General features: G+C 68.8%; 50 protein-coding genes and 1 tRNA gene (2 of these 51 cut by a window edge). 35 read left to right on the top strand and 16 right to left on the bottom strand.

Features of this window, described 5'->3' with window-relative positions; genetic code table 11:
- On the top strand, positions 1–2240 hold the 3' end of the coding sequence (locus ACLF6J_RS12405; protein ID WP_421076900.1) for an invasin domain 3-containing protein. It extends 5659 nt beyond the left edge of the window; the window shows 2240 of its 7899 coding nt (coding positions 5660–7899); its start codon lies beyond the left edge, outside the window; its stop codon occupies positions 2238–2240.
- Between the two features lie 186 nt (positions 2241–2426).
- Positions 2427–3395 carry a hypothetical protein gene (locus ACLF6J_RS12400; protein ID WP_134351826.1) on the top strand — a complete coding sequence of 323 codons (969 nt, stop codon included), beginning with the start codon at positions 2427–2429 and terminating at the stop codon, positions 3393–3395.
- 27 nt (positions 3396–3422) lie between these two features.
- Here ACLF6J_RS12400 and hrpA read toward each other — a convergent pair whose 3' ends face one another.
- Entirely contained in the window at positions 3423–7340 is a 3918-nt protein-coding gene (gene hrpA, locus ACLF6J_RS12395; protein WP_134351824.1) for an ATP-dependent RNA helicase HrpA, read from the bottom strand.
- 43 nt (positions 7341–7383) lie between these two features.
- Between hrpA and ACLF6J_RS12390 the strand changes: the two genes are divergently transcribed.
- From ACLF6J_RS12390 to ACLF6J_RS12375, 4 genes are all read left to right on the top strand, one after another.
- Positions 7384–8574, top strand: coding sequence for a heparan-alpha-glucosaminide N-acetyltransferase domain-containing protein (locus tag ACLF6J_RS12390; RefSeq protein WP_244093480.1), 1191 nt, complete (start codon positions 7384–7386; stop codon positions 8572–8574).
- Positions 8575–8583: 9 nt separating this feature from the next.
- Entirely contained in the window at positions 8584–9420 is an 837-nt protein-coding gene (locus ACLF6J_RS12385) for an aldo/keto reductase (protein WP_134351820.1), read from the top strand.
- 86 nt (positions 9421–9506) lie between these two features.
- Positions 9507–10076 (top strand): FMN reductase, encoded by a 570-nt coding sequence (msuE, locus tag ACLF6J_RS12380; protein WP_131491558.1) that lies wholly within the window; start codon positions 9507–9509, stop codon positions 10074–10076.
- Between the two features lie 33 nt (positions 10077–10109).
- Positions 10110–11912, top strand: a complete 1803-nt coding sequence (locus ACLF6J_RS12375) for a thioredoxin domain-containing protein (RefSeq protein WP_134351818.1) — start codon at positions 10110–10112, stop codon at positions 11910–11912.
- A 3-nt stretch (positions 11913–11915) separates the two neighbouring features.
- Here ACLF6J_RS12375 and ACLF6J_RS12370 read toward each other — a convergent pair whose 3' ends face one another.
- Together ACLF6J_RS12370 and ACLF6J_RS12365 are read right to left on the bottom strand one after the other, a co-directional pair.
- Positions 11916–12134 carry a hypothetical protein gene (locus ACLF6J_RS12370; RefSeq protein WP_134351816.1) on the bottom strand — a complete coding sequence of 73 codons (219 nt, stop codon included), beginning with the start codon at positions 12132–12134 and terminating at the stop codon, positions 11916–11918.
- Positions 12135–12181: 47 nt separating this feature from the next.
- Positions 12182–13735, bottom strand: coding sequence for a dolichyl-phosphate-mannose--protein mannosyltransferase (locus ACLF6J_RS12365; RefSeq protein WP_134351814.1), 1554 nt, complete (start codon positions 13733–13735; stop codon positions 12182–12184).
- A 62-nt stretch (positions 13736–13797) separates the two neighbouring features.
- Here ACLF6J_RS12365 and rsmI point away from each other — a divergent pair, with 62 nt between their 5' ends.
- From rsmI to ACLF6J_RS12345, 4 genes are all read left to right on the top strand, one after another.
- Positions 13798–14628: a 16S rRNA (cytidine(1402)-2'-O)-methyltransferase gene (rsmI, locus tag ACLF6J_RS12360; RefSeq protein WP_134351812.1), complete on the top strand. Its 831-nt coding sequence runs from the start codon at positions 13798–13800 to the stop codon at positions 14626–14628.
- A 69-nt stretch (positions 14629–14697) separates the two neighbouring features.
- Entirely contained in the window at positions 14698–16239 is a 1542-nt protein-coding gene (locus tag ACLF6J_RS12355) for a molybdopterin-dependent oxidoreductase (protein ID WP_134351810.1), read from the top strand.
- 64 nt (positions 16240–16303) lie between these two features.
- Positions 16304–17881 (top strand): methionine--tRNA ligase, encoded by a 1578-nt coding sequence (gene metG, locus ACLF6J_RS12350; RefSeq protein ID WP_134351808.1) that lies wholly within the window; start codon positions 16304–16306, stop codon positions 17879–17881.
- 14 nt (positions 17882–17895) lie between these two features.
- On the top strand, positions 17896–18771 hold the full coding sequence (locus ACLF6J_RS12345; RefSeq protein ID WP_134351806.1) for a TatD family hydrolase: 876 nt from the start codon (positions 17896–17898) through the stop codon (positions 18769–18771).
- A 136-nt stretch (positions 18772–18907) separates the two neighbouring features.
- Here ACLF6J_RS12345 and ACLF6J_RS12340 read toward each other — a convergent pair whose 3' ends face one another.
- Positions 18908–20167 carry an MFS transporter gene (locus ACLF6J_RS12340; RefSeq protein ID WP_244093479.1) on the bottom strand — a complete coding sequence of 420 codons (1260 nt, stop codon included), beginning with the start codon at positions 20165–20167 and terminating at the stop codon, positions 18908–18910.
- A gap of 54 nt (positions 20168–20221) precedes the next feature.
- Between ACLF6J_RS12340 and rsmA the strand changes: the two genes are divergently transcribed.
- The 7 genes from rsmA to ACLF6J_RS12305 all read left to right on the top strand — a co-directional run bounded on the left by rsmA (position 20222) and on the right by ACLF6J_RS12305 (position 28578).
- Positions 20222–21115, top strand: a complete 894-nt coding sequence (gene rsmA, locus ACLF6J_RS12335) for a 16S rRNA (adenine(1518)-N(6)/adenine(1519)-N(6))-dimethyltransferase RsmA (protein WP_134351804.1) — start codon at positions 20222–20224, stop codon at positions 21113–21115.
- Positions 21112–22179 carry an L-glyceraldehyde 3-phosphate reductase gene (mgrA, locus tag ACLF6J_RS12330; RefSeq protein ID WP_047519163.1) on the top strand — a complete coding sequence of 356 codons (1068 nt, stop codon included), beginning with the start codon at positions 21112–21114 and terminating at the stop codon, positions 22177–22179. The genes rsmA and mgrA overlap by 4 nt, the downstream gene beginning before the upstream one ends.
- 7 nt (positions 22180–22186) lie before the next feature.
- Entirely contained in the window at positions 22187–23119 is a 933-nt protein-coding gene (locus tag ACLF6J_RS12325; protein ID WP_131491566.1) for a 4-(cytidine 5'-diphospho)-2-C-methyl-D-erythritol kinase, read from the top strand.
- Between the two features lie 118 nt (positions 23120–23237).
- Positions 23238–24251 (top strand): LacI family DNA-binding transcriptional regulator, encoded by a 1014-nt coding sequence (locus ACLF6J_RS12320; RefSeq protein WP_047519167.1) that lies wholly within the window; start codon positions 23238–23240, stop codon positions 24249–24251.
- Positions 24252–24408: 157 nt separating this feature from the next.
- Entirely contained in the window at positions 24409–26034 is a 1626-nt protein-coding gene (mmsA, locus tag ACLF6J_RS12315; protein ID WP_421076899.1) for a multiple monosaccharide ABC transporter ATP-binding protein, read from the top strand.
- Positions 26031–27401 (top strand): multiple monosaccharide ABC transporter permease, encoded by a 1371-nt coding sequence (mmsB, locus tag ACLF6J_RS12310; protein ID WP_047519171.1) that lies wholly within the window; start codon positions 26031–26033, stop codon positions 27399–27401. The genes mmsA and mmsB overlap by 4 nt, the downstream gene beginning before the upstream one ends.
- A 61-nt stretch (positions 27402–27462) precedes the next feature.
- The gene (locus ACLF6J_RS12305) at positions 27463–28578 is read left to right on the top strand and encodes a sugar-binding protein (RefSeq protein ID WP_047519173.1); all 1116 of its coding nucleotides are present in this window, start codon (positions 27463–27465) and stop codon (positions 28576–28578) included.
- Positions 28579–28673: 95 nt separating this feature from the next.
- Here ACLF6J_RS12305 and ACLF6J_RS12300 read toward each other — a convergent pair whose 3' ends face one another.
- A complete protein-coding gene (locus ACLF6J_RS12300; RefSeq protein ID WP_166804650.1) occupies positions 28674–29864 on the bottom strand; it encodes an HNH endonuclease signature motif containing protein in 1191 nt (396 codons plus the stop codon).
- A gap of 224 nt (positions 29865–30088) precedes the next feature.
- Entirely contained in the window at positions 30089–30937 is an 849-nt protein-coding gene (locus ACLF6J_RS12295) for a spermidine synthase (protein WP_134351800.1), read from the bottom strand.
- A gap of 70 nt (positions 30938–31007) precedes the next feature.
- On the opposite strand from ACLF6J_RS12295, the gene ACLF6J_RS12290 reads away from it, so the two are divergent.
- From ACLF6J_RS12290 to ACLF6J_RS12270, 5 genes are all read left to right on the top strand, one after another.
- Positions 31008–32831: an ABC-F family ATP-binding cassette domain-containing protein gene (locus tag ACLF6J_RS12290; protein WP_134351798.1), complete on the top strand. Its 1824-nt coding sequence runs from the start codon at positions 31008–31010 to the stop codon at positions 32829–32831.
- A gap of 40 nt (positions 32832–32871) precedes the next feature.
- The gene (locus ACLF6J_RS12285; RefSeq protein WP_134351796.1) at positions 32872–34623 is read left to right on the top strand and encodes a Na+/H+ antiporter; all 1752 of its coding nucleotides are present in this window, start codon (positions 32872–32874) and stop codon (positions 34621–34623) included.
- Positions 34624–34727: 104 nt separating this feature from the next.
- Positions 34728–35639 (top strand): MetQ/NlpA family ABC transporter substrate-binding protein, encoded by a 912-nt coding sequence (locus ACLF6J_RS12280; protein ID WP_047519190.1) that lies wholly within the window; start codon positions 34728–34730, stop codon positions 35637–35639.
- 20 nt (positions 35640–35659) lie between these two features.
- Positions 35660–36703 carry a methionine ABC transporter ATP-binding protein gene (locus ACLF6J_RS12275; protein ID WP_134351794.1) on the top strand — a complete coding sequence of 348 codons (1044 nt, stop codon included), beginning with the start codon at positions 35660–35662 and terminating at the stop codon, positions 36701–36703.
- Positions 36703–37362, top strand: a complete 660-nt coding sequence (locus ACLF6J_RS12270) for a methionine ABC transporter permease (protein WP_134351792.1) — start codon at positions 36703–36705, stop codon at positions 37360–37362. Before ACLF6J_RS12275 ends, ACLF6J_RS12270 begins: the two co-directional genes overlap by 1 nt.
- On the opposite strand, the gene ACLF6J_RS12265 is transcribed toward ACLF6J_RS12270, so the two are convergent.
- From ACLF6J_RS12265 to ACLF6J_RS12255, 3 genes are read right to left on the bottom strand one after another with little or no spacing between them, the layout of a single operon-like run.
- Positions 37349–38287, bottom strand: a complete 939-nt coding sequence (locus ACLF6J_RS12265; protein ID WP_208526471.1) for a pseudouridine synthase — start codon at positions 38285–38287, stop codon at positions 37349–37351. The two genes, ACLF6J_RS12270 and ACLF6J_RS12265, sit on opposite strands and share 14 nt — an antisense overlap.
- Positions 38288–38306: 19 nt before the next feature.
- Entirely contained in the window at positions 38307–38801 is a 495-nt protein-coding gene (locus ACLF6J_RS12260; protein WP_047519203.1) for a MarR family winged helix-turn-helix transcriptional regulator, read from the bottom strand.
- A gap of 7 nt (positions 38802–38808) precedes the next feature.
- Entirely contained in the window at positions 38809–39306 is a 498-nt protein-coding gene (locus tag ACLF6J_RS12255; RefSeq protein WP_134351788.1) for a GNAT family N-acetyltransferase, read from the bottom strand.
- Positions 39307–39415: 109 nt separating this feature from the next.
- Here ACLF6J_RS12255 and ACLF6J_RS12250 point away from each other — a divergent pair.
- The 7 genes from ACLF6J_RS12250 (at position 39416) to ACLF6J_RS12220 (ending at position 46081) form a co-directional block, all read left to right on the top strand.
- Positions 39416–39487: transfer RNA gene (locus tag ACLF6J_RS12250), tRNA-Gln, on the top strand.
- 1 nt (position 39488) lies between these two features.
- The gene (gene glmU / locus ACLF6J_RS12245) at positions 39489–40919 is read left to right on the top strand and encodes a bifunctional UDP-N-acetylglucosamine diphosphorylase/glucosamine-1-phosphate N-acetyltransferase GlmU (protein WP_134351786.1); all 1431 of its coding nucleotides are present in this window, start codon (positions 39489–39491) and stop codon (positions 40917–40919) included.
- A 6-nt stretch (positions 40920–40925) separates the two neighbouring features.
- Entirely contained in the window at positions 40926–41960 is a 1035-nt protein-coding gene (locus ACLF6J_RS12240; RefSeq protein ID WP_047519209.1) for a ribose-phosphate diphosphokinase, read from the top strand.
- 96 nt (positions 41961–42056) lie between these two features.
- A complete protein-coding gene (locus ACLF6J_RS12235; protein ID WP_134351784.1) occupies positions 42057–42527 on the top strand; it encodes an FMN-binding protein in 471 nt (156 codons plus the stop codon).
- Between the two features lie 13 nt (positions 42528–42540).
- Positions 42541–43422 carry an FAD:protein FMN transferase gene (locus tag ACLF6J_RS12230; protein ID WP_134351782.1) on the top strand — a complete coding sequence of 294 codons (882 nt, stop codon included), beginning with the start codon at positions 42541–42543 and terminating at the stop codon, positions 43420–43422.
- 15 nt (positions 43423–43437) lie between these two features.
- On the top strand, positions 43438–45012 hold the full coding sequence (locus ACLF6J_RS12225; protein WP_134351780.1) for a flavodoxin reductase: 1575 nt from the start codon (positions 43438–43440) through the stop codon (positions 45010–45012).
- Positions 45013–45247: 235 nt separating this feature from the next.
- Positions 45248–46081, top strand: coding sequence for a DUF559 domain-containing protein (locus ACLF6J_RS12220; protein WP_134351778.1), 834 nt, complete (start codon positions 45248–45250; stop codon positions 46079–46081).
- A 148-nt stretch (positions 46082–46229) separates the two neighbouring features.
- Here the strand turns inward: ACLF6J_RS12220 and ACLF6J_RS12215 are convergent, their stop codons facing one another.
- Together ACLF6J_RS12215 and ACLF6J_RS12210 are read right to left on the bottom strand one after the other, a co-directional pair.
- Complete coding sequence (locus ACLF6J_RS12215; RefSeq protein ID WP_134351776.1) at positions 46230–47720, bottom strand: sensor histidine kinase; 1491 nt, start codon at positions 47718–47720, stop codon at positions 46230–46232.
- 26 nt (positions 47721–47746) lie between these two features.
- Entirely contained in the window at positions 47747–48475 is a 729-nt protein-coding gene (locus tag ACLF6J_RS12210) for a response regulator transcription factor (RefSeq protein ID WP_047523621.1), read from the bottom strand.
- 102 nt (positions 48476–48577) lie between these two features.
- Here ACLF6J_RS12210 and ACLF6J_RS12205 point away from each other — a divergent pair, with 102 nt between their 5' ends.
- Positions 48578–49828, top strand: coding sequence for an FAD-binding oxidoreductase (locus tag ACLF6J_RS12205; protein ID WP_134351774.1), 1251 nt, complete (start codon positions 48578–48580; stop codon positions 49826–49828).
- Positions 49829–49878: 50 nt separating this feature from the next.
- Here ACLF6J_RS12205 and gndA read toward each other — a convergent pair whose 3' ends face one another.
- Positions 49879–51333 carry an NADP-dependent phosphogluconate dehydrogenase gene (gene gndA, locus ACLF6J_RS12200; protein WP_134351772.1) on the bottom strand — a complete coding sequence of 485 codons (1455 nt, stop codon included), beginning with the start codon at positions 51331–51333 and terminating at the stop codon, positions 49879–49881.
- Between the two features lie 166 nt (positions 51334–51499).
- Here gndA and ACLF6J_RS12195 point away from each other — a divergent pair, with 166 nt between their 5' ends.
- Both ACLF6J_RS12195 and ACLF6J_RS12190 read left to right on the top strand, forming a co-directional pair.
- Positions 51500–52558, top strand: coding sequence for a D-2-hydroxyacid dehydrogenase (locus ACLF6J_RS12195; protein ID WP_134351770.1), 1059 nt, complete (start codon positions 51500–51502; stop codon positions 52556–52558).
- Complete coding sequence (locus tag ACLF6J_RS12190) at positions 52555–53085, top strand: gluconokinase (RefSeq protein WP_134351768.1); 531 nt, start codon at positions 52555–52557, stop codon at positions 53083–53085. The genes ACLF6J_RS12195 and ACLF6J_RS12190 overlap by 4 nt, the downstream gene beginning before the upstream one ends.
- Here ACLF6J_RS12190 and ACLF6J_RS12185 read toward each other — a convergent pair.
- A complete protein-coding gene (locus ACLF6J_RS12185) occupies positions 53070–53195 on the bottom strand; it encodes a hypothetical protein (protein ID WP_269406029.1) in 126 nt (41 codons plus the stop codon). The genes ACLF6J_RS12190 and ACLF6J_RS12185 overlap by 16 nt on opposite strands.
- Positions 53196–53416: 221 nt before the next feature.
- Here ACLF6J_RS12185 and ACLF6J_RS12180 point away from each other — a divergent pair, with 221 nt between their 5' ends.
- Both ACLF6J_RS12180 and pth read left to right on the top strand, forming a co-directional pair.
- Positions 53417–54025 carry a 50S ribosomal protein L25/general stress protein Ctc gene (locus tag ACLF6J_RS12180; protein WP_131492701.1) on the top strand — a complete coding sequence of 203 codons (609 nt, stop codon included), beginning with the start codon at positions 53417–53419 and terminating at the stop codon, positions 54023–54025.
- A 99-nt stretch (positions 54026–54124) separates the two neighbouring features.
- Positions 54125–54706, top strand: coding sequence for an aminoacyl-tRNA hydrolase (pth, locus tag ACLF6J_RS12175; RefSeq protein ID WP_131492699.1), 582 nt, complete (start codon positions 54125–54127; stop codon positions 54704–54706).
- Between the two features lie 27 nt (positions 54707–54733).
- Here the strand turns inward: pth and ACLF6J_RS12170 are convergent, their stop codons facing one another.
- Both ACLF6J_RS12170 and trpS read right to left on the bottom strand, forming a co-directional pair.
- Positions 54734–55318, bottom strand: a complete 585-nt coding sequence (locus ACLF6J_RS12170; RefSeq protein WP_166804649.1) for a hypothetical protein — start codon at positions 55316–55318, stop codon at positions 54734–54736.
- Positions 55319–55338: 20 nt separating this feature from the next.
- Positions 55339–56343 (bottom strand): tryptophan--tRNA ligase, encoded by a 1005-nt coding sequence (gene trpS, locus ACLF6J_RS12165; protein ID WP_081997047.1) that lies wholly within the window; start codon positions 56341–56343, stop codon positions 55339–55341.
- A gap of 90 nt (positions 56344–56433) precedes the next feature.
- Between trpS and ACLF6J_RS12160 the strand changes: the two genes are divergently transcribed.
- Positions 56434–57090 carry a DUF4166 domain-containing protein gene (locus ACLF6J_RS12160; RefSeq protein WP_421076898.1) on the top strand — a complete coding sequence of 219 codons (657 nt, stop codon included), beginning with the start codon at positions 56434–56436 and terminating at the stop codon, positions 57088–57090.
- On the opposite strand, the gene ACLF6J_RS12155 is transcribed toward ACLF6J_RS12160, so the two are convergent.
- Positions 57084–57671 carry the 3' portion of an exodeoxyribonuclease III gene (locus tag ACLF6J_RS12155; RefSeq protein WP_134351764.1) on the bottom strand. 252 nt of this gene lie beyond the right edge of the window, so 588 of the gene's 840 nt are visible here — the last part of the coding sequence; its start codon lies beyond the right edge, outside the window; its stop codon occupies positions 57084–57086. The genes ACLF6J_RS12160 and ACLF6J_RS12155 overlap by 7 nt on opposite strands.

Below are 57671 nucleotides of genomic sequence, written 5' to 3'. Positions count from 1 at the left end.
ACGGGACCTATGACGCCGTGCTGACCTCGGACACGATGACCGGCACGGCCATCCTGACCTTCACCCTCGAAGGAGTCGCCGGGACGCAGACGGCGTCGGTGGAGTTCGTGGCGGGTGCTCCTGATCCCGGCACGTCCACGATCGAGGCCGACCCCGGATTCCTCGAAGCCGACGGCGTCAGCACGTCGACAATCACCGTGCGTCTGCTCGATGCTTCGGGCAACCCCGTCGGGGGAGGCGGGTACGACGTGGAGATGGCGACGACCGCGGGCAGCATCACGACCGCGGTGGACAACGGCGACGGTACCTACACCTCGATCCTCACCGCGCCCACGAGTACGGAGCCCCCGTCGGCGTCGGTGACCTTCATCGTGGATGGAGCGCCCGCGACGCGCTCGGTGGTCGTGGCGTTCGTGGCGGGGGTGCAGGATGCGGGATCGTCGACGATTTCCGTGTCCGAGGACTCGATCGTCGCTGATGGGGTCTCGACGTCGACGGTGACCGTGGTGGTGCGGGATGCATTCGGCAACCCCGTTCCGGGACTCGGGGATGTCGTGGGGATCAGCTCCTCGGCGGGGACTGTCGGGTCGGTGACGGATGAGGGCGATGGGACGTATCGTGCGGTGTTGACGTCGTCGACCACGGCGGGCACCGCGACCGTGTCGTTCACCGTCGAGGATGTGCCGGGTACGGACACCGCCACAGTGGCGTTCGTGGCAGGTTCACCGGATGCGAACTCCTCGACGATTTCCGTGTCCGAGGACTCGATCGTCGCGGATGGGGTGTCGACGTCGACGGTGACCGTGGTGGTGCGGGATGCATTCGGCAACCCCGTTCCAGGGCTCGGGGAAGTCGTGGGTATCAGCTCGTCCGCGGGGACGATCGGGTCGGTGTCGGATGAGGGCGATGGCACGTATCGTGCGGTGTTGACGTCGTCGACCACGGCGGGCACTGCGACGGTGTCGTTCACCGTCGACGGTGTGGCCGGTACGGACACGGCGACCGTGGCATTCGTGGCGGGTCCGCCGGATGCGGGGTCATCGACGATCTCCGCATCGCCTCCGCAGTTCGAAGCGGGAGCAGGCAGCTCGACGATCACCGTTCACCTCGCGGATCGCTACGGCAATCCCACGGTTGAGTCTGTCGGAGTGTCGATGATGACGACTCTCGGAAGCCTCTCCACGCCCGTCGACAACGGCGACGGTACCCACACAGCCACTCTCACGTCGGATGAGCCGGGAACGGCGATCGTCTCCTTTGCGATCAGCGGCGTGGCCGGGGCCGAGGGCGCGGAGGTGGAAGTGCTCGACACCACGCCTCCCGATCCGGTGGTCATCGACACCCCCGTCGACGGTTCGACGGTGGGATCGCGTCCGTCGATAGGGGGTGACGGAGAGCCGGGTGCGACCGTGACGGTGGCTGCCAACGGTACCGACACCTGCACGACCGTCGTCGGTACGGACGGACGGTGGCAGTGCTTCCCCGCGACGCCATTCGAGTCCGGCTCCGTGACACTGGTCGCCGTGCAGACGGACGCGGGAGGGAACACCTCTCCGGACTCCGACTCCGTCACCGTGACGGTCGTGGCTTCGCCGCCGCCCGCGCCGGTGCTCGACCCCACGAACGGAAGCCGTGTTTCCGGCACTTCTCTCCCCGGTCTCACAGTGACGGTGCGGGACAGTGGCGGGACCGTGATCTGTGTCAGCACCGTGGGCGCGGACTCCCGATTCGAGTGCGTACCGGACGAACCGCTCGCGCTGGGCGCGCTCGTGTCGGCGACCGCCGCCGATGAGTTCGGGAATGTCTCCGACGCGACGCTCGTTCGCGTGGGCGGCGCTCGGGTCTCTCTCGCCTTCGGCTCGCGCATCGCCGGCGAAACACAAGGAGTCGTGGGGCTCGGATTCCTCCCCGGGGAGAGCATCGTCGCGACACTGGAATCGACACCGATAGACCTCGGTCGTTTCACCGCTTCGGTCGGAGGGGACATCGCGTTCGAGTTCACGGTGCCGCTGGGAATCGAACCGGGCACTCACAGCGTCATCCTCGTGGGCGAGGACAGCGGTGCCGTGCGTGCGACGTTCGAGGTACGGCCACCGGCGGCGGGTGGTGGCGGCGCACTTCCCACGACGGGCGGCACCGCGGTCCAGCCGTTGCTTCCGCTGGGAGTCGTCCTGTTGCTCGTCGGCCTGCTGCTGGTGGCGGGAAGAGGACCTACAGGCTCGCGTCAGATCTTCGGGTGAACGCGCCTCCTGCGCCACTGACCGCGTGGTCGGACGAAGAGCGATACCGAGCGCATCCTGATCCGCTACTGGATTCGCGCAGTGCCGTACAGATCTGACGTCGTGGAGCACCGACCGGCCGCCACGGCGTCGGTATCTTGCCTGGGCGTGCCGATTCGGCGCGCTCCCTTCGATCAGGACGAACCAATGACCTCCAAGAAAACCGTTGCTGCCCCGCGTGTCGTGGCCACGATCATCGCGAGCATGCTGCTCATCTTCGGCATCGGCGCGCCCGCGATGGCCGACGCCATCGATGACGTGTCGGCTGTCGATCAGCAGTTCCAAGCGGACGCTATGGCCTTCACTGTCGTCTACTCCGATCAGTCCGCGTCAGCGGAGGACGCGGCCACCGCTGCCAGCGATTTCCAGCAGGCGGCGGCATCGGCACAGCACGGCTTCGAGCAGGTCGCCGGTGGCACGGACGAGGAGGAGATCGTCGCCTATGCGGAAGAGTTCGCTCGTGACGCGGGCGACATGTCCGATGCCTCGGGTGAAATCGCCGATGCGTTCGCGGCGCAGGATGCGGAGGCACTGGCGGGGGCGGAAGAGAGTCTGTGGGCGGCGATGGATGCCTACAACGCGACGGTGGACGACTACAACGAGTACCTGACCGCGCTGCCGGTATCGGCACTGGACGATCCGGCGTTCACCGCCTGGCTGAACGTGCTGATCATCGCTGTCGCGTTCTTCCTCCTGTCGCTGGTGTTCGCGATCGTCACTCGGAAGCAGACGGGATTCCTGCCGCCCAAGACCGATAAGCGCGGCAAAGTGCAGCAGGTCTCCTTGCGCACGCTCCGTCTCATGGTCGTGGGGTCGGCGGCTCTGTTCGTCGTCGGTGCAGCGATTCCGTTCTTCCAGATCATCTTCGCGCAGCCGAACGCCAACGGCGAGTACACCTATCGCATCTTCTGGTACCCCTTGGCAGTCGGTGCTGTTCTCACCGTCGTCGGAGTCGTCCGATACTTCCTCGTCGCGGCGAAGGTGCGCCGCGAGGGATCTGCGCCTCAGCACGATCCGTCGGGAGCCCAGGCCATGCCGGTCGTCGCCACAACGTCGACCTCTCCGGCGTCTCCTCCGCCTGCATCCCAAGGAGCTCCGCCGGCGTCGTCGGTGTAACTCTCGGGTCGCTGATCCGTCGGCGGGTCAGCGGCCCGAGAGCGCCTTCATGATGCGCTGCGGCGACACCGGCTGGGCGGTACCCAGGCGCTGCGCGAACACACTCACGCGGTACTCCTCCAGCAGCCAGCGCACCTCGACGAGCGAAGGCGTCGCGTCGCGGCGGAGGGGGATCGTGCCCCCGGCGTCCTCGAACGCGTTCGCCATGCGCTCGTACTCGGTCATGCGGGCGCGGTCCTTGCCCGGCTCGCTGGCGAGGGTCTTCAGGCGGTCGAACATCCCCTCCAGGTAGCGGGGGAACTGTGCGAGACGGTCGACACCGGCGGCGGAGACGAAACCGGCATGCAGAAGGCCGCTCAGCTGGGTGCGGATGTCGTTGAGCGGTCCGAGCAGCGCGAGCGAATTCTGGGACTTGATGCCGCGTTCGACGTCGCGGGACCGGGTGAGGATGCGTGCGACCAGCGAGACGCACGTGAAGAGATCATCGACGAGCGTGGCCGAGACCGCGTCGCGCACCGTCGCGAAGTCCGCCTCGTTGCGCACGATCCCGTCCGGCACGACACGCTCGATGGCCTTGCGGGCGACGGCCGCCCGGCAGTCCTCGATGAGAGCGGCGGCGGACGGGTACGGCGAGGCGGCGAGTGCCAGCTTCTCCTGACTCGTGAGGTGCTCCTGCACATACGAGGAGGGTGAGGGCACACCGAGCAGTACCAGGCGCAGCACGCCGTCGCGGGTGGAGGCGGCAGCGGCCTCCGGGGTCGACTCGACCCGCACCGACACGCTCTTGCCCTGGTCCACGATGGCGGGATAGCCGCGCACGACACCGCCGGCGACCCGGGTGTCGAGCACCTCGGGCAGGTCTCCGAAGGTCCACCCCGTGAGGCCGGTCTGCTCGACCGGAGCCGCGGCGACGCGTTCGGGCCCGCGACCTCCACCGGAGCTCCCGGATCGGGGAGGGGCGGCGATCGAGCGGGCGACGCTGCTGCGCGCACGGTCGGAGAGTCGCGTCTGCAGCGCCCGCAGATCGCGGCCGGAGCCGACGATCCGACCGCGCTCGTCCACGGCGCGGAAGTTCATGCGCAGGTGCGGAGGGACCCGCTCGTCGTCGAAGTCGGTCGCGGACACGAGCTGGTTCGCGAGCGGCTGGATCCGTCGGGCGAGCGCTTCCTTGAGCGTGCGCGGAGGGAGTCCGCCGTGCGACTCCGGGCCTTCCTCGATGAGCTCGGCGCCGAACTTCTCGGCCCAGTCGGCGGCGGGGACGACATGGCGCCGGATCGCCTTGGGGAGCGCGCGCAGCAGCCCCGTCACGAGTTCGGCGCGCAGCCCCGGAACCTGCCAGTCGAAACCGCGGTCCTCGATCTGCGCGAGCAGCGGCAGCGGCACGACCACGCTGACGCCGTCGTCGTCGGCGCCCGGCTCGAACCGGTACGCGAGACCGAGCACCTGGTCGCCCTGCGTCCACCGCGTCGGGAACTCGCGCTGATCCGCGCGTTCCTCGTCGTCGATCAGGTCGCTCTCGCGCATCACGAGCAGCTTCGGCGTGGTGGCCATGGCTTCGCGCCACCAGCTCTCGAAGGAGCGCACATCGAACACCTCGGCGGGGATGCGTTCGTCGTAGAACCGGAACACGGCCTCGTCGCCGGCGAGGATGTCGCGACGGCGCTCACGCTCCTCGAGCTTCTCGAGGCGTTTGCGCAGTTCGGCGTTGCTGCGCCAGAACGCACTCACCCGCTTGTCGATGCGCGTCGGATCCCACTCGCCCTCGACGAGCGCATGCCGTACGAAGAGTTCGCGCGACGCCGCCCGGTCGATGCGGGCGAACTGCACGCGCCGTCGCGGGATGATCTCGAGCCCGAACAGCGTCACCTTCTCGAAGGCGACCGCGGCGCCGGCATCCTTCGACCAGTGGGGCTCGGTGACCTGCCGCTTGGCGAGGTCGCCCGCCAGGGGTTCGGCCCAGGCCGGGTCGATCGCGGCGACCGTGCGGGCGAACGTGCGCGAGGTCTCGACGATCTCGGCGGCGATCACCGCGCGAGGACTCTTCTTGCGCAACCCTGACCCGGGGAAGATCGAGAAGCGGATGCCGCGGGCGCCCCGATACTCCGCGATGCGGCGGCCTTTCGGCTCCTTCGCGGGGGAGTGCGACTTGCCGGCGGGTGCCGTGCGTTCGTCCAGGATGCCGATCTGCGAGAGCAGGCCGGACAGCAGGGCGCGATGGATGGCGTCGGGGTCGCTCGTCCCGGTCTCGTCGCGCGGGCGGTCGGGGGTCTTCACGAGGGTGCGGAGTTGACGGTGCACGTCGAACCACTCCCGCACCCGCACGTAGTTGAGGTGCTCGGAGCGGCAGAGTCGGCGGAACGCACTCGAGCCGAGCTCGCGCTGCTGCTCGCGCAGGTGATTCCACAGATTCAGCAAGGTCAGGAAGTCGCTCGTCGGGTCGACGAAGCGTGCGTGCTGCTGGTCGGCCTCCTCGCGGCGCTCCTCCGGCCGCTCGCGCACGTCCTGGATCGTCATTCCCGAGACGATCGCGAGCACGTCGCGAGTGACCGAGCCGCCCGATCCCCTGCGTCCCGCCTCGATGAGCATCCGTGCGAACCGCGGGTCGATCGGCATGCGCGAGATCTCACGCCCCGTGCGCGTGAGGTGCGGGGAGCCGTCACGGCGGGAGGGCTCGACCGCGCCGAGCTCGGTGAGCAGGTCGAACGCCGCCTTCACACCGCGGGAGTCGGGCGGGGTCAGGAACGGGAAGGCGCTGATGTCGCCGAAGCCGAGCGAGAGCATCTGCAGGATGACCGATGCGAGTGACGTCCGCAGGATCTCGGGCTCGGTGAATTCCGGCCTCCGGTCGAAGTCCTCCTCCGAGTAGAGGCGGATCGCGATGCCGTCGCTGGTGCGGCCCGCGCGGCCCGAGCGCTGGTTCGCCGAGGCCTGCGAGATCGCCTCGATCGGCAGGCGCTGCACCTTGGATCGGTTGCTGTAGCGCGAGATCCGGGCGGTACCGGTGTCGATCACGTACTTGATGCCGGGAACGGTGAGACTCGTCTCGGCGACGTTGGTCGCGAGGATCACCCGGCGGCGCACGCCAGGCACCCGACTGCGCTCGAACACCCGGTGCTGATCTGCAGCGGAGAGGCGTCCGAACAGCGGAAGCACCTCCGTGGGGGCACGGTCGTTCGCGTAGGCGCCCCGCACAGCGTCGGCCGCGTCGCGGATCTCGGCTTCGCCGGGCAGGAACACCAGCACATCGCCCGGCGCCTCCCGGTCGAGCTCGCGCAGCGCGGAGACGATCGCCGAGACCTCGTCCTCCGGGTCGCCGGCCTGATCGTCCTCGTCGGGGTCCTCCGACGGTCCGCGGTAGCGGATCTCCACGGGATAGGTGCGCCCGGACACCTCGATGATCGGAGCCGGGGTGCCGTCGGCCGCCGCGAAGTGCTTCGCGAAGCTCTCCGGATCGATCGTCGCCGAGGTGATGACGACCTTGAGGTCGGGGCGCTCGGGCAGGATGCGTGAGAGGTAGCCGAGGAGGAAATCGACGTTGAGGGAGCGCTCGTGCGCCTCGTCGATGATGATCGTGTCGTAGCGCGTGAGCAGTCGGTCGCGGTGGATCTCGTTGAGGAGGATGCCGTCGGTCATCAGCGCGATGCGGGTGGCATCGGAGACCTTGTCGGTGAAACGCACCTTGTAGCCGACCAGGGTGCCGAGCTCGACCTGGAGCTCTTCGGCGACACGCTCTGCGATGGTGCGGGCCGCGAGGCGGCGTGGCTGCGTGTGGGCGATGCGCTCCCGCCCGAGTTCGAGGGCGATCTTCGGCAGCTGTGTCGTCTTGCCGGATCCGGTGGCCCCCGCGACGATCACGACCTGGTGGTCGCGGATGGCGTCGGCGATCTCGGCCCTGGCTGCGCTGACGGGCAGCTCCGGCGGATAGGAGATCACAGGGGAGGACATAGCCCTCCATCGTATGACGGGTTCGGCCCCCTACGATCAACGGGTGATCAACGCACTGCCTCCCGTCCGGTGGTTCCGCGAATTCGGGCGACCTCCGCGCATCCTCGGCCTCGATGTCGCCCGGGCCCTGGCCATCCTCGGCATGGTCGGAGCGCACATCGGCGAGACCGAGTCTTTCGACTGGTTCGAACCGTCGACGTGGACCTCTCTGGTGAACGGGCGTTCGTCGATCCTGTTCGCGGTGCTCGCCGGAGTCTCGATCGCGCTGATGACCGGGCGCAGCACGCTGCCTGAGCGCGAGCGCATCCCCGGCATCCGTCTGAATCTCATCGGCCGGGGTGCGGTGATCTTCGTGATCGGCCTGGCGTTGGAGATGCTGAACACCCCGATCGCGATCATCCTCACCCTTTACGGGCTCCTGTACGTCGCGGTGATCCCGTTCCTGCGCTGGCGGCCCTGGCAGTTGCTGACCGGAGCGGCCGTGCTCGCGCTCCTCGGGCCGGCGCTGCTCGCGTTCCTGAACGCGGTGATGCTGCACCCCTTCGGGTCGGGCATCGGCTTCGTCCTGTACGGCACCTATCCGATCACGGTCTGGCTGGCGCTCGTCCTCGGCGGTATGGCCCTGGGGCGGATGCACGTGGAGCAGGTGCGCACCGCCGTGGTCGCGCTGATCGTCGGTTTCGTATTGGCGGTCGCCGGGTACGGCCTCGGTGCCCTCGGACAGGCCGCGGGGATCACCGGCGCCGTCAGCGGGAGCTCGTCGTTCAGCGGGAGCTCGTCGTTCGAGGGGAGCTCGTCGTTCGAGGGGAGCTCGTCCGGGTGGGCGGAGTACCCGCAGGCGCTCGCCGAAGCGGATCCCGGGGGAGCGGTGCTCCTGGCCGTCTTCTCGGTCGATCCGCACAGCGGGGGAACGGCCGAGGTCCTCGGCTCCGGGGGCTTCGCACTCGTCGTGATCGCGCTGTGTCTGCTGGCGAGTCGACCCTTGCGGGGGGTGCTGCTGCCGTTGGGAGCACTCGGATCCATGCCGTTGACGGCATACAGCGTGCATGTGCTCTCGATCGTCCTGGTGAGCGGACCCGGTGGGTTCTTCTCGAGCAACGATTTCTGGGCGGCGACCACGCTGGGGCTGCTGGTGCTCACGACGCTCTGGTCGATGTTCTTCGGGCGCGGTCCGCTGGAACGCCTGGTCGGGCGCGGCGCCGCGGCGATGGCGGCTGTCCCACACCGGTCCTAGGCTGGGGCGATGAGCATTCCTGCACTCGAACTGAACGACGGCAACTCCATCCCGCAACTCGGCTACGGCGTCTTCAAGGTGCCGCCGGCAGACACCGAGCGTGCGGTGAGCGAGGCGCTCGAAATCGGCTACCGCCACATCGACACCGCGGCGATCTACGGCAATGAAGAGGGCGTGGGCGCCGCCATCGCTTCCTCGGGCATCGCACGCGACGACCTGTTCATCACGACCAAGCTCTGGAACGACCGCCACCACGACGAGGAGCCGCGCGCGGCCATCGCCGAGAGTCTCGAGAAGCTCGGTCTGGAGAAGGTCGATCTGTACCTCGTGCACTGGCCCACACCGGCCAAGGACGACTACGTGCACGCGTTCGCGAAGCTGGTCGAGCTGCGCGACGCAGGCCTCACCCGCAGCATCGGCGTCTCGAACTTCCTCGTGCCCCACCTGGAGCGCACGCTGAAGGAGACGGGCGTGGTCCCCGCGGTGAACCAGATCGAGCTGCACCCGGCCTACCAGCAGCGCGACGTGGTCGCCTGGGCCGACGCCAACGGCGTGCGCATCGAGGCATGGGGTCCGCTCGGGCAGGGCAAGTACGACCTGTTCGGGACGCCCGCGGTCGCGGATGCCGCGACGGCGCACGGTGTCACCCCGGCACAGGCCGTGCTGCGCTGGCACCTGCAGAAGGGCATCATCGTGTTCCCGAAGTCGGTGCGCGCCGAACGTCTGCGCGAGAACCTCGACGTGTTCGGCTTCGAACTGACCGACGCCGAGGTCGCGGCGATCGACGCCCTCGACCCTCTCGACGGCTCGGGCCGCGTGGGGTCGCACCCGGACGAGGTCAACTGACCCCGTGATACCGGGGCTCTCGGGCCCAGATGACGCCCCGTGTCGCCGTGCGCGACAGGGGGCGTCGTCGTGAGTACCGTCGAGGCATGACAGCTCCGTTCCGCGTCGTCGCCGTGTCGGGATCCCTGCACGAGCCCAGCAAGACCACCGCCCTGGTCCGCGCGATCACGGCCGCCGTCGCCGAGCGCGCCGACGTCGAGGCGCAGCTCATCGAGCTGACGCAGATCGGCCCCGGGCTGGCGGGTGCGCTGCACCGTGACCAGCTGGCGCCGGAGGTCGAAGCGCAGTTGCAGGCGATCGAATCCGCCGACCTGCTCATCGTGGGCAGCCCCGTCTACCGAGCCTCGTTCACCGGGCTCTTCAAGCACCTGTTCGACTTCGTCGGCCAATACGACCTCGTGGGAAAGCCCGTGCTGCTCGCGGCGACCGGCGGCGGAGAGAAGCACGCCCTGATCATCGAGCACCAGCTGCGGCCGTTGTTCGCGTTCTTCCAGGCGCTCACCCTTCCACTCGGGGTGTACGCGAGCAACACGGACTTCGACGGCTACGAGATCGCTTCCGACGTGCTGCGCGCCCGCATCGCACTGGCCGCGGATCGTGCCCTGCCTCTGGTCGGCTACGCGGCCTCCCGTCCGGTGGAGCTGCTGGTCGGCTGACCGCGTCACCGTCGCGCGGCGTAGCGTGAAGGCATGACCAACCGGCTCGCCGACACCCTCAGTCCGTACCTCCGTGCGCATGCCGACAACCCCGTCGACTGGTATCCGTGGGGCGAGGAAGCGTTCGCGGAGGCGAGGCGACGCGATGTGCCGCTGTTGATCTCGATCGGCTACTCGACCTGTCACTGGTGTCACGTGATGGCACGCGAATCGTTCGCCGACCCGGAGACCGCCGCGCGGATCAACGAGGGCTTCGTCGCGGTCAAGGTCGATCGCGAGGAGCATCCGCAGGTCGACGGTGCCTACATGGCGGCGGCTTCGGCGTTCACCCAGAACCTCGGTTGGCCGCTCACGGTCTTCGCCACCCCGCGCGGGCGCGCCTTCTTCGCCGGCACCTACTGGCCGCCGGAGGCTCGGCCGCCGATGCCGGCGTTCCGTGACGTCCTCGCCGCGGTCGGGGAGGCGTGGACACTGCGGCGGGTGCAGGCAGAGGAGTCGGCGGATGCCGTGACCGATGCGCTCACCCGTGCGGCGGAGGCCACGCCCTCCGAACTCCCGGACGTGGTCGCGATCGCGACGGCTGCGGAGTCGATCGCCCAGCGGGAGGATCAGCAGTTCGGCGGCTTCGGCGGCGCCCCGAAGTTCCCCGTCGCTACCACGTTGCGATTCCTGCAGCATCCGCTCGTGCGGGAGGGTGCTCCGGAGGCGGGGGCGTCAGCAGGACGCGCGCTCGCCGCGATGAGCCGATCGGACCTGCACGATGCCGACGGCGGGTTCTTCCGCTACGCCACCCAGCGCGACTGGACGGTGCCGCACTACGAGCGGATGCTGACCGACAACGCGCAGCTGCTCGACCTCGCACGCGACGCGGGGGAGGAGGGCGTCGTCCGCGGGATCGTGTCATTCCTGACCGGGACCCTGCAGCGTGACGGCGGCGGGTTCGGTGCCGCCCAGGATTCGGAGTCGTGGCTCGAGGGCGTTCGCAGCGAGGGCGGGTACTACCGGCGTGCGCTGTCCGAACGTGCGGGCCTTGCGCCGCCGGCTGTCGACGGCAAGGTGATCACCGGGTGGAACGGCCTCGCGATCGGCGCGCTCGCCCGGGCCGGGGCGACCTTCGGGGAGCGGAGCTGGATCGATGCCGCCGCGTCCGCCGCGGACGAGGTGCTGCGGGTCAACCGCGATGCCGACGGCGCTCTCGTGCGCGCGTCCTTCGAGGGGCGGGCCTCTGCCGCGGTCGCGACCGCGGCAGATCGTGGCCTTCTCGCCGACGGTCTGTTCGCTCTGGCCCTGGCCACCGGCGAGGCGACCTGGGCGGTGGCGGCCCGCGGGATCCTCGACGACGCACTGGAGGGCACAGCGGGTGAGGATCCGTTGCTGTCGGCCCAAGGGATCGCGACCTCGCCCGACCAGACCGACGGCGACCTGCCCTCGGATGCCGCGGCCGTGGCCGGCGCCGCACTGACCGCCTGGTGGCTGGGAGCGGGGGACCGGTATCGCGCCGCTGCCGTGTCGACGGTGAGCATGCTGGCCGCGCGGGCGCTGGAGCAGCCCTTCGCCCACGGCACCCTGCTGCGGGTGGCTGCGGGCCTCGCGATCCCGCCGCGCCAACTCGTCGTGGTCACCGGAGCGCGCGACAGTGCGCTCGGCCTCGCGGGCAGGGGTGCGGATGCCGAAGTCGTCGCCGTGGTCACGCCCGATCAGGCGCGGGCGTTCACGGATGCCGGATTCACCCTGTTCGAGGGCAAGGACGCGGTGGCGGAACGCGCCTATGACTGCCGCGCGTTCGTGTGCCGGTTGCCCGTGAGTGACCCGGCCGAGGTGTCGATCGGGCGGTGACGGTCAGTTCTGGTTGCGCGGATGCCGGCGGGCGGTGCGCTCGTTGCCGTGGCGGTAGTTCCCGGTCACGCGCGCCATCAGCAGCTGCGCGTCGCCGCTCGCGGCCTGCGCGAGGAACTCCTGGGCCCGTGCGCCGCGCAGCACGGTCGCGGTGACGCCGCGATGGCGGATGACGACGTCGTCACCGCGCACCGCGAACTCGAATCCGGAGGGGCTGCCCATGCGGCGAGCCTAGCGCCCGGTGATTCGGTGGCTCGACGGCGCGGTGCTCACACCCAGCCGGGCAGCCAGTTGTGCAGCAGCCAGAACTGGTACGGCACGCTCATCCCGGTCCACAGCGGCAGGAAGAACACCGACACGAGAACGACGAACGCGAGGAAGATCAGCACCGTGCGCTCGCCGGACTGCCGACGGTACAAGGGGTCTTCGCGTCGTCCGGCGATGATCCGCAGCGTCATGGTGAGCGCGAGCACGAGGAACGGCATCATCACCACCGTGTAGAACTGGAAGATCGTGCGCTCGGGGAACATCAGCCACGGGAGGTAGGTGACCGCCAGGCCGACCAGGGGGACGGTCAGTGCGGGCGCGATCGGCTGCCGGGCGATCCAGCTCCGCACCAGCCGGTAGAGCAGGTACACCGCTGCCGCCACCCCGCCGTACCAGATGAGCGGATTCGGCACGGCGGAGATCACGCCGATGCAGTGGTCCGTGCCGCAGCCGGTGGGATCGGAATCCACCCAGACCGCCGTCGGGCGCAGCAGGAACGGCCACTCCCAGGCGGGACTCGCGTAGGGGTGTCCGCGGCTCAGGCCGACGTGGAAGCCGAGCATCGACTCGTGGTACTTCCACAGCGCGAGCAGCGGGTTCGGGTCGCTCTGCCGGTCGTAGCCCCCCGAGGTCAGGAGCCACCCCGTCCAGCTGACCAGGTACACGGCCAGCGCGGGGAAGACGAACAGGACGAACGAGACCGGCCCCTGCCGGAACGCGGCGGCGGTCGGCCACAGCACCACGCCGGCCCGACGCCTCGCCAACGCGTCGGTCACCACGACGTAGAGGCCGAAACCGGCGAGGACGTACAAGCCCGACCACTTCACGGCAGAAGCCGCACCCAGGGCGGCACCGGCGGCGATCAGCCACGGCCGGCGCCACAGCACCGGCCCCCAGAACGGGTCGGGCGCCTCGGGATCGCGTCGCTCGAGCTGCGGGATCGTGCGCTGCCGATCGATGAGGACGAACAGCACGCCGAGCAGGACGAAGAACGTCAGGATGCCGTCGAGCAGCGCGATCCGGCTCATCACGATGCTCAGGCCGTCGATCGCCAGCAGCGTTCCGGCGACGGATGCCACGACCACCGAGCCGCTCAGACGCCGGGCGATCAGATACACCAGGAGGACCGAGCCCGCTCCGAGGATCGCGGTGGCCAGACGCCATCCGCCGCTGTTCTCGGGCCCGCCGATCGCCATGCCCAGCGCGATGAGCCACTTGCCGAGCGGGGGATGCACGATGAACGAGCCCGCATCCGAGAGCGGGAGGCTCTGCCCGGTCGCGAACGCCTCGTTCGCCTCGCCACCCCAGGTGCCCTCGTAGCCGAGCGTCCACAGGGACCAGGCGTCCTTGACGTAGTAGGTCTCATCGAAGGCGAGCTCATGCGGGTGGGACACGCCGACCAGGCGCAGCACCGCGGCCACTGCGGTGATCACCAGCGGCGCGAGCCACCGGATCGCGCGGCCCCAGTCCGGGTCCTGCAGCAGCCGGTCCCGCAACCGTCCGTAGTGCGTCAGCCGCGCCTCGGGGGCGGGCAGGAGCGGGTCGGGCGCGGTCACCGCTCCAGCCTAGACAACGCCCCTTCCGGGGGAGCTGCATCCGGCGCGCCTAAGCTGGGCGGGTGATCATCCTCGCCGCCACCCCGATCGGAAACCTGGGCGACGCGTCGCGACGCCTCGTGGAGGTGCTGGAGAACACGGAGGTCGTCGTCGCGGAAGACACCCGCACCACGCAGCGTCTGCTCAAGGCACTGCAGATCGACAACCGTCCTCGTCTGATCGCACTGCACGACCACAACGAGAAGCAGAAGGCCGCCGAACTGGCTGCGCTCGCGGCGGAGACCGACATCGTGGTGATGAGCGACGCAGGAATGCCGACCGTCAGCGACCCCGGCTACGGGCTGGTGGCCGAGGCCGTGGCGCAGGGGGTCACCGTCACCGCGATCCCCGGTCCGAGCGCCGTGCTGATGGCGCTCGCGATCTCGGGACTTCCGACCGACCGCTTCACGTTCGAGGGGTTCCTCCCGCGCAAGCCGGGGGAGCGGCGATCGAGCCTCCGCGCCCTGGCCGCCGAGCCGCGCACCATGGTCTTCTTCGAGTCTCCGGCCCGGCTCGCGAGCGCTCTCGCCGACATGGGCGCTGCGTTCGGCGACGAGCGGCGGATCGCGGTGTGCCGTGAGCTCACGAAGCTGTACGAGGAGGTCCGCCGTGGCACCGCGGCCGAGCTCCAGGAGTGGGCCGAGAACGGCGTGAAGGGCGAGATCGTCGTCGTCGTCGAAGGAGCCGCGCGCCGGGATGCCTCCCCGGAAGATGCTCTGGCGCAGGTGCAGAGGCTGGTCGCGGAAGGCGTCCGCTTGAAGGACGCGTCCTCCGAGGTCGCCGCGCTGACCGGTCTCTCCTCCCGCGACCTCTACCAGGCCGCCCTCGCCGCCCGCTCCGGGGCCGGTGCCTGAGATCGCCACGACTGCGGTTCGTAAGAATTGCGGGGAATCCGGGAACGTCCGCCGCGTTACCCTCAGGTCATGACGAACCCGACACGTGCGACGAGGGAGGACACGTTCCGCGCCGCCGCAGCGGGGTTGAGCGCATCGTTCCTCGCCGTCGGCCTGGCGGAACTCGTCGCCGCGGTGGTGGAGCCGAGCGCGAGCCCGTTCGCCGTGATCGGCAGCGGGCTCATCGACCTCGCTCCGAGCTGGGCGAAGGACACCGCCATCGCGCTGTTCGGCACCGGTGACAAGGCGGCCCTGATCGTGGGCATCGCCGTGGTGCTCGTGGTCGTCGCCGCTGTCGCGGGAATCCTGGAGCGACGACGGTCCGGTGTCGGTGCCGTGATCCTGGGGGCGCTCGGTGCTCTCGCCGTCGTCGCGGCGATGGTTCGCCCCGGCGCGGGGCCGTTCGCCTGGCTGCCCGGGCTGGTCGCCGGTCTCGTCGCCGTGGTCGTCCTGCGCCTCCTGATCGCCCGACTGCGTCCGGTCGCAGGGCTCGGACCCGACGACGAGGACCGGAGGCGATTCCTGCTGTGGACCGCGGGTGTCGCCGCAGCGGGTGCCGTCGCGCTCATCGTCGGCAACGTCGCGCGCGGCGCGAGCCGATCGATCGAAGCGGTCCGCGACGCGCTGCGGCTGCCCTCGGCGGCACGCGCAGCAGCGGCGGTTCCCGCCGGTGCCGAGCTGGGGATACCCGGCCTCGCCCCTGTCGTCACTCCGAATGCGGACTTCTACCGCATCGACACCGCGCTCATCGTGCCGCGGGTGGACCCGGCCGACTGGTCGTTGCGCATCCACGGGATGGTCGAGCGCGAGATGGAGATCACCTGGGACGAGTTGCTCGCGATGCCGATGCAGGAGTCCGACGTCACGCTCGCGTGCGTGTCGAACGAGGTCGGCGGATCCCTGATCGGCAACGCGCGCTGGCTCGGGCTCCCCGTGCGGGATCTGCTCGCGCGCGCGGGCGTCGATGCCGATGCCGACATGGTGCTCTCGACCTCGGCCGACGGGTTCACGGCGTCCACACCGATCGAGGCCCTCACCGACGACCGCGATGCGCTGCTCGCGATCGGGATGAACGGCGAGCCCCTGCCGATCGAACACGGCTTCCCGGTGCGGATGGTGGTGCCGGGGCTGTACGGCTACGTGTCCGCCACGAAGTGGGTCACGCAACTGGAGGTGACGCGGTTCGACCGCGCCACCGCCTATTGGACGACACGCGGATGGTCCGAGCGCGGACCCATCAAGCTGCAGTCGCGCATCGACGTCCCTCGCCGCGGGCAGCAGGTCACCGCGGGGGATGCGGTCATCGCGGGGATGGCCTGGCAGCAGCACGTCGGCATCGCGGGAGTGGAGGTGCGTATCGACGACGGGCCGTGGCGCGCGGCCGAGCTCGCGACCGCGATCTCCACCGACACGTGGGTGCAGTGGAGCCTCGACTGGGTCGCGGAGAGCGGCACGCACACCATCGAGTGCCGGGCGCTCAACGTCGACGGCGAGACGCAGACATCCGATCCTGCGGCTCCCGCCCCCGACGGCGCACAGGGTTGGCATCGCATCGACGTCTCGGTGGCCTGAGCGCGGGATGCGACCGCCGCCCACACGGCGTAACCACGCCCCGCATCCCACCTAGAATTGCTCCATGCCCGCAGGCGAATCGTTCTACATCACCACACCCATCTACTACCCGTCCGACGTGCCCCACATCGGCCACGGGTACACGACGGTGGCCGTCGACACGCTCGCACGGTGGCACCGCCAGGCGGGCGACGACACCTGGATGCTCACGGGCACCGACGAGCACGGCCAGAAGATGCTGCGGGCGGCCGCGGCGAACAACGTCACGCCGCAGGAGTGGGTCGACAAGCTCGTCAGCGAGAGCTGGTTCCCGCTGCTGACCACGCTCGACGTCGCCAACGACGACTTCATCCGCACCACCCAGGAGCGCCACGAGACGAACGTGCAGACGTTCTTCCAGCGCCTGTGCGACCGCGGCTACATCTATGCGGGCGAGTACGAGGCGCTCTACTGCGTGGGCTGCGAGGAGTTCAAGCCCGAGTCGGAGATCGTCGACGGCACCGGTCCCTTCGAGGGCCTGAAGGTGTGCGCCATCCACTCGAAGCCGCTGGAGCTGCTGCAGGAGAAGAACTACTTCTTCAAGCTCAGCGAGTTCCAGGACCGGCTGCTCGAGCTCTACAAGACGCGACCCGACTTCGTGCGCCCCGACTCGGCGCGCAACGAGGTGGTGTCGTTCGTGAGCCAGGGCCTCAAAGACCTGTCGATCTCGCGGTCGACCTTCGACTGGGGCATCCCGCTCCCGTGGGACGAGTCGCACGTCATCTACGTGTGGGTCGATGCGCTCCTGAACTACGCCACGGCCGTCGGCTACGGCTCCGATGAAGAGACCTTCGAGCGTCGCTGGCCCGCCTACCACGTGGTCGGCAAGGACATCCTGCGCTTCCACGCCGTCATCTGGCCGGCTCTGCTGATGGCGGCCGGCCTCGAGGTGCCGCAGGGCGTCTTCGCGCACGGCTGGCTGCTGGTCGGCGGCGAGAAGATGTCGAAGTCGAAGCTGACCGGCATCGCGCCGACCGAGATCACCGATGTCTTCGGGTCCGACGCCTACCGCTTCTACTTCCTCTCCGCCATCGCCTTCGGACAGGACGGGTCCTTCTCGTGGGAAGACCTGTCCGCGCGCTATCAGGCTGAGCTCGCCAACGGCTTCGGCAACCTGGCTTCGCGCACGACGGCGATGATCGAGAAGTACTTCGAGGGCATCGTGCCGCCGGCGGCCGAGTACACCGAGAAGGACCTCGCCATCCAGAAGATCGTCGCGGAGGCGGCGGCGAACGCGGATGCGGCGGTCACGCAGTTCCGCATCGACGAGGCCATCGCCGCGATCTGGACGATCGTCGACGCCCTCAACGGCTACATCACCGAGAACGAGCCGTGGGCGCTGGCCCGCGACGAGGACCAGCGCGCGCGTCTGGGCACGGTGCTCTACACCTGCGCTGAGGGGCTGCGCGCACTCGCCGTGCTGCTGTCGCCCGTGATGCCGCAGTCGACCGAGAAGCTCTGGATCGCGCTCGGCGCTGCGGAGACCTTGGGCCGTCTGCAGGACCAGCCGATCCGCGAGGCCGGAGCCTGGGGTGTGCTGCGCCCCGGTACCAGCGTCAACGGCCTCGCACCGCTGTTCCCGCGGGTGGAGTCCACGGCCTGAGCCGGTCGGACGAGATGGCGGACACCTATGTGCGCGAGCGCTCGGGCGACGGACGCAAGGATCTGAAGTACCCGGCCGCCCCCGAGCCGCTGACGGTTCCGGTGTACGACAACCATGCGCACCTGGAGATCGTGGACGGCGACGAACCGCTGTCGCTGACCGAGCAGCTCGATCGGGCGGCGGCGGTGGGCATCGCCGGTGTCGTGCAGGCCTCCGGCGACATCGAGTCCTCGCGGTGGGCGGTCGAGGCCGCGGCCACCGATCCGCGAGTCCTGGCTGCGGTCGCGATCCATCCGAACGACGCGCCGACGTATGCGGAGGAGGGGCGTCTCGACGAGGCGATCGCGGTGATCGACGAGCTCGCCGCGCATCCGCGCACCCGCGCGATCGGCGAGACCGGGCTCGATTTCTTCCGCACGGAGCCGGAGCGACGGGCTCCGCAGTTCGAGTCGTTCGAGGCGCACATCGATCTCGCGAAGAAGCACGGCATCGCCATGCAGATCCACGATCGGGATGCGCACGACGCGGTGCTGGAGACCCTCGCCCGTGTCGGTGCTCCGGAGCGGACGGTCTTCCACTGCTTCTCGGGAGATGACGCGATGGCGCGCATTTGCGCGGACGCCGGCTACCACCTGTCGTTCGCGGGCAACGTCACGTTCAAGAACGCCCAGAACCTGCGCGACGCGCTGAAGGTCACGCCGCTCGATCGCCTCCTGGTCGAGACGGATGCGCCGTTCCTGACCCCCGTGCCACTGCGGGGCCGACCGAACGCGCCCTACCTCGTCCCGATCACGGTGCGTTTCATGGCGGCCGAGCTCGGTGTGGAGGTGGATGAGCTGTGTGCCCAGCTCGCCGAGAACACGCTCAGGATCTACGGTTCGTTCGTCTGAAGCTGTTCCACCGGCTTCGCAGTACACGTGTCGGGAGTTTGCGCATATGTCGGAGCAAAAGGGCGATTCCTCCCGACAAGCGCCCATCCTCCCGACAAGTGCGCAGCGGATGCCCGGTCGGCGAGGGGCGGAAGGATCAGGCGGCGTCGATCGGATCGGGATCGGCAACCGGCTTCGCGCTCACGATGTGTGAGATCGGCTTCCACACCAGCAGCAGTGTGAGTGCCGCGCCGCCGAACGCGAACCACCACGGGGCGGTCAGGCCCCAGACCTGGGCGATCACGCCGCCGAGCGCCTGCCCGACGATCATGCCGCCGAAGACTCCGACCATGTTCACGGAGGCCACGCGACCCTGAAGCTCAGCGGGGACCAGCCGCTGCCGGACGGTGGTCGAGATCGTCGCCCACACGAACGCGTACGCGCCGAAGAAGAACATGATGATCAGCGCGACCCAGCCGGTGGTGGTCAGCGCAAACGACAGATGCATGAGCACTTCGAGCGAGAGCACGATGCGCATCAGGGTGGCGAAGGACACGTGCCGTTCGAGCCACCCGAAGCTGAGGGTCGCGAGGATCCCGCCTGCCGCCGATGCGGTCGTGAGTGCCCCGTACCCGACGGCGCCCATCTGCAGGTGTTCCGTCGCGTAGAGCACGAGCACACCCCAGGGAGCTGCCCACGTGATGTTGAAGACGAGGATGATCAGCACGAGCATCCGCACCGGAGGATTGCGCCACAGCCACCGCAGCCCCTCGGCGATGTCGGTGTGCACGGGCGAGTGGGCCTCGGCGGCTCGGGGCGGCACGGGCGTTTTCGCCATGCGGGAGATGAGGACGACCGCGAGTGCCACGCACACCGCTTCGAGCAGGAACGGCCAGGCCATGCCCGCGGCGAACAGGAACGCGCCCAGCGGGGGACCGGCGAACTGATTCGCGACCAGATAGCCGGCCTGCAGGCGGGCATTGCCGATGCCGAGGTCGGCGGGCTTCACGAGCATCGGCAGGAGGGTGCTCCCCGTCGTGTCGACGAACACCTCGGCGGTGCCGTAGAGGAAGGCGACGGCGAGCACGATCCAGATGTTCGCGGCGCCCGTGACGAGGAACATGCACAGCGCGACGAGGACCACCGCGCGTGCGGCGTTCGCGAGCATGACCAGTCGGCGACGGTCGAAGCGGTCGGCGATCGCCCCCGCGTGCAGGCCGAAGAGCAACCACGGGAGGAACTGCAGGATCGCCCCCGTCGCCACCAGCATGGGCGATGACGTCATGGATGCGATCAGCAGGGGCGCGGCGGCGAGAGCCACTCCGTCACCGACGTTGCTGGTCCACGACGACGCGAGCAGCCAGCGGAAATCCCGACCCATGCGACGTGGGGCGACGATCTCTCCGAGTGATGGCACCAGAGAAGACTACTGACGGCGGGGGACATCTGCCGCGTGGGGGACAATGGGAGGATGACCGTCACCCTGCTCGGCGCCACCGAGATCCGCCGCCTCGCCGCTGAGCTCGACGTCACTCCGACGAAGAAACTCGGCCAGAACTTCGTCACGGACGCCAACACCGTCCGCAAGATCGTGCAGGCGGCCCGGGTGCAGCCGAGCGAGCGCGTGGTCGAGGTCGGCCCCGGACTCGGCTCGCTCACGCTGGCGATCCTGGAGACCGGGGCTTCGGTCACCGCGGTCGAGATCGATCACCGCCTCGCCGCGCGACTCGCCGAGACCGCCGCCGCGCACGGCGTGGAGGCCGAGCGGCTCACGGTCGTCGACGCCGACGCCCTGCGCATCGTGGAACTGCCCGGAGAGCCGACCGTGCTGGTCGCGAACCTCCCGTACAACGTGTCGGTGCCGGTGCTGCTGCACTTCCTCGAGAGCTTCCCCTACCTGCAACGCGGCGTGGTGATGGTCCAGGCCGAGGTCGCCGAGAGGCTCGCCGCCGAACCGGGCTCCAAGATCTACGGGTCGCCCAGCGTCAAGGCCGCCTGGTACGGCGAGTGGAAGCTCTCCGGCACCGTCTCCCGCCAGGTGTTCTGGCCGGTGCCGAACGTCGACAGCCTGCTCGTCGGCTTCGACCGTTCCGAAGGGGAGCGGGGGACCGAGGAGGAGCGTCGCCGCACGTTCCGGATCGTCGATGCGGCGTTCAACCAGCGCCGCAAGATGCTCCGCCAGGCTCTGTCGGGGATATTCGGCAGCTCCGCAGCGGCGTCCGACGTGTTGACCGCCGCCGGTGTCGCACCGACGGCGCGGGGCGAAGATCTCACCGTCGAGGACTACCACCGGATCGCGCAGCAGGCGGCGGCGTCCGATGTCCTCGACGACGACGTCGCCTCACCCAGTAATCTGGCACCGTGACCGACTCCCCCCGCTTCCGCCCCGATGTCCCCGAGCTGCACCGTCCGTATGCCGCGGACGAGAGCCGCTATCAGCAGTTCGCCTACCGCCAGGTCGGCACGTCCGGCCTGTATCTGCCCCCGATCTCGCTCGGGCTGTGGTGGAACTTCGGCGACAACATCCCGCTCGACAACCAACGCGCACTGCTGCGCCACGCGTTCGACCGCGGCATCACGCACTTCGATCTGGCGAACAACTACGGCCCGCCCTACGGCTCGGCCGAGAAGAACTTCGGTCGCATCTTCGCGGAGGACTTCCGTCCGTACCGCGACGAGCTGATCATCTCGTCGAAGGCCGGCTGGGATATGTGGCCCGGCCCCTACGGCGACTTCGCGAGCCGCAAGTACATCCTCGCCAGCGCCGAGCAGTCGCTGACCCGCATGGGTCTCGACTACGTCGACATCTTCTACTCGCACCGGGTCGACCCGGTCACCCCGATCGCCGAGACGATCGGGGCGCTCGACACCCTCGTGCGTCAGGGCAAGGCGCTCTATGTGGGCATCTCGTCCTACAGCGCCGAGCGCACGGCCGAGGCCGTCGCGGTCGCGAAGGACCTCGGCACGCCGCTGGTCATCCACCAGCCCGCGTATTCGATCCTCAACCGCTGGGTGGAAGACGGCCTGACCGACACCCTCGAGCAGTCGGGCCTGGGTGCGATCGCTTTCACGCCGCTGGCACAGGGGCTGTTGACCGACAAGTACCTGGGGGACGGCACGGCGGAGCGTGCGCAGAAGCGCGGTTCGCTGCCGGACGGGCGCCTCACCGACGAAGCCGTGCAGACGCTGCGTGCGCTGAACGAGGTCGCGAAGGGGCGTGGTCAGTCTCTCGCCCAGCTCGCGCTGCAGTGGACGCTGCGCAACCCCGTCGTGGCTTCCGCCCTGATCGGCGCCTCGCGTCCCGAACAGCTCGACGAGAACATCGCCGCGGTGAACGGACCCGCCTTCCAGACGGAGGAGCTCGCCCGCATCGATGAGCTGGCCGGCGCGATCGACGTGAATCTGTGGGCGAAGTCCTCGGAACTGTGATCCGCTCATGAGCCTCGCCGCGTCCACCGACTCCGTGCACGTACGCGCACCGGGCAAGATCAACGTCTTCCTCGGGGTCGGGGGTCGGCACGACGACGGGTATCACGCGCTGGCGACGGTCTTCCAGGCGGTGTCCCTCTACGAAGACGTCATCGCGCGCCCCGCTGACGAGTTCTCGGTCACGGTCTCCGGGGTGGAGGATGTCGATTCGGTTCCGCTGGATGACCGCAACCTGGCGATGCGCGCGGCCAAGCTCCTCGCCGTCGCCGTGGATCATCGAGGCGGCGTCGCCCTCGAGATCCGCAAGAGCGTGCCGGTCGCCGGCGGCATGGGCGGAGGCTCGGCGGATGCCGCTGCCGCCCTGGTCGCCTGCGATGCGCTGTGGGGAACGGGATTGTCACAAGCACGGCTGCATGACCTCGCCGCCCGTCTCGGCGCGGATGTGCCGTTCGCCCTGCACGGCGGCACCGCGGTCGGAACCGGGCGCGGCGACCAGTTGAACCCGGCGCTCGCCCGCGGACGCTTCGACTGGATCCTGGTGCCCAGTGAGGAGGGCTTGTCGACGCCCGTCGTCTATGGGCGCCTCGACCAGCTGCGCGAGGAGGAGGGCGCGCTCGCCGATGATCCGCCGCTGTCGCTCGACGTGCCGATCCCGGTCCTGCAGGCGCTCCGGTCGGGCGACCCGGGGCAGCTCGCCGCGTGTCTCGAGAACGATCTGCAGCCCGCAGCCCTCTCCGAGCGTCCCGATCTCGCCGACACGATCGCGCAGGGGGTCGCCGCCGGAGCATTGCAGGGCATCGTGTCCGGCTCGGGGCCGACCGTGGCACTCCTGTGCCCCGATCCGGAGACGGCCCAAGACGTGCAGTCCGCTCTGCGGGCGTCCGGATTCGATCCCTTGCACGTGCACGGCCCGGTTCCGGGCGCCCGCATCATCGGCTGACCGGCGGTGCCCGCGGACGACCGTCCTGCGCAGCGACCGTGCTCGAAAGATGCACCCGCGCGCCCCGGCAGACATAATGAAGTGACGATGTGACCGTGCACACGCGAGGAGGCACCTGATGTCCAGTGCAGCCGAGCGTGCGCGGCAGCCGAGCATCCGCGATGTCGCCCGCCTCGCCGGGGTGTCTCATCAGACGGTCTCCCGAGTCCTGAACGACCACCCGAGCATCCGCCCCGAGACGAAGGCCAAGGTCCTCGACGCGATCTCCGTGCTCGACTATCGGCCGAACCTCGCCGCCCGCGCTTTGGTGACCAGCAAGTCGAACGTGCTCGGGATCCTGTCCGCGACGATCGGGGAGTTCGGGCCGACCTCCTCGATCGCGGGCATCGAGGATGCGGCGCGCGAGGAAGGCTACGCGGTCTCGACCCTCAACCTCCCGGCGACGACTCCGGAGGCGATCGGCAATGCGGTGCGCCAGCTGGCGCGCGAGCAGGTGGACGGCATCGTGGTGCTCGCCCCGCAGGTGCGCGTGTTCCATGTCCTCCGCGGCATGTCGGTCGACATGCCTTTCGTCACGCTGCAGACCGCGTCGGGCTCCGACGGGGTGAGCCTGTCGGCGGATCAGGTGGCGGGGGCCCGAGCGGCCACGGAGCATCTGATCTCCCTCGGCCACAGCGACATCCTGCACCTCGCGGGCCCGCAGGACTGGATCGAGGCGGAGTCGCGCATGCGCGGCTACCTCGACGGGCTGCGTGAGGCGGATCTGCCGACGTTCCCGCCGATCCGCGGGGACTGGACCGCCGACTTCGGGTACTTCGCAGGCAAGGAGCTCTCGCGACGGCGGGACTTCACGGCGGTGTTCGCCGCCAACGACCTGATGGCGATCGGGCTCATGCACGGCTTCCGCGACGCCGGACTCCGTGTGCCGCACGACGTGAGCGTGATCGGGTTCGACGACATCCCGGTCGCCGCGCATGTGGCTCCCACACTGAGCACGGTTCATCAGGACTTCCCGGAGCTGGGCCGGCGCGCCGTGCGGATCCTCCTCGCACAGATCCGCGGCGAGGAAGCCCCGGCGTTCGGCCCCTTGCAGACGGTCCTGCGCGCGCGCGAGTCCGCCGCCGCTCGCTGACGGGTTCGTACCGCGCACCGCGCGACGTTCGCGATCATCGAATCCTTTCGATCCCTGGCCTCGCCTGGAGGCGCGGGATCGCGCGGATCGCGGTGGGGTCACGGTCGGTATCCGAAATACCGGAGCGGACTTGACAGCGCTTCGTCGTGAGTGGACGATGTATTTCAATGTGAACGGTCACATCGAAGGTGACCGCACGTCGCAAGGAAGATCCGTGAGCACCACAGCAACGTTGCCTACCGTGTCAGGCCCCATCCTGGAGATGCGCAGCATCACCAAGGAGTTCCCGGGCGTCAAGGCGCTCGCCAACGTCTCGATCACCGTCCGCGCCGGCGAGATCCACGCCATCTGCGGCGAGAACGGCGCGGGGAAGTCGACTCTGATGAAGGTCCTCTCCGGGGTGTACCCCTACGGGACCTACGAGGGGGAGATCCTGCTCTACGGCCAGGAGCAGAGGTTCAAGGACATCGTCGCCAGCGAGCAGGCCGGCATCGCGATCATCCACCAGGAACTCGCGCTGATCCCCGAGCTGTCCGTCACCGAGAACATCTTCCTCGGCAACGAGATCCAGCGCGGCGGACGCATCGACTGGCAGGCCCAGAAAGAGCGCACGATCGAGTTGCTCGCCCGCGTGGGCCTGAACGAGGATCCGGATGCGCAGATCAAGACGCTCGGTGTCGGCAAGCAGCAGCTGATCGAGATCGCGAAGGCGCTCAACAAGGACGTCAAGCTACTGATCCTCGACGAGCCGACCGCCGCCCTGAACGAGAACGACTCGCAGCACCTGCTCGACCTGATCCTCGGGCTCAAGGCCAAGGGCATCGCGTCGATCATGATCAGCCACAAGCTCAACGAGATCGAGCAGATCGCCGACGAGATCACGATCATCCGCGACGGTCGCACGGTCGAGACGCTCGACATCTCCCGTGGCGAGATCAACGAGGACCGGATCATCCGCGGCATGGTCGGTCGGTCGTTGGAGAGCCGCTACCCGGATCGCACCCCCGAGATCGGCGAGGTGTTCTTCGAGGTCAAGGACTGGTGGGTGCAGCACCCGACCGTCCCGGAGCGCATGGTCGTGAAGGGGTCGAACATCACCGTCCGGCGCGGCGAGGTCGTCGGCATCGCTGGACTCATGGGCGCGGGGCGCACCGAGTTCGCGATGAGCCTGTTCGGCCGCTCCTACGGCACGTTCCTCTCGGGCACACTGATCAAGGACGGCCAGGAAGTCGTGCTGCCCGACGTGGCGTCGGCGATCAAGCACGGCCTCGCCTACGTGAGCGAGGACCGCAAGGTGCTCGGGCTCAACCTGCTCGACACGATCAAGAGGTCGGTCGTCGCCGCGAAGCTCTCGAAGATCGCCAAGCGCGGCGTCGTCGATGCGCGCGCCGAGTTCGCCGTGGCCGAGGACTATCGCAAGGCCCTTCGCATCAAGACCCCGTCGGTCGAAGAGGGCGTCGGCAAACTCTCCGGCGGCAATCAGCAGAAGGTCGTCCTGGCGAAGTGGATGTTCACCGACCCCGACCTGCTGATCCTCGACGAGCCCACCCGCGGTATCGACGTCGGCGCGAAGTACGAGATCTACGCGATCATCAACGAGCTCGCGGCGCAGGGCAAGGGCGTCATCGTCATCTCGAGCGAGCTTCCCGAGCTCCTGGGCATCTCCGACCGCATCTACACCGTCTTCGAAGGTCGGGTCACCGACTGCATCCCGGCCGATCAGGCGACACCTGAGGACCTCATGCGCAGCATGACCTCCGCGACCCAGAAAGCAACCGCATGACCACCGACACCACCGCAACGAAGCGCGGCTTCCACTTCAAGGACATCACGAAGATGTTCGGAGGCGGTCAGTCGACCCTCCGCCAGTTCGGCATCCTCGGCAGCCTCGTCGTCATCCTCGTCGTCTTCCAGGTGCTGACCTGGATCGTCAAGGGCACGGGCCTCACGCTGTCCTCGGGCAACCTGATCAACGTCGTCAACCAGTACTCGTACATCCTGATCCTCGCGATCGGCATGGTGATGGTCATCATCATGGGCCACATCGACCTCTCGGTGGGGTCGGTGGCCGCGTTCACCGGCATCGTGGTCGCGAAGGCCATGGCCGACTGGAACCTCCCCTGGCCGCTCGGTGTGCTCCTCGGCCTCGGGGTCGGCGTGCTGGTCGGTGCCTGGCAGGGGTTCTGGGTCGCCTATGTCGGGGTGCCGGCGTTCATCGTGACGCTGGCGGGCATGCTGTTCTTCCGCGGTGCGAACCAGTGGGTCGGTGACTCGCAGTCCGTTCCCGTGCCGCAGGGCTTCAAGGTCATCGGTGCCGGGTACCTCCCCGAGCTGCCGTTCATCCCCGTGCCGTTCAACGTGTTCACCATGCTGCTCGCGCTGCTGGGTGTCGCATGGATCGTGTTCTGGGAGATCCGCACCCGGCGCGTGCAGCACAAGATGGGAGCCGAGACGGCGCCGCTGTGGGTGAGTGTCACCAAGGTCGTGCTCATCTCGGCCGTGATCCTGATCGCGGGCTGGCTGTTCGCCACCGGGCGTGAGGGGACCAGCTTCCCGATCTCGGGCATCATCCTGCTCGCCCTGGTGATCCTCTACTCCTTCATCACGAACAACACGGTCTTCGGTCGTCACATCTACGCGGTCGGTGGCAACCGGCAGGCCGCGCGCCTGTCGGGTGTGAAGGACCGCTGGGTCGACTTCTTCGTGATGATGAACATGTCGGTGCTCGCGTCGCTGGCCGGCATGATCTACGTCGCCAGGGCGACGGCCTCCGGGCCGCAGGACGGCAACGGCTGGGAGCTGGATGCGATCGCCTCGGTCTTCATCGGTGGCGCGGCTGTCTCGGGCGGTATCGGAACCGTGATCGGGTCGATCATCGGTGGTCTCGTCATGGCGTTCCTGAACAACGGCCTCGCCCTGCTCGGCGCCGGCGCCGACGTGGTGTCGATGATCAAGGGTCTGGTGCTCCTGTTCGCCGTCGGTGTCGACGTGTGGAACAAGCAGCAGGGTCGCCCGTCGATCATCGGCTTCCTGACGCGTCGATTCGGACGCAAGCAGGATCCGGCCACCGACACGTTCGATCCGACCAAGACGAACTATCCCACCAGCCAGAAGTACGAAGCCCCCGCCGTCGACGAGACGCGCGGTTAGGAGAGGTCGCTTCGCGCGCGCTCGCGTGACACGACCTTCACACACCAGAGAAAGAGATCACATGAAGAAGATTCTTCTGTCGGCGACAGCGCTTGTCGTCGCGGGCGCCTTCGCCCTCACCGGCTGCTCCTCGGAGCGCGGCGGTGGCACGGACTCGGGATCGGGGGATGAGGCCAAGGGTTTCGCCGCTGACGCCACGATCGGTGTCGCCCTTCCGGACAAGACCTCGGAGAACTGGGTCCTCGCCGGTCAGCTGTTCACGGACGGTCTCAAGGAGGCCGGCTTCAAGGCGGACGTGCAGTACGCGCCCGCCAGCAACACGGTCGCGGAGCAGCAGAACCAGATCCAGGCGATGGTCACCGGTGGCGCCAAGGTCATCATCATCGGTGCGAAGGACGGCAAGCAGCTCGCCACGCAGGTCGAGGCCGCTCGTGACGCGGGCGTGACCGTCATCGCCTATGACCGTCTGATCGAGAACACGGAGGCCGTCGACTACTACGTCGCGTTCGACAACTTCAAGGTCGGTCAGCTGCAGGGCCAGGCTCTGCTCGATGGACTCGCCGAGCGTGCGGGGCACGAGGCTCCGTACAACATCGAGCTGTTCTCGGGCTCGCCGGACGACGCGAACTCCGCTGTGTTCTTCAACGGCGCGATGGACGTGCTCCAGCCGAAGATCGACGACGGCACGCTCAACGTCGTCTCCGGCCAGACCGAGATCGCCCAGACGGCGACCGAGGGCTGGAAGGCCGAGAACGCCCAGCGTCGCATGGACTCGATCCTGACCTCGACGTACAGCTCCGAGACGCTCGACGGCGTCCTCTCGCCGAACGACACGCTCGCTCGCGCCATCATCACCTCGGTGCAGCAGGCCGGAAAGCCGGTCCCGGTGGTCACGGGTCAGGACTCCGAGGTCGAGTCGGTGAAGTCGATCATGGAGGGCATCCAGTACTCCACGATCAACAAGGACACCACGCTCCTCGTCGAGCAGTCGATCAAGATGGTCGGCCAGCTTCAGAAGGGTGAAGAGGTCGACGTCAACGACACCGAGCAGTACGACAACGGCGTGAAGGTCGTTCCGGCTTACCTGCTCGACCCGATCATCGTGACCAAGGAGAACGCGGCAGAGGCATACGCCAACGTCCCGAGCCTCCTCGAGATCGTGAAGTCGTACCAGTAACTCGCACGGCACACATCCTCACGGATACGCGAACCGTCCGGGCCCTCGGGTCCGGGCGGTTCGTCGTTCAACCGGTGCACATGCCCGGGAGGCGCTCAGAACGGTGCGGTCACCGGATCGGCACTCGTGAAGGTCACCGTGTTCTGCGGAGGCGGCCGGTCGATGTACGTGCGACCGGTCGGGCTCGTCCACTCCAGCACGCCGCCCGAGGTCTGGTCGACGTGCCAGGGGGAGTGGTGTTTGAGCATGTGATGTCGTCGGCAGAAGGCGGCAAGGTTTCCGTGGGCGGTCGCCCCTCCGGTCGAGGCCGCATGATTGTGGTCGAGGTCGCACTTGCGCGCCGTGATCCCGCATCCGGGAAACCGGCACCGCTGGTCCCGCGCGCGGAGATGCCGCCGGAGATGCTCACTCGGGCGGTAGCGGTCGACAGCGAGCATTTCGCCAGAGATCGGATGCGTCAGCACGCGGTCCCAGCCGGTCGCGGAACCTGCCAGCGTGCGAGCGGTCGTGACGTCGATGGGGATCGTTCCGTCGAGCTCGGCCGGTGATGAGGTCGTCGGAGCGTCATCGTCCATCAGAGTGAGCACCGGCACCGTGACCTCGACGCGGGCGCGGACCTCGCCCAGCAGGCTGTCCGCCGTGTCATGGCCCGCGGGGGATCCTGTGAGAACGAGGTCGGCGAGCAGATCGGCGCGCAACTGATCGACCGTGCGGTCGTCGGCGGGGAGTCCGGCGACCGAAGCATCCTGTGCCGCTCGCGCGTTCTCCTCCTTCACCGCATGCGCCATCTGCGACAGCCGGTCGAGCATGCCGTGCAGGAGGACCGCGGGTCCGCGCGCCCCCAGCTCGGCCATCCCATCGTCGAGGTCCTTCCCCCACACACGGCGCAGCTCGCGGGTATCGCGATGCCGCTCGGTGAGACTGCGCTCCTGGAACCGCTCGGCAAGACGCCGTACGATCCGCCGAAGCCGATTCGGGGATTCCGTCACGGCGACCTCCACGGCCTCCGCGGCGTAGGCGGCGCGATCCGCAGCCTCGTCGAGATGCGCGCCCGCCTCGACGATGACCCGGGAGTGCGCGGCACTGATGCGCCCTTCGCCCTGCGCCTCCCATACCGCCGGGAATCGGTCGACGAGCCACGAGGCCTCGGCCATCTTGCGCTCGATCGTGCGGTCGCTCAGGTGCTGCGCAGCGCCGATCTCGGCAGCGACCGTGCGGATCGCCATGTCTCCGTGATCGGGGTGGGCGGCGCCGCGGGCGATGTCGACGGCCAGGCGTCCGGCCATCGCGAGCATGCCCGTCGCGGGCCGCCTGCATGCTGCTCAGAGTGCTCTCCGCGGCCTCGAGCGACGCGACCAGATCGGCGAGCATCGCCATCTGGGAATCGGTCGCGTCGAGCAGTGCGGTCATGACTTCAGTCCATCACCGACCACCCATTCGAAGATAGATTCGATCGAGACTCACGTCTCCGGGTTCACGAAACGGTGACGAACGCGATCAACCCGAGGTGCTAGTCCCAGATCGGGTCATCGGGGTCGGGGGAGTCGGTGCCGTCCGCATCGGTCATGATGCGCGCGCCGGCGATCCACGAGGTCAGCGCGCCGCCGTGGAGGGTATGCGGGTGCGGCACGCCGAGGAGGTCGGGGTTCGTCGCGACGGCGAGCGGCTCATCGCTCGCGAAGACGACGACGTTGCCGAGCGGGCCTTCGTCATCGTTCGGTTCTGCGTCGAGGACGACGGCGACATGGTCGAACACCGTGCGCAGGGTGGCTGCCTGTCGCCGTGAGTACTCGAAGGGGTGTCCGTCGAGCAGGTTGACCGCCACGACTCCCTCCGCTGCGGAGCGCGCGGCGACGCGGCGATAGAACTCCTGGCTGGCCACGCGATGCCGGATGACGGCGGCATCCCAGAGATCGACGACCGTGAACCGCGCACCCATCCACTCGCCGGCAAGCTCCGCGTCCGCGACTGCGCGCGCATCACCGAAGATGACGCGCAGATCGGTGCCCGGAGACAGCGGCAGCGCGGCGATCACCGCCTCGTAGAGGGTGGGCTCGAACTCGACCACGAGTTGCGGCGATCCGGCGCGCGTGGCCTCGACGTAGCGTGCCAGCGTGAGGGCACCGGCTCCCAGGTGCACGGTGAACAGCGGCGCACCGGGCTCAGCGGCAGCATCCATCACTCTGGCGATGTGCTGCGTGTAGTCGTATTCGAGGTCGGTGGGGTCGGTCATCGAGACGACGGACTGCGGGATTCCGTCGACGCTGAGTTCGTAGCGACCGGGCCGCCTTCTCGACTGCACCAGCTTCGCCTTGCGATCCTCGAGCAGAAGGGAGAACACCCGGCGACTCTTCGGCACCCGTCGATCTTAGATCGCGGGGAGCTGGTCGGAGAACACGCCGACCGCGCGCGACTACCCTGGAAGGAACATGGCACATCTTCTCGGGGCTGAAGCCCTGCATCTCGAATACCCGACCAGGGTCGTCTTCGACTCCGTGACCCTCGGCATCGAAGAGGGTGATCGCATCGGCATCGTCGGCCGCAACGGCGACGGCAAGTCGAGCCTTCTCGGCATGCTCGCGGGGATCAAGGAACCGAACTCGGGCCGCGTCACGGTGCGCGGCGGCACGCGTATCGGTGTGCTCGATCAGGCGGACACCCTCCCCGACGACCTCACCATCAGCGCCGCTGTGGTCGGGGACACCCCGGAGTACGAGTGGGCCGGCGACGCGCGGATCCGCGACGTCATCGAAGGACTGCTCACCGACCTGCCCTGGGATGCGGAGATCGGCTCCCTCAGCGGTGGTCAGCGGCGCCGGGTGTCGCTCGCCAAGCTCCTCACCGGAGACTGGGACGTCATCGCGCTGGACGAGCCGACCAACCACCTCGACGTCGAGGCCATCACCTGGCTCGCGGGGCATCTCAAGAAGCGCTGGTCGCCGAACGCCGGGGCCCTCATGGTCGTGACGCACGACCGGTGGTTCCTCGACGAGATCAGCACCGAGACCTGGGAGGTGCACGACCGGATCGTCGAGCCCTTCGAGGGCGGCTACGCGGCGTACATCCTGCAGCGCGTCGAACGCGACCGCATGGCGGCGGCGACCGAGGCGAAGCGCCAGAACCTCGCCAAGAAGGAGCTCGCCTGGCTCCGTCGCGGCGCTCCCGCCCGCACGGCCAAGCCGAAGTTCCGCATCGACGCGGCCAACGAGCTGATCGCCGATGTGCCCGAGATCCGCGACAAGGTGTCGCTGCAGTCGCTCGCGGTCTCGCGCCTCGGCAAGGACGTGGTCGACCTGCTGGACGTCGGGGTGACCTACCCGACGGCGGACGGCGGCGAGAAGGTCGTGCTGCGCGACGTCGAGTGGCGCATCGCACCGGGGGAGCGCACGGGCATCCTCGGTGTCAACGGCGCCGGCAAGTCGACGCTCCTCGGGCTCATCTCCGGCACGGTCGAACCGACCGTCGGTCGGGTCAAGCGCGGCACGACCGTGAAGGTGCAGACGCTCACCCAGCGCCTCGACGAGCTCACCCAGCACTGGAACGACCCGGTGCGGGTGATCATCTCCGGGCTGCGCACCTCCTACACGATGGGAGCGGGCTCCAAGGCGCAGGACCTCACTCCCGGTCAGCTGCTCGAACGGCTCGGCTTCGATTCGGCCCAGCTCTCCACTCCGGTCAAAGACCTCTCGGGTGGGCAGCAGCGTCGTCTGCAGCTCCTGCTCGTGCTGCTCGACCAGCCGAACGTGCTGATCCTCGACGAGCCGACCAACGACCTCGACACCGACATGCTCGCCGCGATCGAGGACCTCCTCGACTCCTGGTCGGGAACGCTCCTGGTCGTCAGCCACGACCGCTACTTCCTGGAACGCGTCACCGACCAGCAGTACGCGATCCTGGACGGGCATCTGCGGCACCTGCCCGGAGGGGTCGACGAGTACCTGCGGCTGCGCCACCTCCAGTCTTCGACCGGACCGAAGCAGACCGCCACGGCCGCAGCGACCGCGACGACCGCCGCCACCTCCAAAGGTCTCGACGGCGCGGCCCTGCGCACGGCGCAGAAGGAGGTGTCGGCCCTCGAGCGGCGCATCCAGAAGCTCACGCAGCAGGTCAACGCCGCCAAGACCGCGCTGGCCGACCACGACCAGTCCGACTACGAGGGCCTCGGCGAGCGGATGAAGAAGATCAGCGAGCAGCAGGCCGAGATCGAGGAGCTGGAGCTGCGCTGGTTCGAACTCACCGAGGAGATCGGCTGACGGAGGAATATCCTTCTCTCACCGCTGTTGGGAGGTAGGGATGGAAGGCCTCGAAGTAACGGTCCTGCTCGGACTCACGATTCTCGTCGGAACCCTGATCGCCCCGCGCGTGCGTCTCGCGCTGCCCCTCGTCCTGGTCATCTTCGGGCTGCTCCTCGGTTTCGTGCCACCGCTGCGCGAGGTGCAGCTGCCCCCGGAGACGGTGCTCCTGCTGTTCCTCCCGGTGATGCTGTTCTGGGAGAGCCTGACGACCTCATTGCGGTCGATCCGCCGCGACTTCCGCTACATCCTGCCGATGAGCACCGTGCTGGTCGTCGCCTCGGCCTTCGCCGTGGCCGGCATCGGTGTGCTGTTCGGGATGCCGTGGGAGATCGCGCTCATCCTGGGTGCCGCCGTCGCTCCGCCCGACGCCACGGCCGTCGCCGCCCTCGGACGCCTCCTCCCGCGACGCATGTTCATGAAGCTCAAAGCGGAGAGCCTGACCAATGACGGCACGGCTCTGGTGCTCTACGCGATCGCGGTCTCGCTCGCGCTCGGCGGTCAGATCACGCCGCTGTCGGTGACCGTCGATCTGCTCATCTCGTATGTCGGGGGGATCGCGGCCGGTGCCGTGGTCGCCGCTCTCGGCTACCTGTTGCTGCGCCGCACAGCCTCGACGATCGTGATCAACGTCGCGCTGCTGCTGATCCCGTTCACGGCGTTCCTCCTCGCCGAGACGGTGCACGCCTCGGGTGTGCTCGCGGTCGTCGTCGCCGGACTCATCGTCGCCTACGTGTCGCCGCGGGTGACGACCGCCTCCTCCCGTCGCCAGGCTGATGCGGCCTGGCCGTTCGGAGTCTTCCTGCTCAACGGTGCGCTGTTCGTCCTGATCGGACTCGAAGTGCAATACGTCGTGCATGAGATCTCGGCTGCGGCGATCGGCCGCCTCGTGCTCATCACGCTCGCGGTCTGGGCGACGCTCCTGGTCGTGCGATACCTCTTCCAGCTGCTGAACGTGCCGTTCCAGCGGCGGACCGATCCTCGACCCGCGAGGGGCGCACGATCTCGGGCGCGGGTCGTGTCCACTCTGGCGGGGATGCGCGGGGCGGTGTCTCTCGCCATCGCCTTGTCCGTGCCGGCGAGCATCACCGAAGGCGGCGCTCTGAACGGACGCGATGAGATCGTGTTCGTCACCGCTGGTGTCATCATGCTGAGCCTGCTCGTCCAGGGCCCGTTCCTGCCCGCGATCGTGCGCTGGGCCCGCTTCCCAGCCGACCACGTCGAGGACGAGGAGTACGAGCTCGCCGAGCGCGCGATCTCCGGGGCCGCCCTGGCCGCTCTCGACGACCTCGCCGCCGAACACGGCGTGGGGCAGGAGGTGCGCGACCGCGTGCGCTCCGAGGGGTATCAGATGCTCGAGTTCGCGAATGCGCGCGCCCTGGCGCGGGAGCAGGCGCTGGTGGATGCGGAAGCCGACGCCCTCGACGAGATGCTGGGGGAGCCGGACCCGCTGAGCGCCGGCACCGCCGCACCTCCGAGCGTCGCCGATACCGGGGTGGATCAGGCCGACCCGCCCGACGGCACGGTCCTGCAGATGATCGCGACCTCGACCGACGTCGACATCGCGCAGCGCTCGCCGCTGGTCCGGCACGAGGAGCACACGCGGCTCAAGCTCGCCCTCCTCGACCGAAAGCGGGAGGTGTTGTTGGGGCTCCGCGGTGCCGGCACCGTCGATGACGTCGTGGTGCGCCGGATCTCCGCCCGCCTCGACCTCGAGCAGGTGCGGCTGCAGGGCATCGAGGAGTTCGACTGAGCCGGGCGGCACCCGCTCGTGACGCCGTGTGACAGACCGATTCCGCGCGCGGCGGGAGGCCTGTCTAACGTAGGCGAGTCCCACCAGGAAGGAACTCCTCTCGCATGTCTCGCCGCACCACCACCATCCTCGCCGCGCTCGCCGCCGTTCCGCTCTTCGTCGCGCTCTCCGGCTGCGCCACGGCGTCTTCCGACGCCGGTTCCGGGGGCGAAGGATCGTCCGGGAACGAGGTCGTCAAGATCGGTGTCGTCGGCAAGAGCGACGAGCAGTGGCCGGCGTTCGTCGACGCCGCGGCCGAAGAGGGCATCACGGTCGAGCTGGTCGACTTCGGTTCCTACGAGCAGCCGAACCCCGCGCTGACCGAGGGGGAGATCGACCTCAACCAGTTCCAGCACATCGTCTACCTCGCCGAGTACAACAACGCCTCGGGCTCCGACCTCACCCCGATCGGCTCGACCGCGATCTACCCGCTCGGCCTGTACTCGACGAAGTACGACGACGTCGACAGCATCCCCGAGGGGGAGACGGTCGCGGTTCCGAACGACGCCTCCAACCAGGCCCGTGCGCTGAACGTGCTGCAGCAGGCCGGCCTCGTCGAGCTCAAGAGCGGTGGAACACCGTACTCGGACCTCGCCGACGTCGACACCAGCAAGTCCAAGGTCGAGGTCACGGCGCTCGAGGCCGCGCTCATCCCGACCTCGCTCCCGGACGTGGCCGCCGCGATCATCAACAACGACTTCGTGCAGGACGCGGGTCTCACGTTCGATGACGCGATCGCGCAGGATGACCCCGAAGACGCCAGCGCCCTTCCGTACGTGAACGTCTTCGCGGCCCGCGCCGAAGACGCCGACAACGAGACGTACCGCACGCTGGTCGAGATCTTCCAGACGAACGAGGCCGTGCAGAAGGGTCTGCTCGACTCCTCCGGTGGCACCGCGGTGGCGCTGCAGACGCCGGTGGAGGATCTGGTCGCCTCACTGAAGAAGGTTCAGCAGGACGCCGCGGACAAGAAGTAGGACCGGGACCGGAGCAGCACATGTCGATCGTCACTCTGACGAACGTCTCCAAGACCTATCCGCCGCGCAGCCGTGAGGGCGCCGAAGTGGTCGCCGTGGACGACGTCTCCCTCTCCATCGAGAAGGGCGACGTCTTCGGCATCATCGGCTATTCCGGGGCGGGCAAGTCCACGCTCGTGCGTCTGATCAACGCGCTCGAACCGGCCACGAGTGGCACCATCACGGTGGACGGCGTCGACATCACCGCGCTCACCGAGCGCCAGCTGCGCACGGTCCGCGGCGGGATCGGCATGATCTTCCAGCAGTTCAACCTGTTCTCCTCGCGCACGGTCAAGGCCAACATCGCCTACCCGCTCACGCTCGCCGGGTGGTCGAAGCCCGACATCGACAAGCGCGTCGCCGAACTGCTCCGCTTCGTGGGCCTCGCCGACAAGGCCAAGGCCTACCCCGAGCAGCTCTCCGGCGGGCAGAAGCAGCGCGTCGGCATCGCCCGCGCTCTCGCCACGGGCCCCGCGATCCTGCTCGCCGACGAGGCCACCAGCGCTCTCGACCCCCAGACCACTCACGAGGTGCTCGACCTGCTCCAACGGGTCAACCGGGAGCAGGGCGTCACGATCATCGTCATCACGCACGAGATGGATGTGATCCAGACGATCGCGACGAAGGTGGCCGTGATGGAGAACGGCCGCGTGATCGAACAGGGCGACGTGTTCGACGTCTTCTCCTCGCCGCAGAACCCGGCGTCGCAACGGTTCGTCGGGACGGTGGTGAAGGGCGTGCCCTCGCCGTCCGAGCGCTCCGTCCTGCGCGAGCGGCATCAGGGGCGCCTGGTCACGTTCTCGTTCCGTGACGGCGACTCCTCACAGGCTCAGGTCTTCCTCGATCTCGCCGGTGCCGGGCTCGACTTCGAGCTCGTGTACGGAGGGATCAACGACATCCGCGGGCGCGCGTTCGGACACCTCACGCTCGCGATCCGTGGTGACGACGCCGTGATCGATCGCACCCTCGCCGAGATCGCGCAGCGCGTCGAAGTCACCGAGATCGCCGGAGAGGAGACCCGCTGATGGATCGCTTGAACGAACTGTGGCCCGAGCTGTGGAAGGCCGCGCTCGAAACGCTCTACATGACGACGTTCGCGCTCGTCCTCGGTGGCATCCTCGGCCTGGCGATCGGCGTCATCCTCTACGTCACCCGCCCCGGCGGACTCTCGCAGAACAAGCCGGTCGCGCTCATCGCCAACCTCGGGGTGAACTTCTTCCGCCCGATCCCGTTCGTCCTCTTCGTGGCGGTCGCCCAGCCGTTCGCCCGTGCGGTCGTCGGCACGGGGATCGGCACCACCGCCGGCGCGTTCATGATCGCTCTCGCCGCCGCCTTCGCGATCGGCCGCATCGTCGAGCAGCACCTCGTCTCGGTCTCGCCCGGCGTGATCGAAGCCGCCCGCTCGATGGGCGCCGGTCCGTGGCGCATCCTCTTCACCGTGGCGATCCCCGAGTCGCTCGGCCCGCTGATCCTCGGCTACACGTTCATCGTGGTCGCGCTCATCGACATGACGGCGATGGCCGGACTGATCGGCGGCGGCGGTCTCGGCGCGTTCGCCCAGATCTACGGGTTCCGGCAGTTCGAACCGGTCGTGATGTGGGTGGCGATCGTCCTGATCGTGGTGTTCGTGCACCTCGTGCAGATGCTCGGCACGCGGCTCGCGCGCAAGGTCATGCGTCGCTGACGGGAGCGCCGGTGCGAGGCGCGTGCTGCAGCGTGCGGCGCGTACGGAACACCCGCTCCGTGCCGGTGAGCGGATCGACGAAGCGCAGTTCGCGCGCGAGTAGCTGCAGCGGACGCTCGAAGTCGTCCGGCAGATCGTCGAGAAGATCGGGGTAGAACCGATCGTTCAGGATGCCGATGCCGAGGGCGGCGAGATGCACACGCAGTTGGTGCATCTTGCCGCTGTGCGGGCGGAGGAGGGTGTGCACGACGCGCTCGTCGCTGTCGATGAGCTCGACGAGCGTCTCGGAGTTCGGCTCCTTCGTGTCGTCGACCTGCACGCGCACCTGACCGCGCGCCTTCACGATGTTGTTGCGGTAGACCACGGGGAACGGGGGGAGCGTCCCGCTCGCAGGGCGTGCGGACACGGCTTCGTACACCTTCTGCACCTGCCGGTTCTCGAACAGCAGCTGGTACGCGCCGCGCGTCGCCGGACGTGTCGCGAACATCAGCAGCCCGGCTGTGGCCCGATCGAGGCGATGGATGGGGGCCAGGTCGGGGTTGTCGAGCAGGTTGCGCAGTCGGACCAGCGCGGAATTCTGCAGGAACTTCCCGCCGGGGGTGGTGGGCAGGAAATGCGGCTTGTCGACGACGACGAGATGGTCGTCCTGATGCAGGATCTCGATCTCGAACGGGATCCGTGTCTCGACGGCGGGCTCGCGGTAGTACCAGACGAACTCGACGCTGCCCAGCGGCGCATCACGCGGGACGGGAGAGCCGTCGGCACGCACGATGTCGCCGCGGTCGAAACGCTCGAGCAGTCGCTCCGGGTCGAGGTGGAAGAAGCGCTCGACCATATAGGCGGCAGCCGTCGGCCACGGGCCGGTGAGCGGCACGTGCAGCCGCGTCGCGCCCACGCCGTCGCGGACGGGGAGGGGAGAGGACATGCCCATCAGCGGCCTCCGGTCACGAGTCGAAGCTCAGGCTCAGTTTGCGCAGGAGCCCGGCGAGGCGCTCACGGTCCGACCGGGAGAGAGCCTGCAGAAGGTCGGCCTCCACATCGACGAGACGCGTGATGGCGGCATCCACGCGGATCCGGCCGTCGTCGGTGAGGGTCACCAGCACGCTGCGTCCGTCCCCGGGGTCGGCCTCCCGGCGAACGAAGCGACGCCCGACCAGGCGGTCGATCCGGTTCGTCATCGTGCCGCTCGACACCAGCGTCTGCTGCAGGAGCTGCTTGGGGGAGAGCTGGAACGGGGCACCGGCCCGGCGCAGCGCGGACAGCACGTCCCATTCCCAGTGCTCGAGGTCGCTGCGGCGGAAGACCTCACGCCGCGCGCGGTCCAGGTGCTTCGACAGCCGGTCCATCCGCGACAGGACCTCGAGGGGGGAGAAGTCGAGGTCCGGCCGTTGCGTGTTCCACGCGCCGACGATCCGGTCGACCTCATCCACCTCGCTCATCCGCCCATTATCGCGCGTGCGGAGAGGTGAGCCCGGACGCTGCGGGCAGGTCGACCGCCATGAAGGCGCTGTGCGGGTCGAGCACGTAGGTTCCGAACGGCCCGCACACGCGGAAGCCGGCCGCGGCGTACAGCGCGCGCGCTGGCACGAAGAACTCCGCACTTCCGGTTTCGAGCGAGACCCGGCGGATGCCGCGGGCCTCGGCGTCAGCAAGGAGGAACGCGAGCATGGTGCGACCGAGACCGCGTCCGCGCAGGGCGGGGTCGGTGCGCATCGACTTGATCTCCTCATGCCCGTCTTCGACGGCCGCCAGAGCGCCGGTGGCGACGGGGCGGCCGTCGAGGCGCCCGGCGAACAAGCGCACGCCCGGCGCGAGCAGACGCTCGAACGCCAGTGCATGGCGGCTCTCCGCCGGTGCGGTGTGCTCCAGTTCTGCGTGATGGGCGACCAGGAACTCGGCGAGGTCGGGGCGTGCGCCCACCACCCGTTCGATCGACATGCTCATGATGCCAGCATCCCAGAGCGGTGTTTCGGACGGATGACGGGGGCCGTGTCAGCGGATCCGGGGCCGGAGCATGGCAGACTTGACCGGTGGCGTCCTCGGGACGGCGCGGTCCGCCGTGGTGTAATGGCAGCACGACAGCCTTTGGAGCTGTGAGGTCTAGGTTCGAGTCCTGGCGGCGGAGCATGACTGGGAACAACCTCGCCATCATCGTCCTGGCCGCGGGCCAGGGCACCCGAATGAAGTCGCGCCTCCCGAAGGTGCTGCATCCGATCAGCGGACGGCCGCTCGTCGGGCACGTGCTCACCACCGCCGGACGGCTGCAGGCCGCGCACGTCGAGGTCGTCGTGCGGCACGAGCGCGACCAGGTCGTCGCCGCCCTGACCGAGGACTACCCCGGTGTGGTGTTCGTCGACCAGGACGACATCCCCGGCACCGGACGCGCTGTGCAGGTGGCCGTCGACGCTCTCCCCGCCGACTTCGACGGCGATGTGCTCGTCCTCTCCGGCGACTGCCCGCTGGCGGATGCGGAGACGCTCTCCGCCTTCCTGGCGGAGCACCGGGCCTCCGGTGCGCCGGCCACCCTGATGACCGCACTGGTCGATGACCCGACCGGCTACGGCCGCGTCGTGCGCGATGCCGACGGGGGAGTCGACCGCATCGTGGAGCAGAAGGACGCGAATGCCGAAGAGGCCGCCGTCCGCGAGATCAACGCCGGGATGTACGTGTTCCGCGCTGCGACGCTGCGGGACTACCTCCCTCGGGTCGGGGTCGACAACGCCCAGGGCGAGATGTACCTGACCGATGTCCCCGGACTGCTCCGCCGCGACGGCGATCGGGTGGCGGCCTCGGTCGTCTCCGACATCTCCGTCACCTTCGGGGTCAACGATCGTGCTCAGCTCGCCGAGGTCGGCCGTCTGCTCAATCAGCGCATCGTGCGCCGCTGGCAGCTCGAAGGCGTCACCGTGATCGACCCGGCCACGACCTGGATCGATGACGATGCGACGCTCTCGCCCGACGTCACGATCCTCCCGAACACCCAGATCCTCCGTGCCACGGTCGTCGCGTCGGGTGCCGTGATCGGCCCGGACACCACTCTGGTCGGTTGCGAGGTCGGCGAGGATGCGACCGTCCGCCGCACGGACGCCACTTTCGCCGTGATCGGTGCCGAGGCGACGGTGGGCCCGTTCTCCTTCCTCCGCCCCGGCACGGTCCTGGGCGCAAAGGGCAAGATCGGCGCGTACGTCGAGACCAAGAACGCCGAGATCGGCGAAGGCAGCAAGGTGCCCCATCTCTCCTACGTGGGCGACGCCACGATCGGACGCGGCGTGAACCTCGGCGCGAGTACGATCACCGCCAACTACGACGACGTCAACAAGCACCGGACCGAGATCGGCGACGAGGTGCACACCGGGTCGCACACGGTGCTCGTGGCGCCCGTTAGGCTGGGAGCCGGTGCGAAGACCGGTGCAGGCGCCGTCGTCCGCAAGGACGTCCCCGCCGGCGCTCTGGCCATGAGCGTCGCCCCCCAGCGCAACATCGAGGGCTGGGTCGAGAAGAACAGAGCAGGGACGGGCGCGGCGGATGCTGCGTCCCGCGAGAATTCAGCGGAATAGGCGGACATGGCGCGCAAGAAGAAGACGGTCGATCTGGATCGCGACAACGGCGTGGCACCGGGGATCATCGCCAAGACCAAGAAGCGGCTCGTCGTCGCCGGTGGCCGCTCGCACCCCGAGCTCACTGCAGCCGTCGCCGAGGCGCTCGGCACCGAGATCGCGCCGGTCGAGCACCGCACGTTCGCATCGGGTGAGATCTACGCCCGCTTCGAGGTGTCGATCCGTGGAGTGGATCTCTTCCTCATCCAGACGTTCGGCGAGCCGGTCAACGAGTGGCTCATGGAGACGTTGATCATGATCGACGCGGCCAAGCGCGCGTCGGCCAAGCGCATCACCGTCGTCGCCCCGTACTATCCGTACTCGCGTCAGGACAAGAAGGGTCGCGGCCGTGAGCCGATCAGCGCCCGACTCGTCGCCGACCTGCTGAAGACCGCGGGCGCCGACCGCGTCATGAGCGTCGACCTGCACGCGGCGCAGATCCAGGGCTTCTTCGACGGTCCCGTCGACCACCTGTTCGCCAAGCCCGTGCTCCTCGACTACTTCGAGCGCACGCTGTCGCCGGCGGACCGTGAGATCCTCACCGTCGTCTCCCCGGACATGGGGCGTGTGCGCGTGGCAGACACCTGGTCCGACAGTCTCGGTGCCCCGCTCGCGATCATCCACAAGCGTCGTGATCCCAAGGTCGCCAACCAGGTCTCCGTGCATGAGATCGTCGGTGCCGTCGAGGGGCGCACGTGCCTCCTGGTCGACGACATGATCGACACCGGCGGCACGATCGTCAAGGCCGCACAGGCGCTCAAGGCGAACGGCGCTCACCGCGTCATCGTCGCGGCGACCCACGCGATCTTCAGCGACCCGGCATCCGAGCGCTTGCAGGACTCGTCCATCGACGAGGTCGTCATCACCGACACGATCCCGCTCACGGAGTCTCGCCGGTGGGAGAAGCTGACGATCCTCCCGATCGCGCCGCTGCTCGCCCGCGCGATCCACGAGGTCTTCGAAGACGGCTCGGTGACGAGCATGTTCGGCGGCGACGCGTAACGCATCGTCGTGGCACAGCCCGCGCATAGACACGGTGCTTACGGTCGAAGGGTCGACCACCGGAGTCGACCGACGCCGAGCCGGGAGGACCACACCATGATCCGCACGACCGTACCGACCTCTGTCCGCAAGGGATCCGCGATCCTCGGGATCGCGGGGCTCTTCGTCCTCGCCGGATGCTCCGGCAGTGCCGACGCCGAGCCGCCGGCCGACGGTGGGGCGACGGCCGACACCGGTTCGTCATCGTCCTCCGGCGGCGATTCCGCGGGGGACTACGCCGATGGCACCTACACGGCCGACGGCTCATACCAGACCCCCGAGACGGTCGAGCAGATCTCCGTCACCCTGACGCTCGCGGACGGCGTCGTGACCGACGTCGAGGTCACGGGTGACCCGAAGGCGCCCGAGACCGAGCAGTACCAGGGCCAGTTCATCGCCGGAATCGCGGACGAGGTCGAGGGCGTCGCGCTCGACGAGTTGAACGTGAGTCGCGTCGCCGGTTCCTCGCTCACCAGTGGCGGGTTCAACGAGGCCGTCGCGTCGATCAAGGAGCAGGCGGCCGCCTAGGCGCCTGACGCCCATGGCGACCTGGCGCTTCGAGGCGATCGGAACGCACTGGGAGATCGAGACCGGCGATCCGCTTCCGGACGCCGAGCGCGTCGAGGTCGCGGCCGTGATCGCACGATTCGACCGCGAGTGGTCCCGCTTCCGCGACGACTCGGAGGTCATGCGGCTGGGGCGCGAGGGGGGAACGCTCGTCTCGGCCGATGCCGGTCCGATGCTCGAGGCGTACGGGCAGCTCTCCCTGGCGACCGGGGGAGCGGTGAACCCGCTCGTGGCCGACAGCCTCAGCGCGCTCGGGTACGACGCCGGGTATTCGCTCGTGGCCGGCGATCCGGTGCGCGCTCCGGGTGACTGGCAGCGACACGTGACCTGGACGCCAGGCGAGGCCACCGCATCCGTCCCCGCCCTCCTCGACGTCGGGGCACTCGGCAAGGGGCGCCTGGTCGATCTCGTGATGGGCACCCTGTCGACCGTGCCCGGCGATGTGGTGGTCGACGCCGGCGGCGACATCCGGGTCCGCGGTGCGGGGGTGCGGATCGGTCTGGAGCATCCCTACGACGCACGGAAGGCGATCGGGGTCGTCGAGGTGAAGGACCAGGCGCTGTGTGCCTCGGCCGTGAACCGGCGGGCGTGGGGGAGCGGGCTGCACCATGTCCTCGATGCCCGGACGGGCCTCCCGGTGCGCACCTGGGCGGCGACCTGGGCGCTGGCTGCGGAAGCGATGACGGCGGATGCGGTCGCCACCGCGCTCTTCTTCGACGGCGGCCCGGAACTCGCCGCGGGCTGGGGTGTGGAATGGGTCCGCATGAGCACCGACGGCACGGTGCAGCGCTCGCCCGGATGCCCGGCGGAGCTGTTCCTCGTCACCGCGAAGAAGCGCCCTGCAGCGACGAATTAGGGAAGAGTGGACACCGTGATCACGTCATTCGCCGCCGCACGCCAACGGGTCCTCGCGGTGCTGGGTTCCCTGTCGATGTACCGCCTCGTGCTCTTCGCGCTCATCGCGCTCGCGGTCACGGCCTTCGTGCTGTCGCTGCTCGGGGTCATCGTCTCACCGACACCGGGGGAGCTGGTGGCGTCCTTCCTGGTGCTGGCGGTCGTCATCTCCGCGGTCGACGCCGTGGCTCAGCGCATCCTCCGCCTCCCGTGGCGTATCGAATCGTCGCTCGTCACCGCCCTGATCCTGCTGTTCGTGCTCCGCCCCGGCCTCGCCCCCGGCGCACTGCTGGGGCTCGCCCTCGCCGGCGCCGTGGCGAGCGTGTCGAAGTACCTGATCGCGTGGCGCGGCCGACACATCTTCAACCCCGCTGCCTTCGGTGCGGCCTTGGTCTCGATCCTGGGAGCCTTCGGAGCCTTCGAGTGGTTGGGCACCTCCTCGTCGTGGTGGGTGGGGACGCCGGTGCTGACGATCCCCGTGGCGGTGCTGGGCCTCGCGGTGCTGTGGCGCACCGAGAAGGTGCGTGTGGTGCTGGTCTTCCTGTTCGTCGCGGTGGCGACCTCGGTGGTGCGCCAGGCGGTGCAGGCCACGCAGTTCGACATCGGATTCGAACTGTCGACCGCACTGCAGTTCGCCGTGCTGCAGTCGCCCTTCCTGTTCCTCGGTGCGTTCATGCTCTCCGAGCCGCTGACCCTCCCGCCTCGGCGTCGCCAGCAGCTCGTCGTGGCCGTCGTCGTGGGCGTGCTCGCCGGCTGGCCGATCTCGGTGGCTGGTCTCTTCACTCTGGGGCAGGAGCGCGCGCTGCTCATCGGCAACCTCGTGGCCTTCGTCTTCGCCCTCCGCGGTTCGGTGCGGCTGGTGCTCGAGCGTCGTGCGTTCGTCACCCCGACCGCTCAGGAGCTGACCTTCCGGGCGAAGGGGCGCGTGCGTTTCCTCCCCGGCCAGTATCTCGAGCTCGACGTTCCGCACCGCCGTCCCGATGCCCGCGGAACCCGGCGGGAGTTCAGCATCGTGTCCGCCCCGGCTGATCTGCCGACGCTGCGCATCGCGTACAAGAACGGTGACCAGAAGCATCCCTCGAGCTACAAGCGCGCCTTGGCCGAGGCAGAGCCTGGAGCGACCTTCGCGGTCACCGGCACCTGGGGCGACTTCATCCTGCCGCGCGGAGACAGTCCGGTGCTGATGGTGGCGGCGGGCATCGGGGTGACGCCGTTCGTGTCGCAGTTGCGTCAGCTGCGGGCCACGGGGCAGCAGCGCGATGTAGTGCTCGTCTACGTGGCGTCCCAGGCCTCCGAGCTCGCGTTCCGCGACGAGCTCGCCGCGACCGGCGTGCGCACGGTCGTGTTCACCCGCGACGAGCCCACGGATCTGCCCGCGCACTGGGCCTGGGCGCAGGGAGCGCGCCTGGATGCGGAGATCCTGGAGCGCACGGTCGCCGACCTCGGCACGCGCCACGCCTTCATCTCGGGCCCGCCGCGGCTGATCGCCGACCTCGCCCCCGCGTTGCAGAAGGCTCGCAGCCTCACGACCGACGCCTTCGCGGGCTACTGAGCCCCCGCCCCCGGGCCCCCGCCCCGCGCCCGCCCCCGCCCCCCCCGCGTGTGGTGCATCCGTCGGGAGTTTGAACGGATGTCGGGCGATTTCTCGGTTTCGACCCGACGTCCGTGAAACCTCCCGACGGGCGTGCGAGGCGTGTCTTCGTGCAGATCGCGAACGTGGTCGCCGTCTGTCCACAAACGGGCATTCCGGGCGTCGGAGGCCGCCGCAGCGAAGGCAGGATCGTCGAATGCTCAGAGCTGCAGCAGTGACCGCCCAGCACGGCGGAGTCGTCCGAGGAACCCTTCTTCAGCGCTACGGGATCACCCGTCGGATGCGGGCCGACGAGGTGCGGGCGGGCGCGCTCGTGCGGGTGAGGCCGGGCGTGTTCGCCGTGCCGACCGCTGACCTCAGTCTGCAGGAGGCCGCGGCGCACGGCGGGGCGCTGACCTGCACGCACGCCCTGCGGTTGCACGGCATCTGGGTGCTGTCCGCGGACGGTCCCCCGCACGTGTGGCTCGGAGGGAACGGGCGTGTTCATCACGCGGACTGCGAGTGCGTCGGGCACTACGACGCCGGGCGGGCGGGAGTCGGACTCGCACCGTTGGAGGAGGTGCTCATCCACGTGTACCGCTGCGCTGGCGACGAGGTGTTCTTCGCCGCGCTCGAGTCCGCGTTGACGCAGCGCAAGATCTCTTCCGCCGCGCGTCAACGCATCCGCCGCCGCCTGCCCGCTCGCGCCCACTGGCTCGTCGATCTGGCGCGGTCCGACGCCGACAGCGGCCTCGAGTCGCTCCTGAGGCTCCGACTGCATCTGAGCGGCATCACGCTGGAGTGCCAGGTGCGCATCCCCACCGTCGGCAAGGTCGATTTCGTCCTCGATGGCCTCCTGATCCTCGAGGCGGATGGGAAGGGCAATCATGAGGCCCCCGGGCACCGGCATCGGGATCTGGTGAGGGATGCTGCCGCCTCGGTCCTCGGCTACGAGACACTGCGGTTCGACTACGCGCAGATCGTGCACGCGTGGCCGACCGTCGAAGCAGCGGTGATCGCGGCCATCCTCCGTATCCGGGGGCGTGACTGACCTGACCTGCGGACCATCCTTGTGCGCGTTCGTCGGGAGATCGGACGGATGTCGGGAGGAAGGGTCCGCCCCGACCTGCAACCGTCCGATCTCCCGACGAACGCACGGGCAGGACGGGACGGGGCTGGAGCCGCGCCGTCGACGCGTCTCAGGCCTCGGCGGCCGCGCTCGCCGGGGTGGCCGGGATGCGGACCGTGAAGGTCGTGTCGCCCGGTTCGCTGGTGACGTCGATGGTGCCGTGGTGGCCTTCGACGATGGCCTTGACGATCGCGAGGCCGAGCCCGGTCCCGCCCGTCTGACGGGCTCGTGAGCTGTCACCGCGGGCGAAGCGCGCGAACAGCTCGTCGCGGATGGCGGGGTCGATGCCGGGGCCGTCGTCGTGGACCCGCAGCACCGCGTCCTCGCCGTCCTGCATGACGCTGAGCGTGACGGTCGTCCCTGCGGGGGTATGCGTGCGCGCATTCGCCAGGAGGTTGGCGACCACCTGGTGCATCCGCCCCGCGTCGCCCACGATGGTGACGGGCTCTTCGGGGACCTCGATCTGCCAGTGGTGGTCCACGGCCGTGGGACGCGCATCGGAGAGGCCTTCGAGGGCCAGCTGCGTGAGGTCCACCGTGCTGTAGACGAGCTCGCGTCCCTCATCGAGGCGCGCCAGCAGGAGCAGGTCCTCGACGAGTCGTGTCATCCGCAGCGACTGCGCCTGGATGCGCTCGAGGGAGGTCGTGGTGCTCTCGATCACCTCGGGGCGCTCAGCGCTCCGATCGGACTGATGCAGCGCGCGCAGCGACAGCTCCGAGTAGCCGCGGATGGAGGCGAGCGGTGTGCGCAGCTCATGACTGGCGTCGGCGACGAAGCGTCGCATCCGCTCTTCGTTCTTCTGCCTCGAGGCGAGCGAGCTGTTCACGTGATCGAGGAGCTTGTTCAGCGATGCCCCGACGAGTCCGGTCTCGGTACGCGGATCGGCCTCGTACGAAGGAACACGTTCCGTGATGGTCACCTCACCGCGATCGAGCTGCTGGTTCGCGACCCGGGTCGCCGTCATCGCGACGGCACGGAGTGGTCGCAGTCCCACGCGGATGGTGACCGCTGTGGTCAACGCGAGCAGGATGAGACCGCCGATCGTCGCGAGGGCGATGACGGTGAGCAGCTGGGCGAGCTGATTCTGGATCTCGTCGCGGGGGAGACCCGTGACGACGCCGACGCCGCTCGCGGTGTTCAGTGCCATGATCCGGTAGGAGCCGAGATCGGAGATCGAGACCGTGGCCACGGAGGTGCCGTTCAGCGCCGCGGCGATCTCGGCTATCTGCGTCGCGTCGAGCGGCTGCAGTGTGCCCGTGAGCTCGTCGCCGGGAGTGTTCGTCACGACGACTCCGGAGGCGCCGGTGAGGGGGCTGACCACGGCCAGCAGGAGCCCCGAATACTGCACGTTCTGCCCCGACAGGATGTTGGACGCGGTCGCGTCGCTCGGGGAGAAATTCTGCGCCCATCGCGCGACCTGGTGCGCGGAGGTGCTCAGCTTCTGATCGAGCTGATCCTCCATGGTCTTCCCCAGGGTCGCGCTCGTGATGATGGCGACGATGATGAGGATCAGCGACACGAACCCGATCACGGCCGTCATCAGCCGTGTCTGCAGGCTCATCGGCCTCCTCCGCACCGCCGCAGAGCTCACTGCGGAGCCTTGATCATGTACCCCACGCCGCGGACGGTGTGCAGCAGGGGCGTGCGTCCGGCGTCGATCTTCTTGCGCAGGTACGAGATGTACAGCTCCACCACGGAGGACTTGCCCCCGAAGTCGTAGCTCCAGACCCGGTCGAGGATCTGGGCCTTCGACAGCACACGGCGCTCGTTGCGCATCAGGTACCGCAGCAGCTCGAACTCGGTCGCGGTGAGCTCGATCTCGGTGCCGTCGCGGACGACCTCATGGCTGTCCTCGTTGAGGGTGAGGTCTGCGACGCGCAGGATCGATTGCCCGTCATCGGCGGTGGCGTGACCGGTGCGGCGGATGATCGCGCGGAGACGCGCGATGACCTCCTCGAGGCTGAACGGTTTGGTGACGTAGTCGTCGCCGCCCGCCGTGAGCCCCGCGACGCGGTCGCCCACGGCATCCTTCGCGGTGAGGAACAGGACGGGGACGAGGTTCCCGGATTCGCGGAGCCGTCTCAGCACGGACATGCCGTCGAGATCCGGCATCATGATGTCGAGCACGAGCGCGTCGGGCTCGAACTCCCTGGCCACCTGCAGCGCCTCCATGCCGGAGGACGCGGTGCGCACCTCCCACCCCTCCATCCGCAGGGCCATCGCGAGCAGATCGGTGAGCATCTGCTCGTCGTCGACGGCGAGGATCCGCAGGGGGGAGCCGTCGGGACGGCGCAGTTCGGGCAGGTCGCTGGTCATATCCCTATTCTGCGGAATCTCCTATGTGATTTCTATGGAGAGCGCTATGTGTTGCCTGAGAGCGGGAGATGCGATGTCGGCGGCGCTGACTACAGTGACGGCATGGCCGACGACTCTGTTGCTCCTGTCCTTTCCGTCCACCGCCCCCGTACCGTCACCGAGGTCGCCGAGGTCGTGCGCCTGGCGTCCCGCGAGGCCGTACCTTTGACCGTCGTCTCGGGCGGGCACGGCCCGTGGTCGCACGGCCCTGCCGCGGGTATCCGTCTCGAGCTCGGCGAACTGTCCCAGGTCGAGGTCGACGGCTCCACCGTCCGCATCGGTGGCGGCGCGGTCTGGGGCGACGTCGCGACGGCGCTGGCCGCGCACGGTCTCGCCCTCAGCTCCGGCGACACCGCGTCGGTGGGAGTCGGCGGACTCACGCTCGGCGGAGGCATCGGATGGATGGCGCGCGCCTGGGGCCTGGCGGTCGATCAGCTCATCGGGGCTCAGGTCGTCACGGCGACGGGGGAGGTCGTCGAGGCTTCGGCGGATGCGCACCCCGAGCTGTTCTGGGCTCTGCGCGGCGGCGGAGGGAACTTCGGCGTCGTCACCCGCTTCGATTTCGCAGCCCACCCGCTGCCCGGCATCGCCTTCTCGGAGAGTCGCATCGATGGCGACGAGACCGCCGTGCTGAAGGCCACCCGAGACATGCTCCGCGACGCGCCTCGAGAACTCACGGTCACCTACATGGACGTCCCGCCGATGGATCCGAGCGCGCCGGCGGGTGCTCGTCTGAGCGCGGTGTGGGCCGCGCCGGAGCCCGACCGGCTGCGCGCCGTGATGGAACCGATCTCCGCCCTCGACGGAGTGCAGACCGAAGTCACGACGCCGGCATATCGGGAGGTGCTGCTGGAGATGCCGGCCCCCGAGGGCGAGGAGCCCGCCTCGCCTCCCGGATTCATCGGGGGCAACGGTCTCTACGCCGAACTCGACGACGCGCTCATCGCGCAGCTGGTGGCCTTCCGTCGTTCGTATCCGGCATCGGTCCTGTTCCTGCGGTCCCTGGGCGGGGCCATCCGCGACGTCGCGCAGGAAGACACGGCGTTCCCCGCCCGCGCGGCGAACTGGTTCGTCCTCGCCGGCGCGTTCGACATCCCCGGCCTGATCGAGGACGAGACCCGTGCCGCGATCGACGCGGACTGGAGCGTGATCGAGCGGGGGCGTCTGGCCGAGTACGGCAACTTCGCCGACACCGAGAGGCCGCAGGCCGTCTCCGGCATGTTCTCGGAAGACGCCCTCTCGCGGTTGCGGGCCACGAAGGCCGCGTGGGACCCGCAGAACCTGTTCCACCGCAACCACAACATCACGGTGTGACGCACGAAGGGCCGGATACCTTGCGGTACCCGGCCCTTCGACGGCGAGCCTCAGTGCGTGTCTTCGGCTTCGATCTCCGTGCGGTCGCCCGACCACAGGGTGTGGAAGGTGCCCGGCTTGTCGATGCGCTTGTAGGTGTGCGCGCCGAAGAAGTCGCGCTGGCCCTGCACGAGGGCCGCGGGGAGGCGGTCGGCGCGGATGCCGTCGTAGTACGACAGCGACGACGAGAACGCCGGTGCGGGGATGCCCGCCTGGGCCGCGGTCACGACGACACGGCGCCACGACGCCTGGCCGCGCGCGAGCGCCTCGGCGAAGTACGGTGCGGTCATCAGCACCGGCAGATCGGGAGTCGCGGCGTAGGCATCGGCGATGCGGTTGAGGAACTGGGCGCGGATGATGCAGCCGCCACGCCAGATCTTCGAGATCGCGCCGAGGTCGATGTTCCAGCCGTACTCGGCCGCACCGGCGCGGATCTCGTCGAAGCCCTGCGAGTAGGCGACGATCTTCGACGCGTAGAGCGCCAGGCGCACGTCTTCGATGAACTGCTCGGTGTCCTCATCCGAGACCGTGAACTCCTCGTCGGGGCCGGGGAGTCCACCGGCGACGGCGCGCTGCTCGGGGTGTGAGGAGAGGGAGCGGGCGAACGTCGCTTCGGCGATGCCCGACACGGGAACGCCCAGGGACAGTGCGGTCTGCACGGTCCAGGCTCCGGTGCCCTTGGCCCCGGCCTGGTCGAGGATCACGTCGACGAGCGGCTTGCCGGTGGAAGCGTCGACCTGACGGAGCACCTCGGCGGTGATCTCGATCAGGTACGACTCCAGCTCACCCTTGTTCCACTCGGCGAAGATCTCGGCGATCTCGGCGGGCGACTTGCCGGTGCCGCGACGGATGAGGTCGTAGGCCTCGGCGATGAGCTGCATATCGGCGTACTCGATGCCGTTGTGCACCATCTTGACGAAGTGGCCGGCACCGTCGTGGCCGATGTGCGTGACGCAGGGCTCGCCCTCGGCGATCGCGGCGATCGACTTCAGGATCGGTCCGAGCGTGACCCAGGACTCGTCCGAGCCGCCGGGCATGATCGAGGGGCCGGTGAGCGCCCCTTCCTCGCCACCGGAGATGCCGGCGCCGACGAAGTTGATGCCGGTCTCGCGGACCGCCTTCTCCCGGCGGATCGTGTCGGGGAAGTAGGCGTTGCCGCCGTCGACGATGATGTCGCCGGGCTCGAAGACCTCGACCAGCGCGTCGATCACGGCATCGGTGGGGCCACCGGCCTTGACCATGATGATCGCGGTGCGCGGCTTCTGCAGTGAATCGGCGAACTCCTGGTAGGTGCGGGCCGGGACGAAGCCGGCCTCCGGGTGCTCGCCGAGGAGGGTCTGGGTCTTCTCGTAGCTGCGGTTGAAGATCGCCACGGTGTTGCCCTCGCGACTGGCGAGGTTGCGGGCGAGGTTCGATCCCATGACGGCGAGTCCGACGACTCCGATGTTCGCTGATGCTTCGGGCACAGAAGGCTCCTCGATCGTGAAGAAGGGGTGGATTCAGCGTATCGCTGTACGGGCGCTCTGCGCTCACCTGTGTCACGGTGCGAGACGTCTACGCTGGAGGCGAGATCGTGGTGCGTGCGCGGGAGGCTCTCACCTGGCCGCCGACGCCGCCGAGGAAAGGACCAGCGTGACGGGGATCGAGAAAGAGCTGCGCGCGGTCGTGGCGGTGCCGCTGCCGGAGGACCTGTGCCGACTGATCGAGGAGATCGAGCCCCGCGTCGAAGTGATCAGCGATCACGCACTCCTGCCGCCGATGCGCGGTCCCGCCGACTGGTCCGGAGATCCGGAGTACACGCGCACGCCGAGCCAGCAGCAGGCGTTCGATGAGCTGGTCGATTCCGCCGATGCGCTCTTCGGAATCCCCGACGTCGACGCGGAGGCACTGGCGAGGACCGTGACGGCGAACACGCGCCTGCGTTGGGTCATGACGACTGCCGCGGGCGGCGGTGCCACCGTGAAGGCCGCCGGTCTCGACCGGGACGCGCTCGATCGCGTCGTCTTCACCACGAGCGCCGGCGTGCACGGTGGCCCGCTCGCGGAGTTCGCGGTGTTCGGCGTGATGGCCGGAGCGAAGAATCTCCCGCGCCTTCTCGCCGACCAGGGGACGCGCACCTGGCCGGACCGCTGGGAGATGCGTCAGCTCGACGAGATGATCGTGCTGGTGGTCGGGCTCGGCGGCATCGGTACGGAGTGCGCGCGGCGCTTCCACGGGCTCGGCGCGCGGGTCTGGGGGACGACACGGTCCGGTGAGCCGGTGGCGGGCGTGGATCGCCTGGTGCGGATGGAGGAACTGACCGAAGCGGTGGCCCAGGTGGACGCGATCGTCGTCACGCTCCCGGGAACCGCTCAGACCCACCATCTGATCGGTGCCGAGGTGCTCGCCGCCGTGAAGCCGGGGGCGATCATCGCCAACGTCGGGCGCGGCTCCGTCATCGACGAGGACGCACTGCTCGGAGCCCTCGACGACGGTCGCATCGCCTTCGCCGCCCTCGACGTCTTCGAGCAGGAGCCGCTGGACCAGGCGTCTGCGCTGTGGACGCACCCGAACGTGCTCGTGAGCCCGCACACCGCCGCCCTCAGCGCGAAAGAAGAGGAGCGGATCGCGCGACGCTTCGCGGAGAACGCCGGGCGCCTGCTCGACGGCCGACCGCTGATGTCGGTGGTCGACACGGAGGAGTTCTATTGAGCGGGAGCATGCGCATCGTCGTGATGGGCCCCAGCGGCTCGGGGAAGTCGACGGTGGGCGCGTTCCTCGCTCAGACGCTCGGCGCACGGTTCGTCGATGGTGACGATCTGCATCCGGAGGCGAACGTCCGCAAGATGGCGGCGGGAATCGCGCTGGATGACAATGACCGTCTGCCGTGGCTTCGCCTCGTCGGCGAGACACTGCGTGGCGAGGAGCGGATCGTCGTCGCGTGCTCGGCCCTCCGGCGCACTTATCGAGACGTCATCAGAGACGAGGCCCCCGACGCCTTCTTCGCGGAGCTCACGATCGCACGCGCGGTGCTCGAGGAGCGCATGCGGCTGCGTACCGACCACTTCATGCCCGCGGCGCTCCTGGACTCCCAGCTCGCGGCGCTCGAATCCCTCGAAGCCGATGAGGGGGGAATCCGCGTCGATGAGTCGGCGGATGTGCGAACGGCCTCGGCCGCCATCGCGGCGGCCGTGCAGAGGGGAGAAGGGCCTGCGCCCCGCGCTCAGTCCTTGCGGTAGCTCGAGCGTCCCATGGAGAAGAGGGCGCCCAGGCTGCCCACGACGGCGCACACGGTCATGGCGCCGATCAGCCAGAGGAGTGCGTGCGAAAGGAAGGCGCCGTCGAGCATGGGGTTCTCCGTGTTCTGCAGAAAAGGACCGGTGTCCTCAGCCTAACGGGTCATCCGGTACCATTGAGGCTGTACCTCGGCGAGGGATGCTTCTGCGCGTGCGCGATCATCCGTTATCGACGCGGCGAAGCAAGCCCGGTGGCTTTCCTCCTGCGTCAGCGAGTTCGAATATCCAAGACCACCGCGCGGCGCCTTCGCTGCGTGTCCCGAAGGAGAACCCCATGTCTGAAGACACCAAGGTCCAGGCCGAGCTCCGCGAGAGCTTCGGCAAGGGCTTCGCCCGCCGCCTCCGCGCCGCCGGCAAGATCCCCGCCGTCATCTACGGTCACGGCACCGAGCCCGTGCACGTCGCCCTTCCCGGCCACCAGGTCTCGCTCATCATCCGTCGCGCCAACGCGCTGCTGGAGCTCGACATCGAGGGCAAGAGCCAGCTCACCCTGGTCAAGGACGTCCAGCGCGACCCGGTGCACCAGATCATCGAGCACATCGACCTGCTCGTCGTGAAGAAGGGCGAGAAGGTCGCGATCGACGTTCCGATCATCGTCACGGGTGAGTCGGCTGCCGGCACGATCGTCAACCTCGACGCGACCACGCTGTCGATCGAGGCCGAGGCCACGCACATCCCGCAGAACATCGAGGTCTCGGTCGAGGGCCTGGAAGAGGGCGCGCACATCACCGCCGCCGACGTGAAGCTCCCCAAGGGCTCCACGCTGCTCTCCGACCCCGAGGTCCTCGTGGTCGCCGTCTCCGTTCCCGCGGCTCCGTCCGAGGACGAGTCCGCGGAGGAGACCGACGCTGCCGAGGAGACCGAAGAGGCCGCCGCGGAGTGATCTCCGACTGATTCATCACAGAGGGGACGCGATCCGATCGCGTCCCCTCTGTCGTATCCTGACCCGGGGCCTGCACCCGGGTATCGAGAGGACGAGGACATGGCATCCACCTGGCTCGTGGTCGGACTCGGCAATCCCGGGCCGCGATACGAGACGACCCGGCACAACATCGGCCAGATGGTCGTGGACGAGCTCGCGGCGCGGCGCGGCGAGACCTTCCGCGAGCACAAGGGCGGAGCGCGGGTCGTCGAGACCTGGCTGCGCCCCGGTGCGGACAAGCTGGTGCTCGCCAAGCCGAACACCTTCATGAACGTCTCGGGCACGCCGGTGGCCGCGTTGGTGCGGTTCTACTCCGTTCCCCCCGAGCAGGTCGTCGTGGTGCACGATGAACTCGACATCCCCTTCGACACGGTGAAGCTCAAGACCGGGGGCGGGCATGGCGGTCACAACGGCGTTCGCGATGTGGCGCGCGCTCTGGGCACCGCCGACTTCCCACGCGTGCGAGTGGGTATCGGGCGCCCGGTCGGGCGTCAGGATCCCGCGGACTGGGTGCTGGCACCGTTCGGGAAGGACGAGCGGCCGAACCTGCCGATCCTCATCGCGGACGCCGCTGACGCGGTCGAACTACTCGTGGGCGAAGGTCTGCTCGCGGCGCAGCAGAAGCACCACGCGCCGCGCTGACACGTTCAGACCGCGCGGAGGTCCGGGTCAGGACGTATACGTGGCGAAGCCTGCAGCGCTCCCGGCCGCGAGGGCCGTGACCAGCACGATGAAGAACAGGACCACGCCCATCACGGCGACCACGAGGGCCGCGATTCCGGCGCCCCTGCCCTTCTTCTTGGCGATCGCGATGATGCCGAGCACGATCGCGGCGATGCCCAGGATCGTTCCGAGCCAGAAGGACAGCTCGGCCCACAGCACCTGATCCCGGGCGGGGGACAGCAGGCTGAGATCGTCGGAAGTCGTGGTCGTGACGCCTTGCGGAAGGACGCGTCCGATCTCGAAGGCGCTGATCCCCACCAGGATCGCGGGCACGACCGCGGCGACGAGCGAGAGGACCAGGGCGACGACGCCGAGGACGGCGGACGGGCGCGGCGCGGTCTCGGGGACGGCGTACGTCCCCGCGGGTGCGGCATAGCCTCCGACGGGCACCTGGTAGGCCCCGGGAGGCGCTGCCGGATACCCCGAAGGCGCCGGATACCCGGAAGGCGCCGGATATGCGGACGGTGCCGGGGACGCGGCGGGAGCCGGGTACGCGGGCGGTACCGGAGGCGGCAGCTGTGGATCAGTCACGACCCCATCCTAGGCGCGGCTCAGACCCGACGGAGCAGCCCCACGCGGTCGTAGACGTCCGACAGGGTGGCATCGGCGACGGCATCGGCGCGGCTGGCGTTCTCCGCCAGGATGCGGTCGAGTTCCGCCGGATCGTCGAGCAGTTCGAGGGCCCGCGCGCGCACCGGCTCGAACTCCTCGACGACGACGTCGGCGAGGCCCTTCTTGAAGTCTCCGTAGCCGCGACCGGCGTACTCGTCTTCGATCGATGCGACCTGACGCCCGCTGAGTGCGGCATAGATCGTGAGCAGGTTCGAGACGCCCGGCTTGTTCTCCCGGTCGAAGCGCACGGAGCCCTCGTTGTCGGTGACCGCACGCATGATCTTCTTCGCCGATTTCGCGGGGTCGTCGAGCATCCACAGCACACCGGCATCGCTCTCCGCCGACTTCGACATCTTCGCCGTCGGATTCTGCAGATCGTAGATGCGGGCCGTCTCCTTCTGGATGACCGGCATCGGCACCGTGAACGTCGCGCCGAAGCGGGAGTTGAAGCGCTCGGCCAGATCGCGGGTGAGCTCGACGTGCTGCTTCTGGTCGTCGCCGACCGGAACGACGTCGGTCTGGTAGAGCAGGATGTCGGCTGCCATCAGCACCGGGTACGTGAAGAGCCCGACGCTCGTCGCATCGGCGCCGTAGCGGGTCGACTTGTCCTTGAACTGGGTCATCCGGCCGGCCTCGCCGAAACCGGTGATCGTGCTGAGGATCCAGGCGAGCTCGGCGTGGGCGCGCACGTGCGACTGCACATACAGGGTGGACAGCGAGGGCTCGATGCCTGCCGCGATGTACTGCGCAGCGGTGCGGCGCGTCTTCTCGCGGAGCTCGGCCGGGTCCTGGGCGACCGTGAGGGCGTGCAGGTCGACCACCGAGAAGTAGGCGTCGTAGGAGTTCTGCAGATCTCGCCACTGGAGCAGCGCGCCGATGTAGTTGCCGATCTGGAGGGAGTCGGCGGAGGGCTGCATTCCGGAGTAAAGGCGAGGTTTCGTCACAGGATCAATCCTATGGGGTGCGTGCCCTGCGCCTACGATGGCCGCATGGCCTCTCCTTCTCCTCCCGCGCGGTCGACAGGAAGAGGTGCCGTGCCCGTCGCAGGGGCGAACGCGCGAGGCGCGGCGTTTCTCGAGGCGTTGGGGGAGAACGCGCAGCGGCTCCATCCCGAGCTCCTCGCGCAGATGACGGTCGAAGCGACTCACGACAGCGCGGAGGGCCTGTTCGAAGTCGCGGGCAGCAGGTTCGGACGCCTTGCCGGTCTCGCCTCTCCGGTGGTCGGGCCGGGGTTGCTCGTGACACGGTTCGCCCGCGACGTGCCGTTCCGCATCGAGACGGTGTCAGGTCGGTCGCACGGCGGACGCGCAACGCTCGACACCGTCCGCGAGTTCCGTTTCCCCGGCGCGACACAGCACGTCGTGGATCGGCTCTTCGCGACCGGGCGTCCCGGCATCGTGCAGAACGCCTTGGGGGCCCGCGGCCGCGTGCAGATGCTCGAGCAGTGCTCGGTCACGGGCGACGGCGCGCTGCGCATGAACACGCGCGCCGTCGCACTGCGGGTGGGAGGACACCGGATCGCACTTCGTGGAATCCTGCGGATCGATGTCGAACTCGTCGACGGGTGGGACGAGGCTCACCGTCGACGCACGATCGACATGCGCGCGACGAGCCCCGTTCTCGGCACGGTCCTGGAGTATCACGGGTGGTACCGCTACGCAGGTGGTACCGCGTCAGGCTCGGATCAGTAGCGGTAGTCGACCACGACGGGCGCATGGTCGCTCCACCGCTGGTCGTAGGCTGCGGCGCGCGCGACGTGGTAGGTCTCGACCCGCTCCGCGAGCGCCGGCGTCGCCAGGTGGTAGTCGATGCGCCACCCGGAGTCGTTGTCGAACGCCTGTCCGCGCATGGACCACCAGGTGTACGGGCCGTCGACCTCGCCGTGGAACTTCCGTCCGACGTCGACCCAGCCGAGACCCGTGCCCACGGTGCCGTCGACGCCGGTGACCTCGGTTCCCGCCTCACCGAGGAATCGGTCGAAGTAGGCGCGCTCCCGGGGGAGGAATCCGGCCTTCTTGCGGTTGCCGCGCCAGTTCTTGATGTCGAGCTCACGGTGTCCGACGTTGAGGTCTCCCGTCACGAGCGCGAGTGCTCCGTCGGCGCCGAGCTCACCGAGCCGGGTGCCGAAGGCGTCGAGGAACTTCCACTTCTCCTCCTGCTTGGGGGTGTCGGCCTCGCCCGAATGGACGTACGCGCTGACCACCGTGAGCGGACGGTCGCCGATCAGGAAGTCGGCTTCGATCCAGCGGCCCTTGGAGTCGAAATCCTCCGG

Origin of the sequence: Microbacterium sp. IO18 (genome assembly GCF_049099505.1) — a bacterium.
Classification (GTDB): domain Bacteria; phylum Actinomycetota; class Actinomycetes; order Actinomycetales; family Microbacteriaceae; genus Microbacterium; species Microbacterium aurugineum.
The sequence above is the reverse complement of the archived record's forward strand: the minus strand, read 5'-3'. Positions and strand labels throughout refer to the sequence as shown.

Excerpts from the sequence above, each read along its gene's own strand:
- ACLF6J_RS12400 (WP_134351826.1), top strand. The coding sequence starts at position 2,427 with ATGACCTCCAAGAAAACCGTTGCTGCCCCGCGTGTCGTGGCCACGATC.
- hrpA (WP_134351824.1), bottom strand. The coding sequence starts at position 7,340 with ATGTCCTCCCCTGTGATCTCCTATCCGCCGGAGCTGCCCGTCAGCGCA.
- ACLF6J_RS12385 (WP_134351820.1), top strand. The coding sequence starts at position 8,584 with ATGAGCATTCCTGCACTCGAACTGAACGACGGCAACTCCATCCCGCAA.
- msuE (WP_131491558.1), top strand. The coding sequence starts at position 9,507 with ATGACAGCTCCGTTCCGCGTCGTCGCCGTGTCGGGATCCCTGCACGAG.
- ACLF6J_RS12375 (WP_134351818.1), top strand. The coding sequence starts at position 10,110 with ATGACCAACCGGCTCGCCGACACCCTCAGTCCGTACCTCCGTGCGCAT.
- ACLF6J_RS12370 (WP_134351816.1), bottom strand. The coding sequence starts at position 12,134 with ATGGGCAGCCCCTCCGGATTCGAGTTCGCGGTGCGCGGTGACGACGTC.
- ACLF6J_RS12355 (WP_134351810.1), top strand. The coding sequence starts at position 14,698 with ATGACGAACCCGACACGTGCGACGAGGGAGGACACGTTCCGCGCCGCC.
- metG (WP_134351808.1), top strand. The coding sequence starts at position 16,304 with ATGCCCGCAGGCGAATCGTTCTACATCACCACACCCATCTACTACCCG.
- ACLF6J_RS12345 (WP_134351806.1), top strand. The coding sequence starts at position 17,896 with ATGGCGGACACCTATGTGCGCGAGCGCTCGGGCGACGGACGCAAGGAT.
- rsmA (WP_134351804.1), top strand. The coding sequence starts at position 20,222 with ATGACCGTCACCCTGCTCGGCGCCACCGAGATCCGCCGCCTCGCCGCT.
- ACLF6J_RS12325 (WP_131491566.1), top strand. The coding sequence starts at position 22,187 with ATGAGCCTCGCCGCGTCCACCGACTCCGTGCACGTACGCGCACCGGGC.
- ACLF6J_RS12320 (WP_047519167.1), top strand. The coding sequence starts at position 23,238 with ATGTCCAGTGCAGCCGAGCGTGCGCGGCAGCCGAGCATCCGCGATGTC.
- mmsA (WP_421076899.1), top strand. The coding sequence starts at position 24,409 with ATGTATTTCAATGTGAACGGTCACATCGAAGGTGACCGCACGTCGCAA.
- mmsB (WP_047519171.1), top strand. The coding sequence starts at position 26,031 with ATGACCACCGACACCACCGCAACGAAGCGCGGCTTCCACTTCAAGGAC.
- ACLF6J_RS12305 (WP_047519173.1), top strand. The coding sequence starts at position 27,463 with ATGAAGAAGATTCTTCTGTCGGCGACAGCGCTTGTCGTCGCGGGCGCC.
- ACLF6J_RS12300 (WP_166804650.1), bottom strand. The coding sequence starts at position 29,864 with ATGGCCGGACGCCTGGCCGTCGACATCGCCCGCGGCGCCGCCCACCCC.
- ACLF6J_RS12290 (WP_134351798.1), top strand. The coding sequence starts at position 31,008 with ATGGCACATCTTCTCGGGGCTGAAGCCCTGCATCTCGAATACCCGACC.
- ACLF6J_RS12285 (WP_134351796.1), top strand. The coding sequence starts at position 32,872 with ATGGAAGGCCTCGAAGTAACGGTCCTGCTCGGACTCACGATTCTCGTC.
- ACLF6J_RS12280 (WP_047519190.1), top strand. The coding sequence starts at position 34,728 with ATGTCTCGCCGCACCACCACCATCCTCGCCGCGCTCGCCGCCGTTCCG.
- ACLF6J_RS12275 (WP_134351794.1), top strand. The coding sequence starts at position 35,660 with ATGTCGATCGTCACTCTGACGAACGTCTCCAAGACCTATCCGCCGCGC.
- ACLF6J_RS12270 (WP_134351792.1), top strand. The coding sequence starts at position 36,703 with ATGGATCGCTTGAACGAACTGTGGCCCGAGCTGTGGAAGGCCGCGCTC.
- ACLF6J_RS12265 (WP_208526471.1), bottom strand. The coding sequence starts at position 38,287 with ATGTCCTCTCCCCTCCCCGTCCGCGACGGCGTGGGCGCGACGCGGCTG.
- ACLF6J_RS12260 (WP_047519203.1), bottom strand. The coding sequence starts at position 38,801 with ATGAGCGAGGTGGATGAGGTCGACCGGATCGTCGGCGCGTGGAACACG.
- ACLF6J_RS12255 (WP_134351788.1), bottom strand. The coding sequence starts at position 39,306 with ATGAGCATGTCGATCGAACGGGTGGTGGGCGCACGCCCCGACCTCGCC.
- glmU (WP_134351786.1), top strand. The coding sequence starts at position 39,489 with ATGACTGGGAACAACCTCGCCATCATCGTCCTGGCCGCGGGCCAGGGC.
- ACLF6J_RS12240 (WP_047519209.1), top strand. The coding sequence starts at position 40,926 with ATGGCGCGCAAGAAGAAGACGGTCGATCTGGATCGCGACAACGGCGTG.
- ACLF6J_RS12235 (WP_134351784.1), top strand. The coding sequence starts at position 42,057 with ATGATCCGCACGACCGTACCGACCTCTGTCCGCAAGGGATCCGCGATC.
- ACLF6J_RS12230 (WP_134351782.1), top strand. The coding sequence starts at position 42,541 with ATGGCGACCTGGCGCTTCGAGGCGATCGGAACGCACTGGGAGATCGAG.
- ACLF6J_RS12220 (WP_134351778.1), top strand. The coding sequence starts at position 45,248 with ATGCTCAGAGCTGCAGCAGTGACCGCCCAGCACGGCGGAGTCGTCCGA.
- ACLF6J_RS12215 (WP_134351776.1), bottom strand. The coding sequence starts at position 47,720 with ATGAGCCTGCAGACACGGCTGATGACGGCCGTGATCGGGTTCGTGTCG.
- ACLF6J_RS12210 (WP_047523621.1), bottom strand. The coding sequence starts at position 48,475 with ATGACCAGCGACCTGCCCGAACTGCGCCGTCCCGACGGCTCCCCCCTG.
- ACLF6J_RS12205 (WP_134351774.1), top strand. The coding sequence starts at position 48,578 with ATGGCCGACGACTCTGTTGCTCCTGTCCTTTCCGTCCACCGCCCCCGT.
- ACLF6J_RS12185 (WP_269406029.1), bottom strand. The coding sequence starts at position 53,195 with ATGCTCGACGGCGCCTTCCTTTCGCACGCACTCCTCTGGCTGATCGGC.
- ACLF6J_RS12180 (WP_131492701.1), top strand. The coding sequence starts at position 53,417 with ATGTCTGAAGACACCAAGGTCCAGGCCGAGCTCCGCGAGAGCTTCGGC.
- pth (WP_131492699.1), top strand. The coding sequence starts at position 54,125 with ATGGCATCCACCTGGCTCGTGGTCGGACTCGGCAATCCCGGGCCGCGA.